Raw genomic sequence first — 56,216 nt, forward strand, 5'->3', positions numbered from 1 at the left:
CGCCCGCCCGGTAGTGACCGCGGGCCGCCACCTGCCGCTCGCCGGAGCCTGTCCCGGCCCCCGCCGGCCCGGTTTCGCCCCCGTACTCCCGCCCTTGGATTCCGTACGCCTTGACCGAAAGGCCGACCCGTGGCCACCACGACCGCCCCCTCCCCGACCTCGACGTCGTCCCGGCGTGAACGCCGTGCCGGCCCGGGGATGCTGCTGCCCTTCGCCCTCTTCTACCTGGTGTTCCTCGTGGGGCCGCTGCTCTACACCGTGGTCGCCGGGTTCTTCGACACGAGCCTGCTCAGGAGCGGCCTCGGCGACTTCGTGGGGCTCTCGAACTACTCGGCGGTGCTCGGTGACGCGGAGTTCTGGCGCACCCTGCGCAACACCCTGTGGTTCACCGTCCTGACGACGGTCCCGCTGGTGCTCCTGAGCCTGGTGCTGGCGCTGCTCGCCGACCGGTTCGTACGGGGCCGCTGGTTCTTCAGGTTCGCGTTCTTCGCTCCGTTCGTGCTGCCGTCCGCGGTCGTCTCGCTGCTCTTCATGTTCCTGTACGCGGACCAGGTCGGTCTGGCTCAGGAGGTGGTGACGTCGCTCGGAGCGGACACGCCGCCGTCCTGGCTCGGTGACCCCGACTGGGCGATGATCTCCATCGCGGCCGCCACGGTGTGGTGGACCATCGGCTTCAACTTCGTGCTGTACCTGGCCGCGCTCCAGGAAGTACCGCGCGAGGTCCACGAGGCGTCCGCCATCGACGGCGCCGGACCCTGGCAGCGCATCCGGCACATCGTCGTGCCGATGCTGGGCCGCACGACCACGCTGGTGACCGTGTTGCAGATCATCGCGTCGCTGAAGGTCTTCGACCAGATCTACATGATGACGGCCGGCGGCCCCGACGGCAGCACCCGCCCCTCGCTCCAGCTCATCTACGACTCGGGGTTCGTCGAGGGCCGCATCGGCTACGCCTCGACCGTGTCGTTGCTGCTGTTTCTGGTGATCCTGCTCGTCTCCCTCGTCTGGTTCGCCCTCGTACGCCGCGCCGAGAAGGAGAAGTGACCATGTCCGCGATCACCAGGGGCCCCGGTACGGGCCGCAGGGACACCGCCGCCGACGACCCCGGCACCGGCCGCCGCGACGCTCCCGCCGGGAAGCACCGGGGCCGGGACTCCGAGCAATTGTTCAACCGGGTGGCGCTCGGCGTGCTCATCGCCCTCGCGGTGCTGTGGCTGCTGCCGCTGGCCTGGGCGCTCGCCACCTCGATACGTCCGGCGCAGGAGGTCGTCACGAACCCGACCGGATGGTTCTCGGCGCACCCGACCCTGGCCGCGTACGGCGAGATCTTCGATGCGGGAAAGCTGCCGTACTGGTACGCCAACAGCTTCATCACCACCGTCCTCACCACGGTACTCACGGTGGTGATGGCGTCCCTGGCGGCGTTCGCCCTCGCCCACACCCGCTTCAGGATGCGCCGTGCCGCGTTCGCCCTGCTGCTCGCCGGAATCATGATCCCGGGACAGGTGCTGATGATCCCGCAGTTCCTCGCACTCCAGTCGGCGGGGATGCTGAACACCTACTGGGGCGTCATTCTCCCCCAAGTCCCCAACGTGGTAGCCGTGTTCGTCTTCAAGCAGTTCTTCGACGGGATTCCCCGCGAACTGATCGAAGCGGCGCGCGCGGACGGCGCGGGCTGGCTGCGCATCTACGGGCAGATCGTGATGCCCATCTCCCGTCCCGCAGTCTCCGCCGTCACGATCTTCGTGTTCGTCGGCGTCTGGAACAACTTCCTGTGGCCGCTGCTCGTGGTGACCGACCCCGAGATGATGACGCTGCCCGTCGGACTCACCTCCGTCCAGGACGTGTTCGGCGTCCCCTACGCCCAGCTCATGGCGTCCGCCGTGCTCGGCGCGATCCCGCTCCTCGCCGTCTTCGCGCTGTTCCAGCGCCGCATCGTCGAGGGCATCGCCGGAACCGGACTCAAGTAACCCCCTGCCCCTCTGACCTGGCCGCTTCTCTCGCCGAGAAGCGACCCCCCTCGCCACCGCACCACAACGAAAGGCACCACACCATGCCGCACATCGCACGGTTCGTCATCGACCCCGAGTTCAGCGTCGGCGACGTCGACCCGCGCCTGTACGGAACGTTCGTCGAGCACATGGGACGCTGCGTCTACACCGGCATCCACGACCCCGGGCACCCGACCGCCGACGCGGCCGGCTTCCGCGGTGACGTCGCGGACCTGGTACGCGAACTCGGCACCGGAATGGTGCGCTACCCCGGTGGCAACTTCGTCTCCGGCTACCACTGGGAAGACGGCGTGGGACCGCTCGCCGACCGGCCCCGCCGGCTCGACCTGGCCTGGCGCTCCATCGAGTCCAACCAGGTCGGTACCAACGAATTCCTCACCTGGGCAAAGGAGTTGGGGCTCGACACGATGATGGCCGTGAACCTGGGCACCCGCGGCATCGACGCGGCCCGCGCCCTGGTCGAGTACTGCAACCACCCCGGCGGCACCGCCTGGTCCGACCTGCGGATCAAGCACGGGGTGCGGGAGCCGCACGACGTGAAACTGTGGTGCCTGGGCAACGAGATGGACGGTCCCTGGCAGACCGGCCACAAGACGGCCACCGAGTACGGACGTCTCGCAGCCGAGGCCGGAAAGGCCATGCGTCAGGTCGACCCGTCCATCGAACTCGTCGCCTGTGGCAGCTCCTTCGAGAAGATGCCGACCTTCGGCACCTGGGAGCGCGAGGTGCTGGAGCAGACCTACGACGAGATCGACTACCTGTCCCTGCACGCCTATTACGAGGAGTTGGAGGGCGACCGCACCAGCTTCCTCGCCTCCGGCGCCGGCATGGACCGCTACATCCGCTCCGTCGTGTCCACCGCCGACCACGTGCGCGCCGTACGCCGCTCCAAGAAGCAGATCAAGCTGTCCTTCGACGAGTGGAACGTCTGGTACGCCGCCCGCTTCGTCGGCGAGCGCAACCTGGAGACCGCCGAGACGCCCCGCCTCATCGAGGACACCTACAGCGTCACCGACGCGGTCGTCGTCGGGTCCTTGCTCATCACCCTGCTGCGCAACGCGGACCGGGTGGCCATGGCCTGTCTCGCCCAGCTCGTCAACGTGATCGCCCCCATCCGCACCGAGCCCGGCGGTGCCAGCTGGCGCCAGACCACCTTCCACCCCTTCGCGCAGGCGGCCCGGTTCGCCCGCGGCCGGGTACTGCACAGCGTCGTCACCGGCCCGCGGATCGACACCGCGCAGTACGGCGACGTGTCCGCGCTGGACACGGTGGTGACGTACGACGAGGAAGCCGACACGTACACCGTCCTGGCCGTCAACCGCGGCCTGCACGAGCCGCTGCTCCTGCAGGCGGCGCTGCGCGGTGCCGCCGCCGGACACCGCGTCGAGGAACACCTGGTCCTCTGCGATCCGGACCCGGACGCGGTGAACACCGAGGCCCACCCCGAGCGCGTCGTCCCGCGCCGCGCGACCGGTGCCCAGATCACCGCCGAGGGCAATCTCCAGGCGGAACTGCCACCGGTTTCCTGGAACGTCATCCGCCTGGTGCCGAACACACCCTGCCCCGATTGAGGAGAGTTCCATGCCGACTGCACGTCGTCTCCACGCGCCACGGGCCTTGCGACCCGTGTTTCTGATCCCCTTCCTGCTCGCCCTGACCGCCGCCCTGTCCCTCACCCAGCTGCCGCCCGCTGCCCAGGCCGCGTCCGGTCGACTGCTCCAGAACAGCACCGGCCTGTACCCGCGGGCGGTCAAGCTCGCCCACAGCGGCTCCGCCAACGGCCGCATCCTCGCCTCCGTGGTCGCCTTCGAGGGGAACAACGGCATCGGCGCCCTCCACGAGAGCACCGACGACGGCGCGTCCTTCCGCCAGGTCGGCACTGTCCGCGACCCCGCTTCCGCGGACGGCAGGGGCCTGTGCTGCGCGACCCTCTACGAACTGCCCCGCAGCATCGGCAACCTGCCCGCCGGCACCCTCCTCTGGGCCAACTCGGCGGGGCAGGACACCCCCGGACGGCGCATGTCGATGCGCGTCTTCAAGAGCAACGACATCGGCCGCACCTGGAGCTATCTCTCCACCATCGCCACGGCCCCCGACGAGAAGGGCCTGTGGGAGCCCGAGTTCTCCGTCGACGCCTCGGGAGCGCTGGTGGCGTACTACTCCGACGAGACCGACGCCGGACACAGCCAGAAGCTGGTCGCCGCCCGCACCACCGACGGTCTGACCTGGACCGGCCACCACGACACCGTCGCCAGCACCCTCGCCTCCGACCGCCCCGGCATGCCCGTGGTGCGCAAGCTTCCCAACGGCACGTACTTCATGTCGTACGAGATCTGCGCAGCCGCCGGGCAGTACGTCTGCGTGACGCACTACCGCACCTCGAACGACGGCTTGAACTGGGGCGACCCCACCCACCTCGGCTTCCGGCCCGAGACCGCCGACGGCAAGTACTTCCGCCACGCGCCGAACCTGGCGTGGGCACCGCAGGCGGGCAACCCGCTCGGCAGGCTCGTCCTGATCGGACAGGTCATGTACAACAAGGACGGTTCGAAGGCAGCCGGCAGCGGACGGACCGTCTGGGTCAACAGCAAGGGCGGGAACGGTACCTGGACGGAGGTCCCCGCGCCGGTACGGGTCGACTCCACGACCGTCGACCACTGCCCCAACTACAGCTCCAGCCTGCTGCCCCTGGGCGACGGCTCCCGCCTGCTCCAGGTCGCGACGGACTGGGACGGCACGGTGTGCAAGCCGTACTACGCAACCGCCTCGCTCCCGGCAGCCTGAGTTCCTGCCGTCCGCGGCGCGCGGGAATCCCGTCCTGGCTGTACGCCGGGGCCGCGCCGGCCGGGCACGCTCGCCGCACCTGGCCGGACCTGTGGTGTCCCCGTCCGCCACGACGGGCCGAGTTCCCGGACGTCGTCCGGGAACTCGGCCGACGGCGTTCGCCACGCGAAGTTCCGCAAGGCGATGCGCACTCCGGTCCGCTGACAGGAGGCACGCCGGGTGGAGTTGTACGGGCCCGGTGGGGTGTGGGCCATCCTTGGCGGCGATGGCCCGGCCGGTGGACTCCTCGACGACGGGGCCAGGGCGGTGGCGGTGGCGGTGGCGCCCTATTCTCCGGCGCCCCGTGCGAAGGAGATTTCCACCCGACGGTTCTTCTTGCGGCCTTCCTCGGTGGAGTTGTCCGCGACGGGGTCGTCCTCGCTCTTGCCGACCGTCTCGTAGGAGGTCGCGGATGTGCCGAGTTGGGCGGCGAGTGCCTTACGCACTGCTTCGGCGCGCCGGGTGGAGAGCGCCTTGCCATGGGCGTAGGTCCCCAGGTTGTCGGTGAAGCCGTGGATGGTGATCTTCCGCGGGCTGTTCTGTCCGATCTCCCGCGCGGCTTCGGTGATCCGGGCGTCGGCGCGTGCGCCGAGGTTCGCGCTGTCCTTGGCGAAGAGGACCTCGGACTGGAGGGTCAGCTTGATGTTGTCGTTCGACTCCTCACGGCCGGAGTCGCCGGACAGGTCCGTGGATACCGAGAGGATGTCGACCACCACCGGCGGGGCCAGTTGTGCGCCCTTCTTCAGTTCCAGAACCTCGGCGTTCGGGTCGACGGGTACGGGCGGGGGCTGGTACGGGGGGCTCGGGGAGGGCTCGGCACGGGCCACAGGTGTGTGGTTCAGGCCGGGGAGGGTGGTCAGGCACACGGCGGTGAGGATGCAGGCCGCAAGCCGGGCAGCGAAGCGTGCCGTCGTCGCCGGCCTCACGGCGCGGCCGTGATCGTGACGGGGGCGGTACCGAAGGTCGGCATGGCGAAGTCAACCTCCGTCGTGCCCTGTGGCGGTGCCGGGAACTGGACGTAGACAGGGGCCTTGGCACCGGGCTGGAAGACGGTGTGGAACTGGTTGCACAGGCAGTTGCCCTGGGTGTCCCGCAGGGGGTAGTAGCGCTTCTTACCCTTGAGGTCAGCCAGCGATGCACCCGACGAGGAGTAGCCGTTCTTCAACGACAGATCGTTGCCGCCTGTCCACTGCATCGGGTTCAGCGCTTCCTTGCCGTCGTTGCGCATCTCGCCGCGGACGGTCACCACACCGCCCTCGTAGCGCTGCACGGAGTCGATGGTGAGCACCGCGCCGTTCGCGCCCTTCATCTCCAGACCCATGCTCTTCGGGCCCGCGGCCCCCGGTTTCTGCTCACCCGGCTGCCCGCCACCCGGCTCGTCGGCAGCCTTGGACCTACCTGCCGGCGCGCCGGCCGGATCACTGCCTCCGCACCCGCTCAGCGAAAGCGTTACGACCGCAATGAGTCCGAGAGCGGCTCCCTTCGCCCCAGCTTGCGCTGTGCCACGCCAACTCCGGTACCCACGGACGCTCTGATCCGCTACCTCACACACCATGCTTCCCCCTCGACCTCATCCACGGCAACCCGTTGCACAGTAGCCCATGCGAACCCCGAGCCCCGGGCCGTACCTGGGCACCGCACAGTCGGGAATCCTTCCGTCAAGTGCCCGGTGGGAGAACCTACTTGCACATGCCGTACCTGGGACAGAAATCACCGCGGCCCACATCAAGGCGATCGGGACCTTCGAGGCCGCCGGCAGCCCTCAGCCCTGATCGAGCGGATGGGAAACTGTCCGTTGCGCCCACCCTCCTCCCGCTACCAACTGCGCCGCCGCGCACCCCGGCTTACGCTCTGCCTGGTCCTGGAACAGGCGCACGAAGGACTTGGCGAAGCCCAACCGGGGGTATGCCGCAACAAGTGTGTCCGTGAAGGACGGGTCGAAGGCCTCCAGGCCCGTACCGGATACATCGGCGCTCGTCCCCACCTGCAACAGTCGGCTCTCCACATCCACTTCCGGGGCCACGTCGTCCCGCATATGGAGCACGATCAGCTCAGCCGCCCGGTCGCGTCGCTCAGCCGGCCAGCCGAGACCGGCCGTGAAGACCCGGGCCAGATGGCCACCAGCCTCTTCAAACGAGAGCGTGTGACTGTCGAAGGGCGGAACGAGCCCCAAGTCGTGCAGCAGCGCCGAGACGAAGAACAGCTCACGGTCGAAGTCGAGACCACGCGCCTGCGCCCAGGCCGCACCGAAGAAATATGACCGCACACAGTGGTGGTACAGCGCCTCGTCAGCGTATTCCTCACAAACCAGCCGCGCCGCCTCTGCCGCCAGCCCCACAGGTACGCGCATCCCTGCAACCTCGATCAGCATTCGCCCCACCCCTTTGCAACGAACATCATTGAGCTACGCGCACCATAACCAGGACTCCCCACCCGGTGAACGTTCGCGGTCAGAGCACAAGAGAGCCGGTTCCGTAGGTGAGGCGCCTGCACTGGGCTTACTCGTCCACGCCGACCACGTCGAGACCCCGAGGGGAGGCATGTCCGCCACCTGTACCTCCTCGCCGTCCGGTACGAAGCCCGCATGAGCCCGTCAAGGGCGCCCGCCCCGTTCGCCCACTATGTGCAATAGCCACGGATTGATATCGGCCCTCGTCGGGGCCCTTCGTCTCATCAACGCCGACGTGCGGGAACACCGCCCCGGGCACTCTTCCGCCCTGCGGAAGACGGAATGACCACCTGGCATATCGCGCTTCCAGCACCGGGATTTTGGCTCAGAAAATGGGCATTTCCGAATGCGCTCGCGGATGCGTGGCACCAGCCCTGCACCGCACCCGAGTCCTGAGGATGACCATGAGCACCACGGAGTTGGTGGGGGCCGAAGCCCAGAGCGGTCTGTACGCGCCAGGAGCCGATCACTACACCTCACCCCAGCGGCGCGACGCCGTGAAGCAACTCTGGGAGGAGCCGGTCACCTTCTCCATCCTGCAGAGCGCCCTGTCCCAGGTTCCCCGGGCCTCAGGGCTCAGCGTCATGGACATCGGGTGCGGTGCCGGAGAGGGGCTGCACCTGCTGAAGGCGTTGCGCGCCACACGTACGCTTCCTGACCTGCCGCACCTTACGTACCGGGGCCTCGACCTCGACCGGGGTCTGCTGGACCTGGCCGCACGGACCCACCACGACGAGGACGACGCGCAGTTCTGGCACGGCGACATCCGTACCGACATTCCTGACGATCCGTTCGACATCTACCTCTCGTGCGGAGTCCCCTACTCGCACCTGACGGCGGACGAGCTGCTGGCCACGCTGACCCGGCTGTTCTCCTCCGTGCGCCGCAACCGCACGCAGTCGGTGGTCGTGATCGACGTACTCGGCCGGTACTCCCTCGAATGGGCACCGCGGTGGAACGAGTCCCGCTGGCCCTACCGCATGAGCTTCTTCCACAGCGACCAGGCGGCCGACGAGGTCCTCATGACGTTCTGGGACGCGCACAGCCTGCGCAGCTGTGTGAGCCGTGCCGCCGGTGCGGCCGGCTGCGCGATCAGTCGGCAGAAACTTTTCGACCGGTCGGTGATGGTCGGCCGGCACACCGCCACCGGGCAGTTCAACCCCGGACTGGCTCCCTACCGCACGCTGATCAACCGTATGGAGGACGGGGAGACGGTCCCCCTCGGCGAGTTGCGGGCCCCGCGCATCCCGCACCACGCACCCGACGTGGTACGCGCCTTCTACAGCAGGTTCGCGACGCAGTGGAATTCCGTGCTCGACGCGGTCGCCGAGCAGTCGCGCGGCCTGCCCCCCGCTGTCGCCGGGCCCATGCTGGCCCGCGGGCTGCGCGCGGTGGAACACTCCCTCGCCTCGGGGCTGGGGACGGGCCACTCGCTGACCGCTGTCATCACACTCGACGGGACGAAGTGAGCATGCTGGACGTACTCGAACAGCGCACTCTGAGCGACATCACCGGGTGCGCCCACGACGTGGAAGCCGTCTCACCTCTGGGGTACGCGCGCTACGCCCACCACTACCCGGGCGACCTGCTGGACAGCATCCTGTCCGAGGCTCGGCGGCTGGCCGAGCACGAGTGGGAGGCGCGCAGCGCCGACCGCTACCTGGGGCTGCGGCACCTTCGCGCCGCACACCGTGCCATCCCCGCGGTCGAAACACTGATGCACGACTCCCGGCGCCTTCGGGCGCTCAGTGAACTGGCCGGCGTGGAACTCGAGCCGTACCCCATCACCCGCGCGGCGTCCCACATCAACTTCTACCGGCCCGGCGAGGTTCCCATCGACCACCACACCGACGGCGCAGCCATGGTGGAGCTCATACCCCTCCACACCAGCGGAAGTGCCCAGGGCGGCGCCACCCTGGTGCACCAGGGACCGCCGGAGGAAGGGCGCTGGCTGCTGGGCCAGGAGGGCGCCCTGCCCGCGGGCCGTCAGGCCGAGATCCCTCAGCGGGTCGGCCACGCGGTCCTGATGCAGGGGCGTCGGCTGCTGCACTCCGCCCAGGTCCTCGACGACGGAGAGCGCATCACCCTTGTCCTGGTGATGCGCTCCGCCGCGGAACCGTGGAAGGACGGCAACAGTCTCGCCCGGCTCCTCCTCGACGACCCGCTGGAGGCGGTGCACGACGAATGGCTGCGCGACCAGCAGTACCAGGCCCGTCTCCACCAGGGCGCGGGCAAGTGGTCCGTGCCGGCTGAACCCAGAAGTGATCCGTGACAGCCGATCGAGAACTGCCCAAGGAGTTTCGATGGTTTCCCCCGCTACCGCCCCAACACGTAGCCGCGATAACCACGGGTTTGGACCGTCTCAAGCGTTCACTGCACGTGCCGGCCCGTACCGCTTCCCCCTACCGTTTCACCGAACCGCGCTGGCGTTCCGCGCTGGTGGCCCACAGCGGTCCGGCGCCCGCCGTCACCGCCGCCATGAGCGACTTCGGCTACCGCACGGACGAGCTCCACGGCCGTGCCAACCTGCCGGACGACCTCGCCATGACCGGCCCCGTCCAGCTCCTCACACCCGAAGGAGCCGGGTTCCTGCGGGAAATCGTCCACGCCCTCAAACCGTGCGCCGTGCACAACGACTACGTCGTCTCCCACCGGCTGCGCGGAGTGGAGGCCCTCTCCCCCTTCGTGCACGACATGGTCCGCGACAGCTCCTTCCTGCGCAGGGCCTCGCACCTCGTCGGTGTCCCCCTCGTCCCGCATCCGATCCGCGACGCGGGAGTACAGATCAACTACTACGAGCCCTCCAGGACCACCGTCCAAGCAGCTCCCGTGGCCAAATGGCATCGCGACGGCATGAACTACGTCTTCACGATGACGCTCTCCGACCACGGGGAACACGAGGGCGGCGACTACATCTACTACCGCGGACACCCGGACGCCTTCGACCGCAGCCGCGAGGAGATCACCGCGGCGGGGCCCGACCATCCTCATGTACGCACCGCGCCGTTCCAGCACGTGGGGGACACCATGTTCACCCGGGGAAGCCGCGTCTACCACGCCGTCACACCGGTCACGCGGGGCCACCGGACCACTCTCGCGGTCTCGCTGTTCTGCCCGCTCCTGGGGGACCAGGACGAGAACCGCTTCTGGCACAGCGCCCCCGACGACGGCCTGCTGCGCACCGTGAGCAACTGGCGTGCTCTGCGCCAGGCGGTGCGCCGGCCGGCCACCTACTGCCGACGTGAGTCCATTCCCATCCTGCCGATGCCCCGCACCCGCTGACAGCACCGGGCCCTCAGCGGCTCTCCGTGGCCAGCCAGAGCGCGAGCCCGAACATCGCCAACCCTGTCAGTACATCGAGCACGCGGCGAGGTTGCCCCGTGCCACGCCCCGTCCTCTTCAACCAGGCACCCACCGCCGCATATCCGCAGGCACAGCAGAACTCCACGGCGATGTAAGCGGCGCCGAGAGCAACCAGCGGCAGGGCGATGCTCTCGGCGCCCCGAGGCAGGAACTGCGGCAGGAAGACCGCGAAGAGGATCAGCGCCTTCGGGTTGGAGGCCGCCACGAGGAACTCCTGCCGCGCCAAACGCCAGGGCGAACTCTGCGGTGCGGGCTGACCCTGCCCCGTCTCTTCCGAGGCCCCATGCCCCGGTGCACGGGGTGCGCCGGGGCCCGGCGGGCTGCTCCGCCAGGCGGTGAAGACCGTGTGCGCGCCGAGCCACGCCAGGTAGGCGACACCGCACCACTTCACGACGTTGAACACCAGGTCTGACGAGCTGAGCGCCGCACCCAGCCCGGCGGCCACAGCGAGCACCATCAGGGCGAACGCCGTGAACCGTCCGAGCGAGGCGCCAACCGACGACCGCAGCCCGTGGCGAAGTCCGTTGCGTAACGTCAGCAGTTGGTTCGCGCCCGGGGTGGCGGCCAGGAGCAGCGCCGAGGGCAGGAAGGTACCCCACGAAAGATCAGTAACCATGGGGTGCGTGTACCCACAATGCACTCTTGGTCAGCACAGGCCCGCCGCGCTGCATTTTCGGTCAGTAGGGCCCGCTTCGCGTGTTCACAGCCAACGGGGCACGGGTCAGGCGCGAACGTGCTCCGGCCGTCCATCCATCCATCCATCCATCGCAGTATCCGCCGCTCGTCGAACTGCGCGTGCTCGGCGCGCAGCAGACGACCGGAGCGCTCCGCCGCCGGGTGGGCGTCGGCCGCCTCCGGCGTGACCGCCACACGACGCATTCCGGCCCGCAACGCAGCCTCCACCCCCGGCGCGGATGATCTCCATGGACGATCCCGAAGCGACAGCCACCATGACTCCCGCCCCGTGCAGACTGCGGGCCAGACTGACAACCGCGGGGAACACCTGGACAGACCGTTCCACCCGGCGCAGATACATCTCGTTGCTGAGCACCAGCAACTCTTCCACGGAGGCGTGCAACCCCGTCCGTGCGACGACCGTTTCCCACATCTCACGCATTCCCACGCCCAGGAAACTGCGGTGGTCCGCCTCCGTGAACCCTTCGTGCCCGAAGTGCGCGAGCGTCTGCTGCTCCGCTGCCAGACCAGAGCAGCCGGCCGTAGTTGTTCGGACCGGCCGTGACCGGCAACGACTGGGAATGGACCGCCGAACAGCACCGGCTTCGTCACACCGACCCCGCCGTAACGGGGTCGGCCGTACTGCAGCCGAGCCTCACCGGCCCTAAGGAACCCCGCAGCATGTCGACCCCGCGGTCATCGCCGACATCACCCACTGGCTGAGCCGCCGCCAGGGACGAGCGTTCGCACCGCATGTGAGCCAGTGGTCGGCAGCCTCCGGGCGGGGCGCCAGGACACTGCCAGGGCACGATCGGGGCCCCCGATGGGCAACAGGCGGTGCCGGCGCCGCGGGCGGGATCGCGGCGCGCGTGATCGCCCGGCCTCGATGATGTCGCCGCCGAAGGTGAGGCGGTCGACGATGGCCGCGCAGAGGCGAGGGTCGGTGAACGTCCTTGTCCACCCAGAGGGACTCGTTAGAGGCTGTCACCGGCTGGAGCAGGACCTTCACCGATCCCAGGCCCTACGCGGTGATCGTGGACAGGCTCACCTCAACGCCTGCACCATCGAGACCACACCGAGTCACATCGCCTGGTCCGCTCAGAAGCCTAGAAGATTACGGCGACAGCGTGACACCCTTTGGCCAGTCGTCCAGGCGAAGCTCCTCTTGGTTCAAGCGAAGGCTGAGCTGGCTACCCAACTCGCGAAATCCCAGCGCCCGTGCGACTTTCCGGGAAGCCGTCGGGCGGGCACGCCACTGCGGGAGGAGACCCTCGGCGAGTGCCTGCACCACTGCCGCCGAAGCAACCTTGCGCGCCAACCCGCGGCCTCTTTCGCCTGGTGCGGTAAGTACGCACAGATGAGCCACTTGTGCGGGCCATGCCCGAAACCCCGCCGCGGCTACCACGTCCGCACCGTGGCGGACCACGAATGCAGCGGAGGTGATCTCGTCCATCCCGCTCTCACCGGCGTCCTCTGGCGGCACCGACTTCACGAACGTCATCAGGTCTTGATGGCCGGGAGCAATTCGTTCAACTGAACCGTCAGCCGGCACCAGGCGGAAGTCAGCCCGTGACACGTATCCCAAGACCGCCGGCCCCAGAACCTCACTCACAGGCAACACGGCTTGAATCGCTTCGGGAGACGTAAGTGAGCCGGTCGGCACTCTGGTCAGGATCCGACGCAGAACCTGCATAGCTCCGTCGGTCGGTGCCGTGACGATCGCCGAGTCACCCAGCACCACAATGCCGGCCCACGACGGCGGAGCCAACTGCGAGGCGGGCGACGTGACCACGTGCGTGCCCCCTGCCAAGGGAAACGACACTGGCAGGGCGGCCAGTGTTTCCCATACGCCCTGGGCCTGCTTCAGCAACGGATCAATAACCATCTGCCGATCCTGCCACCCCAAGATCACAGACACCTAGGGATACCGCTGGCGCCACAGCCACAAGACGCCTCAGGTGATCCCGTCGAAAGCCGTTTGCCGGGGCCATTTCAAGGCGTCCGGAAGCCCCGACGCCCCCATCAACTGGGGCCGCTCGCAGCCAACATGCTGGAGCCGCTGAACAACGTCACAACCAATGTAGCGGCGGATCATGCTGCCCAGAGCCTTGTGGCTGGGATGGTCGGTGCCGTCAACGGCGAAATAACACAGGCCGTGATCTGGGCCTCGATCCGGTTGAGCAAGGAGTTGTTGGTCAAGGTGTCAAGCGATCTCGACGTTGTTCGCCTCCGCCCAGGTGGCGACCTGTTTGCACCGCTTCGTGGTCAGGTACGGGGAGTAGCTGTCGCACACGATCGCGATGCGCACGTCCATCGTGTGCGTGACATCGGAAGCCTCGCCGCCGCCGAGCTTGCTCAGATCACTCGGGCCGTCAAACACCGTTTCCAACGGGTCAACTACTGGCCGGATCTGGTCGATGCTGCCTGGCCTGCACCGGCCTCACCATGGAAGCGCCGGGCACGGACGCAGGACCATGAGTGAGTCCTCCAGCATCGCCACCATGGCGAAGGGGAACCGGTCGAGTTCCTGGCAGAGTGCAACGTCGTCCGGATGGGCCCCTTGGCGCACCCCCTGAGCCAGCTCGGTGGCGGCACGCGACTCGCCGGCGCGACGGAGAAACTCGGACGCGTCCGTATCTGCCTCGGTGATCCTACGGGCGATGTACTGGGCGCACGCCAGATCCTCCTCGGCCTGGCCGTCCTCCCCGGTGACTACGAACGTAACACCGTCACACTCGCTAGCCCTCAAGTGCCGAGCCGTTGCCTCCGCCACCACGAAGCTGGCGCACAGCACCAGCTTCGCCTCCTTGACCGCGAGAACGCCGACCGTCCCGGCGGTGGTCTTCTGCACAACGGTCCGTCCGCCGAGGTCGGCAGACCGCAGTGTGCCTGGTGAGTTCACCATGTCGAACCCGGGAGCGAGAGGCCCGTCTTTGAGTGCCACCCAATCCGGATGACGAGCCTTGAGCTCCAGGGCTTCATCCAGCGACTCAGCGAGAACGATCTTCTCCGCCCCTCGGGCAAAGAGCCAGGCAGCCACTGTGAAGGCACGCATGACGTCGACCACGACCGCCACCGGCGGAGCTTCGGTCAACTCGGCTATGCCGAGGAAATGAGAGTCCATCCCGTCATGATCACGCATGCCCGACTCGGGCACTGACACGATCCCGGCGGCCACACGGTGCCCATCGCAGGGCCCCGGTGACAGACGGCGACGCGTGGACCGCAGGAGCGGCGGCGAGGCCGGTGATTACGGCCGTGGCGACTCGATAGGTTCATTGCCGCCCATGTGGTGCCCCTGTCAGGGGCCCTTTCCGGGGCGGGTCGGGGACCACTCAGGGGCGATCGGGTGCAGGGTGAAGACCGGACAGGGCCGGGTCAGGGAAGCCCGCTCAGGCCGTGCCGATCTCACCCGCCACACCGCTGCCGCTGAAGGGCGGACGTCGGCCCTCGACTCCCGAAGCCGTCCACAGCGGACACGACGGTGTCCCGTCCCGGATGGCGACGTAAACGACAACGGCGCCGCAGACGAGTCGTCTGCGGCGCCGACGCCGAGCGGTGTACGGGGGTGCGGAGGTGGCACGGCCGTAGGGGTAGGCATCGGCGGCGGGAGCCGTCAGCAGGAACGGGGCCGGAGCAACGGCAGCCGACACAGCGGCGCGCGCACGAAGAGTCCTCATACCCCCAGCAGTAGCTCCCGACAAACACCGCCCACCACACCCGGAGCCACCGGTCACCGTTGAGGGAGACCCGATCCGCTCCAGAGCAATCGTCAAGACCTGTGGATCAGTTGGTTTTCTGCCGTGCAGCTTGCTCAGCGGCGAGGAGGTCGGTGAGGCGCTGGACGGCGAAGGAGATCAGGGGCTGCACTGGGATGAGCCGGCAGGGGGCATCGCCGACCATGACCTCGGTGATGCCGGCTTGCTCCTCGAATTCGCGACCGATGGTGGGGAAGTAGGTGCCATTGTCGTTGCCGACGTCGAGAGTCTCGATCCATACGCGCTCGCCGTCCAGTTCCCGCGGGAAGCGGCGGACCTTGAGGCGGGGATTCGCGGTGAGGGACTCGGCGTGGTGCAGGAACAAGTTGCGGTCGTGGCCGACACCAACGAGGAGGATGTGGCCGCCGAGGTCGTGCAGGCGTCCGAACGGTGAGGTACGGCCGAGCGCGAATCCGAGCGTTTGCCGGCTCGTGATGTCGTTGGCCTGGGCACCCACGGCTGTCACGGATGCCTGTGGGTGGCTGCTGCGCGCACTCTCGGGCAGCAGCCGCACCGCCTCGGGGATGGCGCCCATGCTGGTGGTTTCCAGGTCGCAATGGAAGGTGGGTACCGCTGCGCGGCGTGCGATCACGTCAGGGTCAGGTATCCCGAGGTGGTCGGGGTCTGGGTCGGTGACCTGCCAGGTGAACGTGGGCACGACGAGTGTGCCGGTGGGCCCGAGCACCGTGCGCAGGCTCTCGACCACGGTGGCGGCCCCACCGTCCACACGACCGAGGCCGGCCAGGGACGCGTGCGTGATCACAGCCATGCCCTCTTCGAGGCCGAGTGCGCGCCATCCCTTCTCCAGATCGGCGGCAGTCAGCCCGCTGTTGTTCGGTGTGGTCGTGCGCATGCTGATGTTCTCCGTGGTGCCAGACGGTGCGTCGCACGAACGTAATACGAGTGTGGGACTGCTGCGCCGTGAGCTGCACCACTTTGTGCGATGTGGCCGTCCCGGGCCACGCGGATCTCGGGGCGCTCGACGAGCTGACCGCGTTCGAACCGGGCTCCGGCGCGGACGACCGCGACGAGGTGCGGCGCGTTCACGGCCCTCCGTCGCTGCTGTGCGGACTCGACAAGCTTGAGGACCATGGCCGGGGCGGCGGCCGCGCTGCCGGCACCCCGGGTGACTTTCGTCCGCAGCCGGACGGTCGCGAAGGTCGACTCAACCGGGTCTGTGGTGCGCAAGTGGATCCAGTGCTCGGCGGGGAAGCCGCAGAACGCCAAGAGCTCGTCGACGTCGTCGGTGAGCTTTTTGACGGCCTTGGGAAAGTTCGCGCCGTAGGTCTTCTCGAAGGAGACGACCGCCTTGAGTGCGTGGTCGCGGTCCTCGGCGTTGCAGATCTCCTGCAGGGCCTTCTTCGCGCCGGGCCGGGCGGACTTCGGCAGGGCGTTCGCAACGTTGGCGATCTTGTGAACCCAGCACCTCTGATGGCGAGCCGCGGGAAACACCTCGGCCAGGGCCTTCCAGAAGCCCAGGGCGCCGTCGCCCACCGCGAGGACGGGAACGCGCATGCCCCGGCGGGCACAGTCACGCAGCAGCTCCGCCCAGGAGTCCGCTGATTCGCGGTGGCCGTCACTCATGGCGACGAGCTCTTTGGTGCCATCCGCGCGCACGCCCATCACCACGAGCACGCACGACTTCAACTCGCTCAGACGGATGCGCAGGAGAATGCCGTCGGCCCATACGTACACGTAGTCGGCCCCGGACAGGTCGCGCTCACCGAACGCGGTGTGATCGGCCTGCCACTGCTGAGTCAGGCGCGTCACGGTCGCCGCCGAAAGGCCGGCTGTTGAGCCGAGAAACTGCTCCAGAGCGGGCACGAAATGGCCGGACGACAGGCCGAGCAGCTAGAGCAGCGGCAGCACCTCTCCGAATCTTCGGGAACTTCCTGGCCCAGGGCAGCAGGATCGTCGAGGCGACGCTTGCGCTCGTCACTCGCCGCGTCGACGCGCTTGTCGTTTACTCGTGGGCCTTCACCCCAAGCGCTCCGGCCGCGGGGGCGGCGCCCCCCTCTTCGGGTTCGCCGCCGCCCCCGCCGTGGGCGTCTTCTGCAGGGGCACGGGGTGTGCGGGAGGACTCCCCGGGCCTGGACCGGCAGTGGACGCGACGGGAGCCGCCTTCTCGGTGAGGTGGCTCCGGCCCTTCACAGTGGTCGGTTGACCGGCCCGGGGGCAGGGAGCCAGCAGGTGCTCGCAACCGCTGGCATCTCTGCTGGACGCGGGAGGAGAACACCTTGTCCGGAGCATAACCGTGCCCCCGACGGTGCGACAGGCGTGAACAAGCCGCAGTATCCGCACCTCCAGCAGGTGCATGTCTCACAGTCCGCGGAGGGGGGCTGGGCATGCAGGGCGCAGGGCCGGAGCGTTCCGGCAGCACGCCCTGGAAACGGCGGAAACGGCCGCGGGTGTGCCGCCGGGTGGTGTGATCAGCGGCGGGGGGCCGGGGGGAAGTCCTGGGGTGGATCGTTGTCGATGATCTGGGAGGCGAGGTCGGTGATGCGCAGTTGGTGGTGGCGTGCGTAGCTGCGCAGGGTGTCGAATGCGGCGTCGAGTTCGAGGTTGTGGCGTTCCGCGAGGATGCCCTTGGCCTGCTCGATGACGATGCGCGAGTGCAGGGCGTACTGGAGCTGGGCGCGCTCGACGTCGCCGCGGGCGATGGTGCGCTGCTGGAGGATGGCGATGGTGGCCACGTCGGAGAGGGCCTGGCCGACGGTGAGGTCCTGGGCGCTCAGGCGTTCGGGGCGGGTGCTGAAGAGGTTGAGGGCACCGATGACCTCCTCGCGCAGCCGCAGGGGCAGGGCGTGCGTGCGGACGAAGCCGCGCTCGCGGGCCCGCTGTGCGAAGGGTCCGAAGCCGGCGGTGGCTACGGGCGAGGTGAGGTCGATGTTCAGCTGGCCCCGTCCGGTGCGGTAGCAGGAGACGCAGGGGCCCTGCTCGTGCTGGAGTGCGAAGAGTTCCAGGAGCCGGGTGCGCTCGTCGGAGGCGGCGATCAGCTGGAGCTGGCCGAACTCGTCGACCAGCAGCACCCCCGCCGCGTCCACGTCGAGTAGCTCCACGCAGCGCGTGCTGAGCCGGTGCAGAAAATCGATCAGGTCGAAGTCGTGGGTCAGGGTGTCCACGGCTTCGACCAGGATGTCCATCACGCGTTGCTGGCTGCTCATCGCCGTCATCCCTCTGTCTGGGACGGAAGTGCCGTCCCCTCGTAAGTGTCCCGGAAATGCAATCGCCGCGTCACCACTTCATCGGCCACGTCCTCCAGCGGCCTCTCCCGCCGGTAGGCGTGGGCGCGCAGCAGGGCCAGTGCCTGGTCCAGCGGGAGGGACGCCTGCACACTGATCATGCCGGTGGCCTGATGGATCGCCGCCCGGTGCAGCCCACCCCCGGTGCCCTCCTGCTGCGTGAACGGATGGCCCGGGACCGCACCCCGGGGCAGTACCGCGGTGAGCGTGGCCGCCAGGATCAGCGCGTCGTCGGTCTGCGCCAGCGTCAGAGGACCCGGAGAGCTGCGCTGTGCGGTGAACACCCCGAGCGACGCCCCTCCGATCCGCAGCGGGAAGCAGAACACAGCCCGCACCCCCAGCTCCTGCACGGCCGGCAGCAGCAGCGGCCAACGCCCGGCCGGCACCGCGGCGAGGTCGGGAACCGGCACGAGGGAGCGGGAGCGCGCAGAGTCCGCCCCCGGGCCCTCACCGACCATGAACTGGAGGTCCTCCAGCAGGGAACTGGCCCCCGGGCTCGACCACACCCGCTCGAACCGGTCCGTGTCCGTGAGGACCGACACCGCGACCCCGTCCACTCCCAGAACCCGCGCGCACAGCAGCGGGTCCCCACCCACCAGCTCGCCGGAACCCGACGGGACCAGAGCGGCCAGTACAGCGGCCAGTTGCGCGTCCTGTCCCACCGTGTCACCGCTTCCCAGGCTGCCGATCGCCCCGCTCCCATCGAGCAGCCCGCACCACCAGCCTACCGGCCCAGCCCCAGACCTCACCCGGTAGCAGTCCGGCCGGCCCCGTCCGGAAGGCAACTGGCGGCATGATCAGTATCGGGTCATGTCAGAAGGAGTTCGCTTGCGCGGCTCGGTTAACGAGCTCGTGCACGGTAGTTGGCCCGGTGGCAGGCGGGGTTGCACAGATGTCGGATGATCTTGTGCCAGATGACCTGTGGGCATGTGTGGCCCCGCTACTGCCTCCGCGACTGCCGCGGCGCCTGAAATATCCCGGTCGCCTGCCGGTGGACGACCGGGCGGCCCTGCGTGGTGTCGTTTATGTGCTGCGCAAGGGCGTGAGCTGGGCGGATGTCTCCGCGGAGCGGGTCGGACGCAGCGGGGTGACGGCCTGGCGGCGGCTGCGGGACTGGACCGAAGCCGGTGTGTGGCCCCGCCTGCACGCGACCCTCCTGGCGGAACTGCGGGCAGCGGGTCTTCTGGACTTGGATGACGCAGCGGTCGACGGCTCACATGTCAGATCCCTCAAAGGGGGGTCTCACACCGGGCCTTCGCCAGTTGACCGTGCACGTCCGGGCAGCAAGCACCACGTGATCACCGACCGGCACGGCACCCCCCTGGCGGTCTCGCTGACCGGCGGAAACCGGCACGATGTCACCCAGTTGATGCCCCCTGCTGGACGTGATTCCCGCATCCGTGGAGTGCGCGGACGGCCCCGCCACCGACCGACCCAACTGTTCGCCGACCGCGGCCACGACTTCGACAAGTACCGCCGCCACCTCCGGGCACGGGGAATCACACCAAAGATCGCCCGGCGCGGGGCTTCGCACGGATCCGGCCTCGGCAAGACCCGCTGGGTGGTCTCCGGCCTCGGCAAGACCCGCTGGGGCGTCGAGGCCTGCCCGGAGTTTCCAGTTGCGCTTCTCCACTGGTGGCAACTGCAGGAGGCCGTCTTCAACGGCGCGAACCCGGGGCTGCCCGCCACTTTGCCCGCGTTCGCCTCAGGCTGTTGGGTCCCAGAGCCCGCCTGCTGTGCCGCGGGCGAGGTGCTCGGCGTACACGCCGACCTTCCAGGCGATGACGGATCGGCACTCCTCCAGCGCTTTGATCTGTGCGTCGACGCGGTGTTGATGGGCGTCGAGCAGACGCAGGCGATCCGCCTCGTTGCCCGGTCCGTGGCGGACCAGTTCCGCGAAGTGCTTGAGGTCAGTGAGTGGCATGCCCGATTCGCGGAGCTTGACGCAGATCAGCAGCCAGTCGACATCGAAGGAGGTGTAGCGTCGCCGGCCGCCCGATGTGCGCCGGACCGGGCCGACGAGCAGACCTTCGCGTTCGTAGAAGCGCAGAGCGTGCACGCTCAGTCCGGTCCGCTCGGCCACCTCACCGATGCCGACCGTCTGCACCGCAGCCTCGGCGCTCGTCATACCGCTCAACTCCCGGGCTTGATCTAGACCTCGCTCCAGATCGTAGCGTCAGCGTCATGACCCTTACCGATCAGCGGCCGCTCGGCTCATCTTTCTCAGCCGCCACCACCACCGACGACATCATGGCCAGCCGCGACCTCTCCGGCACGACCGCCGTCGTGACCGGGGGCTACTCCGGGCTCGGTCTGGAGACAACCCGGGCCCTGACGGCTGGCGGGGCGCGGGTCATCGTCCCCGCCCGCCGCCCCGACGTCGCCCGCGCCGCCCTCCGTGAGGTGCTGGGCTGTGAGGTCATCCCCATGGACCTGGCCGACCTCGACAGCGTCCGCGCAGCCACCCGTTACCTCAGAGATCGCCTCGACCGGATCGACCTCCTGATGGCCCTGGGTGGAGTCATGGCCACCCCGGAGCGACGCGTCGGGCCCGGTTGGGAAGTCCAGCTCACCACCAACCACTTCGGGCACTTCACACTCGTCTGCGAGCTCTACCCGCTCCTTGCCGCGGGCGGAGCGCGTGTCGTCGTCAACAGTTCCGCGGGACACACCCTGACCGGTATCCGCTGGCACGACCCGCACTTCCGCACCGGCTACGACAAGTGGCTGGCCTACGGACAGGCGAAGACCGCCAACTCCCTGTTCACCGTCCACCTCGATGCCCTCGGGCAGGGTGATGGGGTTCGGGCGTTCGCCGTTCACCCGGGCAAAATCATCACCGGTCTCCAGCGCGAGATGGCACTCCAGGAACAGATCGACCGCGGGTGGGTGGACGAGCACGGCAATGTGGTCGGTGCCGACTTCAAGACTCCCGCCCAGGGCCCCGCCACCGGCCTGTGGGCCGCCACCTCCTCACTCCTCGCCGGCCGTGGCGGGCTCTACCTGGAGGACTGTGACGTTGCCCGGGTTTCCGCCCCCGGCACCCCTATGGATGACGGCGGCGTTCGCGCGTACGCCGTCGACCCCCGCCAGGCATCCCGGCTCTGGGACCTCTCCCTGGCCGCAACCGGGTCCGCCCCGATCGCGCCCATCCCGGGCCGGCCCGCCCCGCGCTCCGCCGCCGGCGGCGGAGCGGTCTGGGCCAAGGGCCCGCCGCATTAAGCCCTGTTCGCCGCACATCCGGGCCATCGCAATCATGGCGTGCCACAGGGGCCCGGTCTCAACCCCCGCCATCGGACCGGGCCGGCAGGGGGCGCACCGGGCGCCGTCGTCGCGGTAGGCCCGCAGCGGCCGGCGCGGTGCCCACGAGCTGCGCGACACCCTCCGCCCGCCCGTACCGGCGGGGTGATACGGCGGCGGCACGACGCGGCCGCCCGGCAGAGGACCTACGGGTTCGGCGCCGGACAAATGCTCCTACGGGGTACGGCCGAGGTGGAACACGATGATCGTCAGGCGGCCGTCTTCGAACTCGTACATCACCCGGTAGCGTCCGACGTGGATGCGGCGGATGCCGACCCCGTGCCGAGGTGGGTCGGCCGTCCGGCAGGCGCGAGAATTCTGCTGTTCGCTTCATGTTCGTCAATACACAATGAGCCGCATGACAACGACACGTGTGATGACGCAGAAACAACTCGGCGCCTCCGACGTCCTGGAACTTGCCGAGATACCACTTCCCTCCCCGGGCCCCGGCGAGGTCCTGGTGCGGGTACGGGCCACCGGCATGAACCCCGCGGACTGGAAGGTCCGTGCCGGAAAGGTGGACTTCTTCGGCCCCCCGCCCTTCGTCCTGGGCCACGAGTTCAGTGGCACGGTCGAGCTCCGCGGCGAGGGAGCGACCAGGTTCGCGCTCGGGGAGGAGGTCTACGGCTGGACCACCCCGCCACACGGCAGCCACGCGGACCACGTGGTGGTGACAGAGGACCGCGTCGCGCCCAAGCCCCGCAGCCTCGACCACGTCGGCTCCGCCGCACTGCCCATCTCCGGCTTCACGGCCTACCAGGCTCTGGTCGCCCTAGCCGACGTACAGCCCGGTCAGCGGGTCCTGGTGCACGGCGCGGCCGGTGGCGTCGGCCACCTGGCAGTGCAGATCGCGAAGGCCCGCGGTGCGTACGTCATCGGCACGGTCCGCGCCTCCAAGCACGCCTACGTGCGCAGGCTCGGCGCCGACGAGTTGATCGACTACACGGCGCAGGATTTCTCCACTCTGCGGGACATCGACGCCGTGCTGGACACCATCAGCCATGAATACGGGCCGCGTTCACTCCCCACGCTCAAGCCGGGCGGGATCCTCGTCGACGTCGTCGGCGTCGGCGTGGACCGCACTGCGGTCATGGCCGAAGCCGCCCGACTCGGCGTCCGGTTCGTGGAGTTCTACCTGGAGCCCACCCCGGCCGTACTGGCCGCATTCGCCGAACTCATCGATGCTCACGGCATCCGTCCCACCGTTTCCGACACGTTCCCGCTGACCGACGCAGCCACGGCCCACAACCTCAGCGAGACCGGCCGCGTGCGAGGAAAGATCGTCCTGGTGCCTTGAAAGTCTGAAAGCGGTTCACATCTGGTGAAGCCGTCACGCAAAGCCGTCACGCAAAAAAGGGAAAGGCGGGCCGGGAAGGTAATCCCACCCGTGGCCATCCAAACCGGCGGCCACTCGGACACGGGACCGGGTGACCGCACCTTCCTGGCGGTTGGGGTTGCACCGGTCCCCGCCCTCACACAAGGCGGGGACCGGTCGCTGTATGCGTGGCCGGAGATCAGGGCTGGAGGATGAGCAGCCCGGGGAGGTCACCGGCGGTCACAGCGGCCTGGTCGATACACACACCTGTGTAGGCGCCGACGGCGGTGAACACCAGCTCGGGAAGACGCTCGCCGTGCTCCTCGTAGTAGGCCACCACCTCATCCGCACTGGCGTCGGGTATCGAGGGATACACAGCCCCGGCGGAGACGAGGGCCTGGTCGAGGGCGCTGCCCCGGCTTGTGGTGGTGCCGAAGCCGGTGCGGTATGCGCTTCCGTCGCCGGGGGCGTGGATGATCAGAGCCGGGGGGCGGAACCGGTTGAGCGTCAGACAGAGGATCTCTTCACCCTCACAAGGCAGCATCGACTCCACCTTGCCCTGGTAGCCCATGGACCAGGTGGCCATGCCCCAGCTCTCCAGCACATACGTCCATTCCCCGCATGTGCCGTACATGGCGGCGTTCACCGAGGGGATCGGCCGGCCGGGCACCACAGCCGGGGTGCGTAGCTCGGTGTAGAGGGTGCGCGTGTCCAGCTCGTGGAGGTCGGCGCCCAGGTTGATGAGGAACTCGTCCTGCTCCACTCCTCTGGCCAAGGTCAGGGAGATCCCGCCGCGCATGCCTCGCACGCTTGGGACGTCGGGGGTGTGGTGGTGTGCGCCTATCCACGCGATGCCGTCACTCATGGCGGTCACGCTAGCGGCCTGGGGCGGGCGACAAAGAGCGGGGTGAGAGTGCCGCGCGTAGGGCGCCGAGTCCGGCCGTGCGGAGGCGGGTGGTAGGGCGGTCGTGACGGCAGGCGGTGATCTCTGAGGTTTGTCCGGGACGACCCGCGGACCTAGGTGTTCACAGAAGCGGGTGGTGGTGTGACTGTCGGACCGGTTGGTCGTCGGTCGTCGGTCTGGTTGTGGGCAGGGGAGTCTCGTCCGTGGATCGTTCTCGGGCGAACTGTGGTTTTTGATCGAGCCGTTGCTGCCGGTTCCGAGGCCGAGGCCGAGGCTGAAGCCGGCCGGCCGCGTGTGCCGGACCGGCAGGCGTGTGCGGGACCCTCCTTGTGCTGCGTACCGGTATCCGGTGGGAGTACCTCCCGTAGGAACTGGGCTTCGGCTCGGGCATGACCTGCTGGCGTCGGCTCACAGCCTGGAACCAGGCGGTCGCCTGGGCCCAGTCCCACGTACTCCTGCTCGCGAAGCTGCGGGCGTACGTACTCCTGCTCGCGAAGCTGCGGGCGGCGAAGCGGATCGACTGGTCGAGGGCGGTCGTCGACTCCCGTCACGTCCGGGCCACTCGAAGGGGCCCAAAGCGGGCAGAGCCCGGTCGGCCGCGCCGGACCGGGCAGCAAGCACCACCACCTCCTCGTCGACGGCAGGGCATCCCGCTCGCCGTCTCGCTGACCGGCGGAAACCGCAACGACGTCACGCAGCTGAGTTCGCTGCCGAGGAAGAACCCTGCCGTTCCGGGGCCTGGTGCTGTGGACCAGCCTGGCCAATCAGGGGCGCTGCCCGCGCATGTGGCTCCCTCCTCCCCCAGAGCGTTCCCCGGCAGGGGGGAGTACTCGGGGGCCAGTGCCCGAGCCTCCAGGTCAGTGCGGTGAGCGGTGGCGGGGGTTAACACCACCGCGCACACTCGCCTCAACCGCACCCTCCATACACATGCCTGCCGGATTCTGCGACATCCCCATGCGGCGAATGATGGACATCGCAGGCCCAATACCTTTCGCAGTCCAAAGGAGCAGTCATGTCCCGCACCACCCCCAGCCGCAGGTCCTTGAACCGGGCTTTGTCGGCCCTCGCCCTGCTTGCTGTGGCTGGTGGCGCCGTTACGGCCTGTGGCGACAGCGACTCCGCTTCCCACCCCTCGGCCTCCTCCACTTCTCCAGCGGCCGGCCGACCGGCCGAGGCGAAGCTGCACATGATCGACAATGGCGGTCACCATCTGGCGTTCTACGTCAGGAAGGGCAGCGCCTCCACCATCGTCCTGGACTCGGGGGGCGGCGAGTACTCCACGCAGTGGAAGGACATCGCACCCAGGCTCCACGCGGCCACCGGCGCCACCGTCATCACCTACGACCGGGCCGGACTCGGCAAGAGCGACGTGGTGCCCGGCGCCTGGAAGGTCGCGGGCGCTGTCAGCGACCTCAAGGCGGGGCTCACACAGCTGGGCGTCACCAAGGACGTCACCCTGGTCTCCCACTCCCAGGCCGGAGAAATCGCGAACTACCTGGCCAAGGACAACCCGGGAATGCTCTCCGGCGCGGTCCTGGTGGACGCCAACCTCCCCCCGTTCTTCACCGACGAGGAAATCCCCCGGCTTGTGGCCGGCACCCAGCCCGAGGTCGACGCCGCGAAGAAGGACCCCGAGAGGCCCGCGAACCGCCAGCTCATCGCCACCGCAGAGGGCTTCGCCGAAGCACACCGGGCATTCCACAAGGTGGAGTGGCCGGACGCGGTACCGGCAACGGTCATGGTGTCGGAGAAGACTCCCTTCGCCGGATCTCCCGAGGACGCCCAACGCTGGCGTGACGCTGCTGCCTCCTTCGTGAAGCAGGCGCCCAACCGAAAGCTCATCACCGCCAAGGGCGCCTCCCACGAAGTGCCCACGGACCGCCCCGACCTCGTGCTCAAGGTGACCGAGGACATGTTCGACGCACAGCACTGACCCACGCACACCACACTTGATCATGCGTGAGTGGCGCGTTGATCACTTGGGGGTGCCATCGTTTTGCCGACGCCGTCTTCGGGGATGGAGCACGCGTCGGGTCCCGCATCGCAGTGAGGGCACGCGTTCCTGGTACGACTGCGGAGGGTTCTGCGCCCGCTGTTAGCCTGCCGTCCATGATCAAGGGCGGCTTGGCAGGTCGAATAGGCCGGATGGCGGGAGACAGCGGGCCGGAGCGCGTGCTGGTCGCTGCCAGTTTCGTCAACCGGGTCGGCAATGGTCTGTTCAACGCGGCGGCGGCGCTCTATTTCACCTTGGTCGTGGGCCTGCCCGCGGTGCAGGTCGGTGCCGCTCTCACCATCGCCGGAGTGCTCGGCCTGTGCGCGGGGATACCGGGCGGGCATCTCGCCGACCGGCGCGGCGCGCGCACCATCATGATGCTGGCCCTCACGGTCCAGGCGGTGTCGATGGCCGCCCTCGTCCTTGTCGAGAGCTGGGCCGCGCTCACGATCATCGCGACGGTCGACCAGATCGCCGCGGCGGCCGGCGGGGCGGCCTGGGGCGCTCTGGTGGTCCGGGTCGGGGGTGATCGCCCGGCCCTGTTCCGGGCCAAGCTACGCACCTTCGTCAACCTGGGCGTCGTCCTGGGAACGGTGGGTGCCGGGCTGGCGCTGGTCGCGGATACCCGCGGTGCCTACCTCACGCTGATCCTCGGCAACTCGGCAAGCTTCGCCCTGTGCGCGGCGCTTCTGCTCCTGCTCCTGCTGCCCCGCTATCCGGTGGTGGCAGCACCGCCGCAGCAGCGTCGCTGGCTCGCTTTCGCGGACCGCCCGTTCCTGACGTTCACCGCCCTCTACGGAGCCATGGGACTGCAGTACCCGGTGGTCTCCCTGCTCCTGCCGATCTGGATCTCCGAGCACACTGAGGCGCCGCGCTGGACGGTGGCCGCGCTGTTCGCCGTCAATTCCGCCTTCTGCGTTCTGATGCAGACCAGAATCGGCTCCCGTATCGAGACCCCGCACGACGGCGGCAGGGCGTTTCGCACCGCGGGGCTTCTCTTCCTTGTCAGCTGCCCGATGATGGCACTGGCGGCGTATGCCCCCGTCTGGGCGGCGGCGGGACTGGTCCTGGCAGCGATTTTCGTCCACAGCCTGGGAGAGGTCTGGGAGTCTTCGGCGGGCTTCGCCCTAGGCTTCGGCCTCGCCCCTGACCATGCCCAGGGTCAGTACCAAGGCGTCCTCGGCCTCGGCTTCAGCGCCGGCCAGGCTCTCGCCCCCGCGATCCTCACCACAGTGGTGCTCGGACTTGGCACGACCGGCTGGCTGCTGCTGGCGGTGTTCTTCGCGGCACTGGGCGCTGTCGGCCCGTCCCTTGCCCGCTGGGGCATGCGGACCCGGCCGCAGCCAGGCGTTGCCGCGGAAATGACGGGATGACCAGCGAGCAAGTGTCAGGAGCCTTCTCCCTCGTCGTCCTCCTCGCCCTCGTCCAGCTCCGGCGCGTCCGGGTCACGCAGCGGGCACAGACCGCCGGCGGCCGGGAGGCTTGCGGTGAGGCCATAGCGGCCAAGAGGGTTCAGGTTACGGTGCTTCAACGCGGAAAGCCGGGGCGACGTCCTCGTCGCACCGCCTCGCCAGCACCCGCGCACGAGCCGAAGAGCCTGCCATGCCAAGGCCGGCTGAACCCTAGCCAGGTTTGATGGTGGCGAGCTGCGCAAGAAGCAGGACCAGCCGATAGGCGTCGGCAAAGTCGGCGGCGGTGAAGTTGACTGTCCGGCCACCCGTACCGCGTGCGATCCCCGGCACGAGAGTCGCCAGGTCAATCATGAACGGCGCGGAAAGGTCAACTTCGACGTCGAGCGGTCCAGCAAGGGACAACGGTGAAACCTGGGCGCGGTGCGTAATGGCTTCGGCGGCCGCATGGCGCAGCTGCTCCCGAGCTTCCTCGGGGTGCAGGGCGACGGCAGCGCACTGACCGAGGGCTTGCTTGACTGCCACGGTGACGGCGGATGGGAGCAGATCTTGCAGTTCGGCGCAGGCGCTGTCATCACCGCCAAGAAGCACGACCGGTACGTTCAGATGCCCGGCCATGGCGGCATTGAGGCCGATCTCGCCCATGGAACGTCCAGCAACGCGCACGTCGAGGATGCCGTCGTTCATGGTGTGCGCCAGCACAGCCGGTCCACCGCCTGCGCGGGCGTGGTAGCCGACGAGCAGGACCGCGTCTGTCTGTTCGTCGAGTCCGCCGAGCATGCCCAGGGGCCGCGGCTTGCCACGGACCAGGTGCGCCCGTCGGTCGAGCTCTTCGGGCAGCAGGTTTACGGAAAGGGCCGTGCGCGTCGGCGACCCGTACCTCGGCCGTGGGTTCGGCAGACCCCTAAGCCGTAGTCGACAGCGTGCGGCGTGCGGCGTGCGGCGTGCGGCGTGCGGCGTCTGCGCGTACCTGGTGGAGCAGCCACAGAAGTACGCCGACAACATGGCGAGGCTCGCCCCGGCAACTGCCCGGGTGCCGCACCGCTCGCCACGGCGAGGTGCCGACTCCACAGATCCCGTTCGCCGGCGAGGAACAGCGCCAGGAGCAGCGCAGCGGCCAGAACGACCGCGCCTGCCATGTCCACTTGGGCGGAACGGCTTCGGGGGCTTCGGGCATGGAGCGCCACGCGGCCAGGAGGGCGACGGCGGCGGCGAATAGGCCGAGGCCGTAGGCGCTCGTATCCCGCCGAGCTCAGGGAGGGGACCAGCAGCTGCGCCTCGGAGTGTTCCCGGGCGGGTGCTCACCGGTTGGTCGCGGTCGTGCCGGGGAGGAAGTCGGCGAAGCGAGGCGCGCCGGGCTCGTGCGGCACGCGCGTGGCTCGTGCGGCGAAGCTGACGGCGTGATACCACCCGCACAGCAGAAGCAGATCGAGCAGCTGGAGCTCGTCGAAGACCGGCACGAGCCGTGCCCACAGTGTTTCATCGATGTCGGAACGCTCGTGCAGGGCGTCGACGGCGAGGATGAGCAGCCGTTCCCGCTCGGACGTCCAGCACTCGTCAACGGGCCCGCCGTGCACCAGGGATGCCGCCTGCTCGTGGGTGAGCCCGACCCGTTCGGCGAACGTCATCATGTGCACGCCCCACTCGTACTCGCAGCCGCACAGCGCGCACGTCCGGTCGATGGCGATCTCGCGTTCCCTCATGGTCAGGGTGAGCTGCCGGCCCAACTCGTAGCGCCCCCATCCGTGCATGGCGTCGGCCATGGGGAGGTTCTTGGCGAACATCCGGAACAGTCCGATCGGCGCCACGTCCCCGGGCATCATGCGCGCGAGCAGCGTGCCGGCCTGGTCGGCGTACGGCGGTTCCAGCAGGGCTATTCGCGACATCGGCGCTCCCGTCGAGTGTGTTTCGAAATCCGAAACATGCCGCGGATGCTAGTGTTTCGAATAACGAAACACAAGGAGGGTCATGCCGACACCGCGCCCAGGAACACCGGTTCGTGGATCGACGACCGGCCGTCCGATCATGGCCGCGATGGACCTCTTCGGCCGTCGGTGGGCACTGCGCGTTCTCTGGGAACTGCATACTGGTCCGCTCGGCGCCCGCACACTTCTGGCACGGTGCGAAGGGCTGTCATCCAGCGTCCTCTACCAGCGGCTTCGCGAACTCACGGCAAACGGGCTCATCGCCCCCTCAGCCGATGGCTACGAGCTCACTCCCCTGGGAACAGCACTCAGTCACGCCCTACAACCTCTCGACGAATGGGCGGTCACCTGGGCGCAGGCACAGGAGCAGAACGGTCAGGACCCTGCGGAGGCATGAAGGCGGATCCGGCGGTGAGCAAGGGAAGCGGACCGTAAGGCCCGACGCGTCGGGACTGCTGGCTCACTTGGGCGGAGCCGCGAACGTTACCCGCGGGGCATCGGGATGAGAACCGAGCGCCGCCGCCCAAACCCGGCAAGAAGGTCGGGTGAAGCCCGGCGGCACACTGCTTCTCCCCGTCTGCATTGGCCCGCCGTGCCCACCAGGTCAATCGGCAGTGGTTGCCCTTTATCCCCTTGACGTGCCTGGGCAAGCGCGTGCTTCAGGTGGCCGGCCACCTCTTCGGGCTCCTCCAGGGCAAGCGCGACTTCGAGGGGGAACCGGGACATCCCCGCCTGGCGCCAGGCCGGGTCAGGGTGCGGGAAGTCCAGTACGGTCCTGGTCGGCTGGACTGTTTCCGTACGGTGGCCCAGTTGCAGCGGCGCCAGGCTTCTGCCGCGGCGGCATGGGCACCGTGGAGCAGCTCGCCCGCAGCTACGACGAGGGCCCCGTGCGCCTCCCCTGCCCTCTCGCGGGCCGTGAGAGGGCAGGGGAGGCGAGGGCGGAGTGGTGGAGCGGTTCGCGCCGGCTCCGGAAGGCGACGGAGATGGCCACGAGCGTGCCCGCGCGCAGCGCCTGCCCGTCCGGTGGCCGCCGGGGACGTCAGGGTGGGGACCGCCCAGGTGGACCGGCTAGTTCGGCGGTGGGGCAGGGGTGGATCGGGCCGCATTCTGGTGCGTTCGCAAATGACGCCGCCGCCGTCGGAATGGTGCGCTCACGTCGTTGTGGCAGGGAGTGCGGCGAGGAATGCGCGTACGTGGTGGAGCCAGATCGCCCGGTCTGCCGGGTTCAAGACGTGGGCGGCGCCGGGCAGTTCGACCACCCGGGCGCCCGGGATGCCGGCCGCCAGACGGTACGAGCTCTCGGGCAGCACCAACCGGTCGCCGAGCGGCACCATCACCAGGGTGGGGGCGGACACCTTCGCCAGGTCGGCCCGGACGTCCACGCGCGACACCAGGTCGAAGTGGTCCAGCATGCCCGGCGGCATCGCGGTCAGAGTGTGGGCGACTGGTTCGTCAAGGGCGGCCGGGTCGAGGCCCGCCAGGTCCGCCGAGGACATGCAGGACATAAGCGCGAGCCGTGCCACGTCCTCCCACTGACCAGCAGCAGCCAAGGACTTGATCAGCTGAGCGGCGAGCGCCAGAACCGGGTCGGCGACAGCGAAGCCGGCGGTGAGGACGAGGGCCCGGACCCGGCCGGGGTGCCGGGTGGCGATCCGGACGGCCACGGCACTGCCGAGCGACTCCCCTAGGACGGCGAACGAGTCCTGGCCCGCCTCGACGGCGGCCGCGACCAGACGGTCGGCGAGGTCGTCCAGGGCCAGGGGTTCGACGGCTACGGCAGAGCCCCCGGCCCCGGGGTAGTGCGGGCCGACGAGGGTGTGGTCCTGGGCGAGGTCGTCGAGGACGAGGCCGAAGTTCCCCTCGATGCCGCCGCCGGCGCCGTGCGCGAGCAGAAGTGCGGGGCCGCACCCCTGCACAAGAACGTCGAGATGAGACGTGGGAAGCACGTGATCAGTGGTCATGGCGACGACGCTAAACTCCGACATCAGTGTCAGAGTCAAGTCGCGGCGCGGCCAGAGATCGGGAATGGGGCAAGCGGCATGCGCATGAAGGAAATGGTGCGGCGTACCGGGGTCCATGAGCGGCTGCTGCGCTACTACGAACAGCAAGGACTGCTGACGCCCGACAGGCTGCCCAGCGGCTACCGCCTCTACGGCGAGTCGGACGTCGAGACAGTGCGCCGCATTCGCTGTCTGCTGGCGGCCGGGCTTCCGACCGCTCTGATCGCCCAGGTCCTGCCGTGCATCCGGGCGGACGACGAGCACCTCGTGCCCACCTGCCCGGACCTGCTCGCCCAACTGCGCCGAGAGGGCGAGCGAATCACCCGCGCCATCGAAGGTCTACAGGCGTCGCGCGCGATCCTCGACACCATCATCACCGCCGCGCCCTCAGAGGTGCCGGGACACTGAAGGCTCCGCGACTGCCGCTGGCTCGCACCTGGTCGGCCACATCCCGGCCGAACCCGGCCCGCCGTGCCTCGCGCACTCCGGCCGGTTTGCCGTCCGGCAGGGCGAAGGTCTCCTGGTGCAGCTCCAGCAACCCGACCAGTGGGTGCCAGTACGTCTTGCATCCATGTGTGCGGGCGCGTACGTCAGTGCGGGCCCAGAGGCGGCGGAAGCCTTCGCCGCCCATCGACAGCTCGCCCACGAGCGAGGCTCAACGCCCGCTGACTTCTTCGCCGAATGACATCGCCCGGGGCCCACGGGGTCTCCGCCATCACGGACCGGTCGCGAGTTCGCAGGTTCCCCTTTCGTCCGCCAGGGTCTCAGGTCTTCTCGGGGTGGGGTGGGCGGCCGGCGCCCGCAGGCCTTCCAGGGCCTCGGCGGCGATGGGGGCATCCTCGGGGTCCGTGATGTGCTGCATTATCAGGCCGCCGACCAGGGCGTGTTGCACCGAGCCGACGGTGCGGACCGTCGCCTCGGAAAATCGGACTCGGGAGTGCCGGTGACCTTCCAATCGGGCAGCTCCTCGTCTGCGGTGTGGCATGACGAGTCCCGTGCCCAGATAGCCGCCGTCGGCGGTCGTGGTGGCCTTGCGCTCGGTGGCCTTGGCGCCGGATTCCGACCATGCCTTGCAGCGGCACAATCAACGGGAAACCGTCGGCCGACCATGACGGCCCATGCACGTGTCGGCGTCAATCACGACCTGCTGCGGATGCCGCCCGCTACTCCGCCGATGACCAGGGAGCGGAGCGCAAGTGGTCAACGCTGTGCCGGGCGCGACCCTCAGGCGGTCCGCCGGCCGCCTTTCCCACCGCGACCATGGAGACGATCACCCAGCCCGGGTTCGGGTTCAGCTCCTTGGTGAGCCCTTCCAGGTCGAAGGCCCGGAATTGGTGCGCGGCCAGCCCCATGGCCTGGGCCTGAACAGTCATGTGGGCGATGGCCTGGCCAAGGTCGTAGTCCGCGAACTCGGAGTAGAGCAGCTGCGTGTCATCGACGTGCCGGCGCGTCAGCGTGACGACGAGCAGGGCCGCATCCACCGCCCAGCGGGCCGAGCTCGGCGCAAGGTGAGGGAGCACCCGGTCGTGCTCCGGCTCACCTGGCCTGCCCGTGAAGAGGCCCCACGGCTGGGAGTTCCCCGCCGACGGCGCCCACCGCACGGCTTCCAGGAGCAGCCCGAGGGCGTGGTCGTCGACAACCGCCGACGGATCGAACCGGTAGGGGCTGAAACGCCCGGCAAGCAGCGGGTGTATGCCGCTGGGCGGCTCCTGAGAATGGTGCATGTTCCGCTGCAACCGGCGACCGCGAGAGCGTATTCCGGCCGCAGAAAAGCCATGGCCGTCGGCGCGCAGCCCTGTCTGAGGCATCTACCCACCGCTACCACCAGCACCACGCACCGGCGGCCGCGGACGACACGTCAATTGAAGGTCTTTCGGCGAGCTTTAGCCGCGCGCAGCACCGTCAATCCCCGAACGACAGCGGGCTGGGCGTCGCTGCCGCGGGGGACGCGGGCCGACAGGCACCGCCGTGGGGGGCGGAGCTCGATCCGGACCGCAAGGCCCGGGGCAGCGGGGCTGCTGCCTCAGCGCCTTTACCGAAAACCGTTGGGGGACGACACGGTCGTGGTGGCAGGGTGGGGGCATGCGCTCTGACGTCACTCTGCGGCGGCTCGATGAGGTTCTGCTTCAAGACCTGCTGGATGCGGCTGTGGTCGATGCGGACCCCGATGAGGTGATGCCTCCGGTGGCTGGAGCTGCTGGGTGGACCGGCGAGCGTCGGACGGCGTTCTTGCGCTTTCATCGGTCGAGGTCACTGTCGGCCGAGCCGGTGGAGAGCACCTACGCGATCGTCGTCGGGGATGCCGTGGTGGGGGCTGCACGGCTGTACCCCCTGGAAGGCCCCAGGCATGCGGTCGAGGCGGGAGTCTGGATCGGACGTTCCCACCGCGGCAGCGGCGTCGGCAGTGCGGTCCTCCGCCACCTACTGGTCCTCGCCCGCACCGACGGATTCGATTCCTTGTTCGTGAGCACGACGTCCGGCAACACTGCCGTCCAGCGACTGCTCGCGGCCATGGACGTCGACCTCGTCCGCGAAGGCGACTCAGTCACAGCGTGGGTGGACCTCGTGGCCGCCGGGCACGGCTGAGGTCCACATCCGTGCAGGCAGGTGATGCCTTCGGTGAGGCGACAGCAGCGCAACTGCCCACGTAGGCGTTTACCTTCAGGTCTTTCTGATCCGAGCGGAACCTACGCATCGGTGTGGAAATGCGCGTCGGCCGGCCGACATGCCCACGCTGGTGGGCAGTCCTGAGGAGGGAAGGCAGTGCCGTCACGACCAGTGGCCCTCCGTCCGGCCCACCGAGCACCCCTCAGAGGCTGGCCGTCAGTCCGGCCCCACCGAGCACCCCTCAGAAGCTGGCCGTCAGTCCAGCCCACCCGAGCGCACCCCTCAGGAGCAGTCCATGAGCACACAGACCCCGACGACCGCCCCGGCGGCCCCCGACCTCTCGATCGCCCGCCGTCGGAGCGCCGAGCTGGAGAGGCAGATCAAGGAGGAACCGGGCCGCTTCCGGGTGCTGACCGGTGACCGGCCCACCGGGCGGCTGCACCTGGGGCACTACTTCGGTACGCTCCAGGGCCGGGTACGCCTCCAGGACCAGGGCGTGCAAACCTTCGTGATCGTGGCCGACTACCAGGTGCTCACCGACCGGGACATCGCGGATCACCTCGTTGGTCACGTCGAGGACCTGGTGCTCGACTATCTGGCAGCCGGAATCGACCCCGCCTGCTCCACGATCTTCACGCACAGTGCGCTGCCTGCCCTCAACCAACTGCTGCTCCCCTTCCTGTCCTTGGTGTCAGTCGCGGAGCTGCGGCGCAACCCGACCGTCAAGGACGAGATCGCTCATTCGCGGCAGGCGTCCGTGAGCGGACTGATGTTCACCTATCCGGTGCACCAGGCCGCCGACATCCTGTTCTGCAAGGCCAACCTGGTGCCGGTCGGCCAGGACCAGCTTCCGCACCTGGAGGTCACCCGTACCGTCGCCCGCCGTTTCAACGAGCGGTACGGACAGGGGAGCGCGGTCTTTCCCGAGCCCGAGGCATTGCTGTCCGCGGCTCCTCTGCTGCTGGGAACCGACGGCACCAAGATGAGCAAGTCACGCGGCAACGCCCTCACCCTGTCCGCCACGGCGGACGAGACCGCACGCCTGATCAAGGGCGCGAAGACGGATGCGCTCCGGCACATCGGCTACGACCCCGAGGCGCGGCCCGAGGTAGCCAGCCTCGTCCTGCTCGCCGCCCTGTGCCAGGAACGTGACCCGCGGGACGTCGCGGAGGACATCGGCGACGGCGGCGCGGCGTTGCTGAAGAAGGTGGTCACCGAGTCGGTCAACGACTACTTCGCTCCGCTGCGGGCCCGCCGTACCGCACTCGCCGCGGAGCCCGGGTACGTACGGGAGGTACTGAAGGCCGGCAACGAACGCGCGAACGCCGTCGCCGAGGCCACCCTCGCCGAGGTCCGCGCCACGATGGGAATGACGTACTGACGACCGTCCCTCTCCTACGCGGGCCGGGCCCCCGTCCATCACACAGGAGCAGTCGGCAAGCGACCCGGGCGGGGCGGCCGGTTGGACCGGAGACGTTGATGCGCCCTTCCACCAAGGCCGACGGAGCGCACCAGGATCCGGTTCGTGCACCCCACCGTGGCCGAACAGACCGGGCCTCCTGAGTACAGCGACCTCCCCGGCCCGGGGGCCGGATCAGCTACGCGGCGCCGTCGATCTCGGCCCGCAGCTGGGCGGCGAGGGCTACGAGCATGTCTTTCTGCTCGCTCAACGGTCATGCCGTGTGTACGTGTACACGTACACGTACGCGTACGCGGGTGAAGACAGACCGGCTGTGACTCAACGGTTCGCGGGGACAAAGGGGCGGGTGGTGGCGGGGGTGCCCGTCTTGCACACGGCGTCGTCGGCGGGGTGGGTGCCGTGGACGAGGGCGGCGTCAACTGCGCTGTTCACGCACGTATTGGTGCCGTAGGAGCCGTGTCCGACTCCTTCACGCGTGAGCAGGACCGCAGAGTCCAGGGTTCGGGTCATGTTCTCGGCCCAGTGGTGGGGTGTGACGGGGTCCAGCCGGCCTGCGACCACCAGTACCGACGGCGCACCAGCGCCTGTGAGCGGCTTGGTGACGCGGTCGTTGTTCGGCGCGGGCCACCGGGCGCAGTTCAGGGCGGAGTAGGCGGCCCGGGTCCCGATCCGCTTGGCCTCGGTGACAGCCTTGGTGGCTGCGGCCCTGTGCGCGACGACGCCGACCGGGGTCTGCCAGTCGGCGCAGCGCACCGCGGTGTGGGCTTCGTACATCGCGGTGGGGACGGGGAAGGGAGACACCGTGACGCTGCTCCACAGGGTGTACAGGGGCGCGCCGTTTCCTTTCTGTGCGGCCAGCAGCGCCGAGGTGAGCAAGGGCCAGGTGTTCTGGTCGCCGGCCAGGGCCCGGGTGGCCTCAAGGGCCATGGCGCCGTCGAGTTGGCCGCCCGGTGCGGCGCCGGCGGCAGGTGCGATCCTCAGCGGCTTCGCTTCCAGCGTGTCGATAAGCGTGTCGAACGCCGTCTGCGGGTCGCCCGCTCCGAACGGGCACACTGCGGTCCCTTCGGTGCGGCAGGTCTTGAACCAGGCGTTGAGCGTCCGTTCGCTTGCCACGGCGACGTCGCTGAGGAAGGTGAGGGAGTTGCCGAACCACAAGTTGGTGTCGACGGGGGCGTCGAGCACCATTTGGCGGACGCGGTGAGGGAAGAGGGTGGCGTACATGGGGCCGACCACGGTGCCGTAGGACAAGCCGTAGTACGTGATTTTGTCCTCGCCGAGCGCGGAGCGGACCTGGTCGATGTCGCGGGCCACATTGTCGGTGGACAGGCTGGCGAGGAACTTTCTGCTCTGCTGTTTGACGCAGCCGTCGGTGAACGTGGCGGCATCGGTCAGCAACCGCGGCAGGGGTTTGCCCCCGGGGACGGCCGGGTTGAACGCGGTACCGGCGGCGTCGGCTCGCTGCTTGTCGGTAAGGCAGCGAACGGCCTGCGATCCGCCGACGCCGCGCGGGTCCACCGCGACGACGTCGAACCTGGCGAGCACCGCTGCCGAGAAGGCGCCAGGAGTGCCAGCTGTTCTGGGCAGATTACGCAGTGTCTCGGTGGCAGGAACCCCGGGCCCGCCCGGGTTGAAGATCAGGCTGCCGATGCGGTGTTCGGGATCGGTGGCCCGATGCCGCATGACCGCGAGCGGGATCTGCGCGCCATCGGGCTCGTTGTATTCCTGCGGCACCTTGAGAGTGGCGCATTCAAGGTTCTTCCCGCATGCACTCCAAGTGAGCGGACCCGGGGACGGGGCGGAGGCCGACGTGGCCACTGCGGACGTGCTGCGCGACCCCGGCGCGCCGGACGAACACCCGGTCAGGGCCATGAGGGCTGCTGCGAACGCTGCCCCGTACCGGGCGGTGGGCCTTGGCCTCAACTGGATCATGACCATCTTCCTTTCACCGTGCTCGGATCGTGCCCTGCGGCCGTGCCGTGCCGGTCACGCAAGAAGCCAGCCGCGCAAGAAGCCAGCCGCAGAGGACTGACGTGGTCGTCTCGTTCTCACTTCGGGCACCGAAGCGGGCCCGCCGTCCCTCCGCCGAATCCGGGCCGGGCGTGAGCTGACGCGATTGCCCGCCCAAAGGGCGGTAGTGGCAGCGTTGATGCCGTAGTTGCGCATCGCCACCTCGATGACGCCCCCGTCGACTGGGAAAACCGCGGGCAATCTCGACTCGGCCATGTGCCTGCGATCCAGGAGCAGATGCGCCCGGATCTTGCTGTTGTCCAACCGCGCCCAGTGCCGTACGTCCACGGCGTGCAGCCGGGCGTGCCCGCCTGTACCGGGAAACCGTGGCCAGAACAGGGAGCGCAGGGAGAGCTGCCACCAGCGGAACCGCTGCAGTTCCTGCCGTCTCTGCCGTCTCCCGGCTTGCGGCGCTTCGATGCCGCCCACCGCTTCCACGCCATGCTTCGCACTCCCCTTCGCACATCAACTGCAACACCACTAGTACAGCGTGTTAGAGCAAATCTAGCACACTGTGCTAGTACGGCGTGTTAGTGCGGTTAGGGTCCAGCCGTCGAGATTGATCATGATCCGGCTGGCGCCGGAGTGAGCGGATCGTGCGGGTGCCGGATACGAAATCGGCGGGGTGAGGGACGTCGTCGGCGTCCTGGAGGTCGGCGAAGTCGGCGTGCGCCTGGGCGATGGCATCGGGGTACACCGGCCTCGGGGACCAGAACAGCCATTGGCGCCAGGCACTTGTTCATGGCCTTGCGAGTCCAGCAAAGCTGAGCCCAAAAGCCGCCACAGCATGATCACGGTGCTCTGATCCCCTTGTTACCCCACTACCGCGACGGTCAGCCGAGATGCGACCGAAGGAGATAACAGGGCCCGCGACGGTGTGATCGCATCCGCGGATGTGTGGCTTGTTTCCGGCGGCTTCTTGCCAATTGCGCCGCGCACCTTGTCTGCGTGGACGCCGACTGTCATCGTCGGGACCTGCGCCGAGCATGACGACCTGGGCGAGGACAATCGGGGGTACGAGATGAAGGTTCTGACAGGAACGGCGTCGAGGCCAAGGACGTTCGTGCTGGGAATTCTCGTGGTGATCGCGAGCCTGCTGCAGTCTCCGACTGCGTCGGCGACCGATCCGGCAGACGCTCCACCCGGCTACGGCGGACCGTTCAGCTCTTGCGCGGGCCAAACGTGGAAAACCGTGACCCTGCGCAACGGCACCAGGGAACTCGGGTACATGCAGATCTGGTACTCCGGCAGCTACAAGGGCGGTACCTACTGTGCGAGCGCCGGCGAGGGGATCTCCGGTGCGCATCCCATGAAGATCGTCGTCCGCCGCGGTGACTGGCAGACTTCCTGGTACGACTCGGGCACCTACAACCAGTACGCCGGCTATATCGACGTGTACGGCGCAGCGACGAAGTGTGTCCACTTCACTGGCCAGGTCACGGTGAACGGGGTGAAGTACGAGCGGACTTGGCTGACCCCCGAATGCCTTTGACGCCACCTTCCTCCTGGAACGTTGTCGGGTCCTCGATTCCGACCTCGGTGAGCACGAGGTTCTGACGGCCGGTCGACTGCTGATACTTGGTACTGGGGGGCTCGCGTATGCAACTGCCGCGAGTATTGCTGCCAAACGCCGGTGCAGTCACCGTATTTGTCGGGGTGCCGCAGGTCATGGTCTGTGCTGGCAGCCCCTCGTGTTCTGGCCGTTGGTGGATAACCTGCGTTCATGATGCTGAACGTCCCCAGAGAGATCAAGCGTGTGACCAAGCAGGTCCTCATAGAGCTGAGTTCGAGGAGCGAGCGCCTCAACCTCGGTAGGGGACGCGAGCCTGGATGGCTGGATCAGTACCTGGCCGACGATGCGATGGGGTCCCTGCGAGCGATCCTTCTTGAGCGTCTCCCCAAGCCCTGTTACCGCTGCCTCATCCTGATCAAGCGGGCCGACCGGGAAGTCGAGCACTTCCTGCTCGACGTGCTGCCGGAGGATTTCGACCGGCTTGAGGACGTCGTCGGCGAGGATCTACTCAGGTTTACGCGCTGGGCGTTGTCCCAGATCCCGTTGAGTCCTCTTCCTGCGGAGTAGACGGTCCATTTCGGCCGTCCGCAGATCCAGGCAGTGCTCTGCGGGGGCCAGCCGGGTGGCGACCGCCAGTGGTCTCCGGCGGCGTATCGGCTCCAGGTGCCTCCGGTCTCGGACGCGAGCTTGGCTGTGGTGACCCGGTGATGGCCGGGAGCCTCGGCGACGGCCGGCACGGGCATTTCCAGAGCGTGTTGCCGGGTCGCGGCTGTGCGGCAATCCGTGGTCGGGATGCCGATGTCGTTGATGAGCGCGGTAAGAGCGTCTGGGTGCATCGGTTGTCCGATGTATGGCCGTGACAACCGGGCCCTGCAACTAACTTCGCCTCGACTTCGCGCCCATCCGATCCACCATCGCATGGCTCCGAACATCTGACTCGGTGCGACAGCGGCGATGATCAGTAAGTGACGTGACTGAGGGGCGCTGCGTCGACCGGTGCCGCAGGCTGGGACACGATCGTGTATAGGGGCGGAACCCTACGGACGGTGGCTTCGGTCTGCTCGTGGTCCCGTGTGAAGACGACGAGACGCAGTACCGCGAACCGCACGACACCGGCAAGTGCAGAGGCAGAGAGGTAGACGACCTGCTCAAGCACTACGTCGGGTCGGGTCACCAGTTGACTCAAGGCGACCATCGACATGCACGTCACCACATACGCGGCCGCTGCGGACCCGGCTGACTGCACATGCTGGCGCCAGGTGGCGCGCCCTCCCCTGCCGAAAGTGAAGCGAGAATGCATTTCGGTGGCAAGAAGCGTCGACACCACGGTAATCACGCAATTGGCAAGCAACCAAGGGATCCAGAGAGCGAGGGCCGTCACGGCGAAACTCGAAGCGATTCCCAACCCGCCTCCGCAGAAAACGAAGCGGCCGAACGAAACGAGGGCTGAGGGTGACGTCGATTGCCGACTCTGTCCTGTCTTCACGATCCGACCCTTTCAACCTCACCATATGAGGAGGACACCTTCCACCGTGCGAGACCCTCACACAGTTTCCACTTGCCCCTTATAGCTAACTGGTCATGCACTGGAGCAGGCAGGCGCCAAGCACCCTGTGCCCGTTCCCCGGCGGTAAGCCATGCGTCCATGCTCCGGGACAAACTTGACGGCTACCCCACACAGACCTTGAAGGTTTCATGACGGAAACGACGTCTCCCGCGATTTCGCGACGCAGACGCGCTGGTGAACCGCTGTCGGTTCGTTAGAGGTCACCAGCGCCGTCACGGCGGGAGGCGGCTCCGCGGCATTCTCGGGCTCTCGCGCGCAAGCTTCTATTACTGGCGCCGCCCCGCGGTAGCACGGGCGGCCCGGCAGGCCGCCGAATCCAGCATCGTGTCCTGGAGACGCAAGGTGCATACAAGGAATCCGTCTGCACCTACGGAGCCCTCAGGATCACCGCCGAGTTCCGTGACGAGGGCGGCCCGGCGGTCAACCACAAGCGAGCCGCGGGATTTATGCGCTCGGCCGTCACTTCACCGCTTTTACAATGAACACGAAGCACGGGGGCGACATCACATACCTGCCGGTCTTTGGATCGAAGACCCTCTATCTGTCGACCGCCATCGACCTCGTCGACGTCGGTCGGCCGACGTGGGCAATCGGCGATCACATGCGCACCGAGCTTGTCATCCCTTGGCGGCCGCCAAGCGACACCCGGTGTCGGCACTCCCACCTCAGTCAGCGGACTCCACTCACCTACGAGAACGACTTCCGCCCCGCGGCAACGACCCTGGCCCGACCGGCACAGATGTGACCAAATCCGGGGTCAAGCCCCGTGTTCTTGCGGAATCCACCGGGTGGGCTCCCTCACGCCGCAGCTCGGTATCAGCTTGTTGGACTGCCGCGGCCTGAGTCCGGTGAACGGACCTCTTCAGGGAGGCTCCGTCGCCGTGAGCAGAGCACGCCAGTCACGACCAAATCACTCCTTTCTGGCCGGCAGTTACGGGACGTCCTTCAAGGTGTTGGTCGGCGTTACTTGACGGCGAACCGTGGCCGCCCTGCCAGAGCGGCCACCAGCTCGGCAGCGCCCGCGAGGCCCGCTGCCTGGCGGGCCTGTGCGGTCTGGCCCGCCAGGTGGGAGTAGACGGTGATGCCCTCGACGCCTCGCAGCGGACTCCCCGCCGAAAGAGGCTCTTGCGTCACCACGTCGAGTTCCGCGCCCGCGATGCCGCCCGTCCGAACCGCGTCGGCGAGGGCCTGCTCGTCGACGACGGCTCCGCGTGCGGTGTTGATGAGTACGGCCGTTTCCTTCATCCGTGCGAAGGCGGAGGCGTCGAACAGCGTCCGGGTCCTGTCGGTCAGCGCGGTATGGATCGACACGTAGTCGGAGGTGGCCAGTAGTTCGTGGAAGGGAACGAACCGCACCGCAAGGTCACCGCGCAGGCTCTCCGGGACGCCCGTGGCGCACACCACGTCCATACCGAACGCCTGAGCCAGCGGTACGACGGCGCGAGCAGCGGCGCCGTAACCGACCAGGCCGAGTGTCGCCCCGCACAACTCACGGCCGTCCTCGCGCGGCCAACCTCCGGCGAGCACACCGGTGGCACTGTGGACCAGACGGCGTGCCGAGGCGAGAAGCAGGCCCAGCGTGTACTCGGCCACGGCGTTCGCGTTGATCCCGGGCAGGTTGCTCACACTGACACCGAGTCGCCCCGCTGCCTCGATGTCGATGGAGTCGTAGCCGACCCCTGTACGTACCACCACACGCAGTCGCGGAACGCGGGCGAGCACTTCTGCGGTCAGGGGCTCGTTCGCGACGAGCGCAGCATCGATCCCGGCCAGCGCGGACACGAGTTCCTCCGGATCGCGGCGTCCGACCATCGGGGCGTGGTGCGTCTGGAGACCGGCGGCGCGGAGGTATTGGTCCACCTCGTCGCCGGGGCGCAGATAGTCAGTGGTGATCAGGACACGCGGCACGTCTTCCACTTCCCTCATGCGGAGGTTTCGTTGATGCGGTGGCATCCGCGGCCGATCTGCCGAGCGACTGCCGATCCCAGCGCCTGTGTGGTCCCGGTCCCGCCGAGGTCGGGCGTGAGTACGTCCGGCTGCCGTTCCAGGACGGATTCGACGGCGGCGACGGTGGCCGCGGCGGCCGTCGTCTCGCCGAGGTGCTCCAGCATCATCGCTCCGCTCCAGATCTGTCCGACCGGGTTGGCGATGCCGAGTCCCGCGATGTCGGGGGCCGACCCGTGGACGGGTTCGAACAGACTCGGATGGTTCCGCTCAGGGTTGATGTTGGCACTCGGCGCTATCCCGATCGTGCCGGTGCAGGCCGGGCCCAGGTCGGAGAGGATGTCGCCGAACAGGTTGCTCGCGACCACGACGTCGTACCGGTCGGGCCGCAGCACGAACTTGGCCGCCAGGATGTCGATGTGGTCCTTGTCGGCGGTCACCCGCGGGTAGCGCAGCGCCATCTCGCTCGCCCGCTCGTCCCAGTAGGGCATGGATATGGAGATGCCGTTGCTCTTGGTTGCCCAGGTCAGATGCCTGCGCGGTCGTGCGTCGGCGAGTTCGAAGGCGTACCGCAGCACGCGGTCGACGCCGATGCGGGTCATGACGGTCTCCTGCAGCACGGTCTCGCGCTCGGTCCCCTCGAAGATCCGCCCACCGATGCTGGAGTACTCGCCCTCGGTGTTCTCTCGCACCACGTAGAAGTCGATGTCCCCCGGACCGTGGTCGCGCAGGGGACCGCGCACGCCGCGCAAGAGCCGTACGGGCCGCAGATTGACGTACTGGTCGAACCCGCGCCGGATCTGCAGGAGGCTTCCCCACAGGGACACGTGGTCGGGTACGACCTCGGGCCAGCCGACCGCGCCGAAGTAGATCGCGTCGAAGCCGCCCAGGATGTTGTGCCAGTCCTTCGGCATCATCTCCCCGTGGCGCAGCCAGTGGTCTGCGCTGGCGAAGCCGAACTCCTCCACGTCGAGGACGAAGTCGTACGCGTCGGCCGCGGCGCGCAGGCACCGCAGCCCTTCGGGAACGACTTCTTTGCCTATGCCGTCCCCGGGAACGGCGGCGATGCGGTAACGCTGTGGCACGGCTACTGCTCCTCGTCCTGGCCCATGTGGCTCTCCACTGTGGGCTTCGGGCGTGATCTGTGACAACCGCGCTCCGGGCAACTTATGCTTTCCCTAGGAGAAAGTCGGGCTGGACGGGGGAACTGTTGAAGATGTCCGTCGACGACCTGAGGTTCTTCCAGGTCGTGGCCGCCAGCGAGACGCTCACGGCGGCGGCCCGGGAACTTGACTGGTCGCTTCCGGTGGTCAGCAAGCGGCTGCGCGCACTCGAAAGCCGTCTCGACGTACGTCTCGTCCAGCGGGGCACGCGCCGGCTGGAGCTGACCTCGGAGGGCGCCCTGTACGCCAACGGACTCGACTCGATCCTCGACCGGCTGCGCGAGCTGGAGGACCTGGTAACGGAAAAGTCCGGGGACCTGCGTGGCGCCCTGCTCGTCCAGGCGACCCTGGGCCTCGGACGTGCGCATGTCGCCCCGCTGCTGGCGGAGTTCGCGGCGTCACATCCGCAACTCCAGGTGCAACTCGACACCTCCGCGTTGCCTCTGCGACCGCACCGGCGGAAGTTCGACGTGGCCGTTCACGTGGGAAGTCCGCCCGATTCCTCACTGCGGATGCGCCGGCTGGCGGAGAACCGGCGCGTGCCGTGCGCCGCGCCCTCCTACCTGGAGCGACGCGGCGCGCCCACAGACATCGAGGATCTGGCACGACACGACTGCATCGTGCTGCGCGAGAACGAGGGTGACTACGCGCTCTGGCGGTTCGGCGATGTCAGCGACCCGCGACATGTGCGGGTTCGCGGCCCGCTGTCGAGCAACGACGGAGACATCGTCACCAGTTGGGCCTTGGAGGGTCGTGGCGTGATCATGCGCTCGGAGTGGCACGTCCGCCCCCACATCGAGCGCGGGAACCTGGTCCGCGTACTGCCGCACATCCCGACGCCCGCGGCCGACATCTACGCCCTGCTCGAAGACGACGGACACGTTCCCCGACGGGTGAGTGAGCTGATCGAACACCTCGCGGCGCGTCTGCCGGGACGACTGGCCGCTGACCTGACGTAAGTGTCTCCTCAGCGAAAGCTCAGATTGCCTGAAGTGGGCGGTAGCTGCCGACAGCAGTACTCAACTGGTGGCAGCGGGCGTAAGCCCACCCGTCAGCCATGGTCCGGTGGAAGCGCTCGACGTTCCCATTCGTTCGTGGCCGGTACGGGCGTGTGCGCTTGGGCCGCAGTGACAGCGTCTCGCACGCCGAGCGATCCGGGGTGCGGGTACTCGTACCGTCGGAGCGGCTCCCCCGTCTCGCGATCAACGTGCGACAAACGATTCAACCGAGCGGCGGTGAGGGTGCGGTGCACGGTGGACGGGGCGATCGCGAGCCGCGCGGCAAGCTGAACTGGGCCTTCTCGCAACCTTATTCGCAGACTGATACAGCGCTTGGCCACCGGCTCGCTCGTCTTGTTCGGCGAGGTCCTCGGTCGCGAAGAGCGGTCGTGCATGGGCTCCCCGTTGCGGTGCCGGTGCCCCAGTGGAGAACCTGCGCCGCAAGGCGGTACAGGTTCTCCACTGGGGCTTCTGGTCAGACTCGGGCTCGTGCGGGCACCTCGCGGGCGAGCAGGAGTGCGACGGCGCCTAGGAGGGTGCCGGTGGCGCGGCGTTGCATGGCGGCCCAGCTCGGGCGCTGCTCGAGAAAGGTGGCGATGACGCCGGCGGCGATGACGATCAGCGCGTTGACGGTGAGGCTCACCGCGATCTGGATCGACCCGAGAGTCAGGCCCTGGACGGTCGGATGTCCGCGGGATGGGTCGATGAACTGCGGGATCAAGGTCAGGTACATGATGGCGGCCTTGGGGTTGAGCAGGTTCGTCACCAGCCCCATATGGAAGAGCCGGGCGGGGCTGTCACGGGGAATGTCACGGACCTCGAACACGCCTCGACCTCCGGTTCGTAGGGCCTGCCGGGCGAGGTGGGCCAGGTAGAGGACGCCGGCGGCTTTGAAGCCGATAAACAACCAGGGCACGGCCACGAACACGACCGCGAGGCCGAGGTTGGCCATCAGCATGTAGATGACGAATCCGACGCCGGTGCCGGCCAGGGAGATGAGTCCCGCTGCACGACCCTGGCTGATGCTGCGCGAGACGAGGTAGATCATGTTGGGCCCGGGGGTCAGGACCATGGCCAGCGCGGTGAGCGCCATCCCGAGGACGGGCGCCCCGGAGACGGGGGAGGACAGCGAGGTGAGGGGCATGTCCCCACCCTGATGTAATGACCTTATGCATCTCAACCCTTACGGCGAGTATGCCGTGCTCCTCGCCCGTTCCTTGGCCGACGACTGGCCTGACACTCAGGCCGGGATCGTGGAGCGGACTCGCGAGTTCGGCATGACGATGCCCTTTCCCGAGCGGCCCGACGACCACGTCCGCTGCCGGGCAGTGCTCGATGACTGGCTCCGGGTCGTCGACACCCATGATCCGGACGAACGGGCATCGATCCTCAATGAACAGATGGCCGCCGCGACTGCGTATCCACGCCTGACGAACCACAACGCCGAGGGCTGGCATCTGCACTATCGCGACGTCGACGACGACCTACCGCGAGTGCTGCACGCCGTGTTCAGCGTCGGCACTGCACTGCACCTGACAACGCGTGGCATGAACCGCCTGGGCCGGTGCGCCGCCCGCCCCTGCAGGAACGTTGTCGTCGACACCTCGCGGAACGGCACCCAGCGGTACTGCTCACCACGCTGCGGCAGCCGGGATGCTGTCCGTCGACACCGTGCTCGTCAGCACGAGCGGTAACCACTCGCGCTGCGACTGTTCCACTCGGCCATCCGACAGAACTTCCGCACCACAGCCCGGTACCAGGGTTGTGAAGGGGGTGGCGTCCTGACGGTGGTCTGCGCCGCCTCGCCCCCCGGAGCCGTCCACAAACGGCGAGATGAGTGGACAGCGGGCGGACCGTGCCCGACTGAGGTCACGGTCCGTCCGCCGGGTAATGCCCTTGAGCGTGCGAAGGGCCCTCGCCCGAGACCTCAGCTCACTCTGCGGATGTTCGCGCGCACCGACGCGATGTCCGGGTAACCGTTCACCGCCATGAGCAGATCGGCCTCGGCCAGCATCATCCGCAGGACGTGGACGAGTCCGCTGACGCCGCCGAGCGCGAGTCCATAGACGTAGGGGCGGCCGATGCCGACCATCGTCGCACCGAGACCGAGCGCCTTGACCACATCGGACCCGCTCCGCACACCCGAGTCGAACAGCACCGGCACCTGGTCGGCGCAGGCCTCCACCACCGCCGGCAGTACCTCGAGAGCACTGAGACCGCCGTTGGCCTGGCGTCCACCGTGGTTGGAGCAGTAGATGCCGTCCACGCCGGCGTCGACGGCTCGACGCGCGTCGTCCGGGTGGGAGATCCCCTTGAGGACGATCGGCAGGCCGGTCAGGGACCGCAACCACTCCAGGTCTGCCCAGGTCAGTGGATTACCAAATGTCTGCACCCAGGTGCGGACGGCCGACTGCGGATCGTCCTTCGACCCCGTGAGGCGCCGGAAGACCGGATCAGTGGTGTAGTTCTTCAGTACATGTCCGCGCAACTGCGGGAAATTGCCGCTCGCGAGGTCGCGGGGCCGCCAGCCTGGAATCCAGGTGTCCAGTGTGACCGCGATGCCGCGATAGCCCGCCCTCTCCGCGCGCTGGACCAGACTGGCCGCCAGATCACGGTCCTTGGGCGTGTAGAGCTGGAAGAAGCTCGCCGTCGAGCCCGCGTGGGTGATGACCTCTTCCAGCGGATCCTGCATGAGTGTCGAGAACATCGCGGGTACGCCGGTCCGGGCGGCGGCCTGCGCCACCGCCATGTCTCCGTGCTGATCGTCGGTCACCAGCCCGACCACACCCACCGGCGCCATGAAGACCGGGCTGGGAAAGGTCTGGCCCCATACCGTGACCGACATGTCCCGTTCACTGGCCCCGACCAGCATCCGCGGTACGAGTCCCCACTCGGAGAAGGACTCCACGTTGCGGCGCTGGGTCGCTTCGTCGCCGGCTCCCCCGGCGATGTAAGAATGCAAGGAGGACGACAGTGAAGCGGCTGCCTTCTGTTCCAGCGTCGCGTAGTCCATCGGATAACCCGAGATGTGCCCGCTCAGCGCATCGAGATAGATTTCGAGCTGGTAGTCGGCAAACTGGTCGGTCATGCCAATCCAATCGGAGCGTCAAGAAACCGCGACAGAGTGGCAACGTCTCGTCGTCACGGTTCCCTTTCCTGCTCCCGTCGACTTGGGGATGTCAGGGCAGTTCGAGATCGAGAAGGAAGGCGTACTGCTGGCCGGAATGCAGATCCCGCTCCTCGACGCCGCCCTGGGGGACAGGCCTCGGATAGGAGATCTTCAGAACCTTCAGCGTCGGGATCGGAAACAGCGACACCGTCTTCGCATCGATACCGTAGATCGAGGCGATGGAATCGGCACCCAAGGCCGCACTTCGTGAGTAACGTTCGTAATTCTCCTGGCTGTCGAACATCAGGTCAAGAGTGACCCAGAACGGGCCCGCGACCTTGGACCTGACATGACGACAGACCTCACTGACCTTAGGCATTGCTGACCGCCTTCACTGCCTGGCCCTCGGAGACGTCGAGCATCTCCATCCGGACGAGCTCCAATGGATCATCGACACTGACCACATGGTTCAGTTCGAACTGGTAGACAGCTCCCCGGTCGATGTCACCCGGCGTGAACGCCCACCCGTAGCTGGGGAGTTCCATGCCCATCCGAATGGGCATGTGGAAGAAGTACGGATTGCAGGCTTTCGCGATGTTGCTCGCCAGCGCCTGACTCTTGGCCGTGATGACACCCATCAGGCCGATTTCAAGCGGCACGGAGCCCTCGGGCGGGGCCATACCACTCACACCGTTCCAGCCGTACATACGCAGAGAGATATGAAACTCATCCTCCGCGAGACCGGTCGCCGACGTCGCACGCTGTTTCAGCGTGGTCAGCATCTTGTCGTGGAAGGTCTGAGGATCGGCCAGGACATCGGGATCGGCGATCCCGACGATCATGATCGTCTGAAAAAGGTTCCCCGAGGCGCCCTCCAGTTTCATCGTGTAGGGCTGCGGATTCCAGACAGAACCGGTGACCCGTACCTTCGACTCGGTGAGCTGGGTGTACTGACAGGCCGTCACATCGAGTTCGCCGCCGGGCTCGGTCAGCTTCCAGGGGTTCTTGTTCTCATAGAGCAGGTGCCCGGAGATGGTCTCGACCGTGGCCTTGACCTGCGGATCCACAGGCTCGACGTCGAAGCCGTCCGCGTGGATCTGGATCATCACACCCCGCTGCCCCGTATTGGCAGACGTCGCCTGACCGCCACACTCGGCGATCTTGCCCGCGTGCCAGCACGGGCCCGGGGAGGCACCCTTCCACAGCGGAAAAGCGGCGATGACCGCCGGGTCGGAAGCGCGTCCTCCGATGATGATGTCGGCACCCGCCTCCAGAGCCGCGAAATACGGCTCCGGTCCCATCAGGGCGACAATGTGCAGACAACTGTCGATCGTCGATTCGTCGAGGTCACCGAGCGGAGGAAGATTGGAGATCTTCTGCTCCGCGAGCTTCTGCTTGACGAGCTGCGGGGACTGCTCCGAGTAGAGAAGCGCAATCTTCAACGCGTATCCCTGTTCGCGCGCGATCTCCAGGGCGATGTCCCGCGTCCAGTCGACGTTCTTGTCGCCGCCGGCCTGACCGGCCGTACCGATCAGGATAGGGACACCCGCCACGCGCTGTGCGTGCATCAGAAGTTCCAGGTCCTTCTTGACGGATCCCCTGTCGTTCTTCGACACCCCCTTGGCGAGGTAGGCCGCACCGCTGTCCGTGGAACCGGCGTCCAGCGCGATGACGTCGGGGTTGCTCGCCAGGGCGTAGTCGATCTCCTCCGGGAAGATTCCCACACCCAGCGAACCCTGCGGCACGTAGACCTTGACTGATACAGGTTCAGACATCGTTGCCATGCTTCTGCTCCACATCTTCAACCGATTCTCATGCGCGTTCTTCGGATGTCTCGACGCGACGGAAGAGGGTCACTGTTTCAGCGGGTCAGTGCTGATTGGGCGGTACGGCGCTGCCCGTCTTGCCGACCAGGAAATCCAGGTCACAGCCGTCATGCGCCTGGTTCACGGTGTCGATGTAGAGCTTTGCGTAGCCGCGCGTCGTCTTCGGATCGGCGTCGCGCCGCACGCTGAGCCGCAGCTGCGCCTCCTCATCGGAGATGAGCAGTTCGAGCCTGCGTTCGGCCACGTCCAACTCGATCAGGTCACCGTTGCGGACCACGTCCAGCAGGCCCCCGGCCGCTGCCTCGGGCGACACATGGAGAACGACCGCTCCGAAGGACGTGCCGCTCATCCGCGCATCCGAGATGCGCACTATGTCTTTGACGCCCTGGGCCAGCAGTTTGGCCGGGATCGGCATCATCCCGAGTTCGGGCATCCCCGGAAAACCCTTGGGTCCGCAATTCTTCAGGACCATGATTGAATCCGCGTCGATGTCCAGGTCAGGATCGTCCACACGCTTGTTGAGGTCATCCTGGTTCTCGAACACCACGGCTCGCCCCTGGTGTTTGAGCAAACGCGGTTCGGCGGCCGACGGTTTGATGACGGCACCGTCCGGACACAGGTTGCCGCGGAGAACCGCAATTCCCGAATGCGACTTGAACGGCTCTGCCACGCTGTGAATCACCTCTCGGTTGTGGCACACGGCATCGGCGTTGCTCTCCGCGAGGGTCCTCCCGGACACGGTCAGCGCATCGCCCTCCAGCAGGCCCGCCTCACACAGGTCTCGTATGATCACCGGCAGTCCGCCGGCCTCGTGGAAGTCCTGCATCAGGTAGCTGCCCGACGGCTGGATGTTCAGCAGGGTCGGGATGTCCCTGCCGATCTGATGCCAGTCCTCGATACTCATCGGAACTTCCATACGCCGCGCCATCGCGGTCAGGTGAATCACGGCGTTGGTCGATCCCCCGATCGCTGCGTTGACCTTGATCGCATTCTCGAACGCCTCGCGGGTCATCACCTTGTCGAGCGTGAGGTTCTCGCGGACCAGGTCTACGCTGCGGCGCCCCACCATCCGCGCGAGTACCTTGCGCCGTGCGTCGACCGCCGGGATCGCGGCATTGTCAGGCAGCCCGATTCCCATCGCCTCGACCATCGATGCCATGGTCGACCCGGTACCCATCACGTTGCACACACCGACGGTGCGGTTGAGACAGCTCTCGGCCTCCTCCGCGTCCTGGGACGTCGCCCGGCCCGAGCGCAGGTCCGCCGAGAGGTTCCAGGCGTCCTTGATACCGAAGGACTTGCCGCGAAAACTCCCGTTGAGCATCGGTCCCGCCGACAGACCGATCGTCGGCAGGTTCACGCTGGCCGCGCCCATCAGCAGCCCGGGGGTCGTCTTGTCGCAGCCCATCATCAGCACGACACCGTCGAGCGGGTTCGCTCGCAGGGTCTCTTCGACATCCATGCTGCACAGGTTGCGCAACAGCATTGCGGTAGGGCGTGTCAGCGTCTCGCCCGTCGAGATGACGGGGAACTCCATCGGCACACCGCCGGCTTCGAGCACTCCCTCACGGACGTGCTGAGCCAATTCACGGAAATGAGAATTGCAGGACGTGAGCTCGGACCAGGTGTTGCAGATACCGATGATCGGCCGGCCGTCGAAGTGGTCCTTGGGCACGCCCCGGCTTCGCACCCAGCTCCGGTGTGTGAAGCCCTTGCCTCCCTGGCCGCCGAACCAGTCCTGTGACCGGAGTTCGGTTACGTTGTCGTCCTCGGACATCTTCTTCACTCCCAGCTTCCAGCTTCAGCGCTGCTGACCGTCTCGGAACACCTCAAGCTCGGGCAGATAACCGAGCGAGCCCTCTTCCAGCGTCGTACCGAAGGTGCGCGCGACACACGACTGAAGAACGTAGAGTCCGTGGACCAGAATGAGGTCGGTCACGCCCTCGGGCCCGAACTGATCGAACTGGCCCCAGTTCTCATCCGAGATCCGGTTGTGGTGGTAGAGGTCATCGACCGCGCTCACCACTGTCCTGTCGAACCCCTCCAGCGAGGCACTCTCGGGGCCTTCGGCGACGCCGAGCAGGTCTTTGTCAGTGACACCGAGCTTCAGGCACGCCTTGCGGTGCTGGGACCACAGATACTCGCTGTCGCAGAGCCAGACTGTCCGCATGGAGGCGAGCTGCCACACGCGGGCCGGCAGCGAGGTGTTGTCGATGGCTCGCTTACCGAACGGCGCCAACGCCCCCAGGAATACCGGGTAGTTGATCATTGCCTTCTGCAGCTTCGAAGTGGTCGGCTTGCCGCGCCGCCCCAGGCGGTTCGTCTGCTCGATCTGCTGCGGGTTCAGATCTGCGTAATCGGCCTCGAACACTCGCTTGGGAAGGACACGAAGAGGCGCAGGGATATCTCTGCCCACTGGGCGCACCACGTCGCGCTCGTCCTCCCACCCGGTGAGGCCTTCTTCCAGCTGCACGCCCATGCTGTTGACCGCGGCAGCCAGTGACACGAAGAAACCGTAGGTCGTTATCAGGTCCATGGCCGCATTCGGCCCCAACCTGTTGATCCGGTACCACTTCTCGTCCGACAGCCAATGAGTGTGGTGCAGTTCGTCGATCGCCTCGACGATATGCCGCTCCATGCTGTTCAGATAAACTCCCGCGCTGCCGTTCGCGACTTCGACCAGCTCGCCATCGGTCACATGAAGCGCCAGACACTGCTCACGAATGTGCGCCCAAAGATACTCACTGCCGCACAGCCACGCCGTACGCAACGAGGCCAGGCCGGCGAGACGCACTGGAAGCTCGCTGGTCAACGTGACGCGGGTGCCGATCCTGCCGAGGGAACGGGCGAACTCCGGATAATTCAGGAAGGTCCTCATCATGTCAGAGGTACCGCTCTCGCCGTACGGCCCCATTTTGATGCGGACAGCCTCCTGGCGTCCCAAGAGATTGTCCAGGTCCACCGGCAAAACACGTGTCGGGTATCGCGTCGTCATAGAAGTTTCCTCATCTGGTACGCCCCAGGAAAATGCCTAATTTCGCTGGCACAACAGTAGGCGACGGCAGCCGATGACGCTAATGCAAATAGCTGATCAAATTATGCGGATCAAACAAGATTGACCCTGCCACTGGAGATTCCTGAGGAAGTTACCTAAGTTGATCCGCCACACAGCCGCAGAGACGAGGCAGTGCCCCAAAATCGGAGGACGTAGAATGTTGACTCTATTGGGATTCTGCAGTATCAGCTTCTTCACCGTGCTGGTCATGACGAAGAGGCTGTCCGCTGTTGCTGCCCTGATCCTCGTCCCGGTAGTGTTCGGGATAATCGGCGGATTTGGCCCGGATCTGGGCGACATGATGGTTTCCGGTATTGTCGAAACCGCACCGACCGCGGTGATGCTCGTCTTCGCCCTGCTCTACTTCTTGGTCATGGTCGAATGCGGACTCTTCGAACCATTTGTTCGCAAGATCATTGCGGTGGTGGGCGACGATCCGATCAAAATCGTGATGGGCACCGCTGTCCTTGTCATGATCGTCGGTCTCGACGGCGACGGTGCCACAGCTGTGCTCATCACCGTCTCGTCGATGTACCCGATCTATCGCCGCATCGGGCTCAACCCTCTGATCATCGCCATGCTGCTCGGCATCATCTCTCCGATTCTCAATTGGATGCCCTGGGGCGGCCCGGCGGCGCGCACTGCGATCGCCCTCAAGATCGAGGTGGCAGACATCGTCGTCCCCATGCTGCCGGCGTTCTTCATCTCACTGGCGAGCACCCTCGTTTTCGCGTACTACCTCGGCCGTTCGGAAAAGCGCAGGCTGGCGGAAGAAGCGGTGCGGGCTACATCGGACGAGACCCCCGAGGCCGCAAGCACCGCCGAAGCCGCAACCATCCATGAACCCCGCAAGGTCATCGAGCCTCGGAACTTCTGGTTCAACCTTCCTCTCACGGTTGTTCTGATGGTCGGCCTGGCCGTCGACGTGGTTCCCCTGCCGGCGCTGGTCATGGCTGCGTTCGCACTGGCCGTCACAGTCAACTTCCCCAACCTGAGTCAGCAGCGAGAGCGGTTGCAGCCGCACAGTGGAACCGTCGTCATGCTGATCACTCTCATCCTGGCGGCCGGCGCGTTCACCGGCATTCTTGACGAGAGCGGCATGGTCGAAGCCATGTCCAACAACATCATCTCGATTGTCCCGGAAAGCTGGGGCGGCTTCTTCGCATTTGTCACGGCGGTCCTCTCCATGCCGCTGCTGATCATCATGTCCACCGACAGCTTCTTCCTTGGTGTTGTCCCGGTTCTCGGCGAAACTGCTGCAGCCTTCAGTGTTCCGCCGGAGGTGATAGCCCGAGCCTCTCTGATCGGCATGCCCTGCCACTCACTCAGCCCGCTGATAGCACCGATCTATTTCCTCGCCACGCTTCTGCGCACTGACATCGGCTCCTTGCAGCGGTTCGCCTGGCCGTGGAGCTTCGGGCTGAGTTTCATCGCCCTCATCGGTGCCACGCTCACCGGAGCAATCTACGCGGTCTAGCGGAGCGTGCCTTCGGTTGCATTAATCTCTTCCAATCATTTGCCTCAGCCGCAATCAGAGCGGTTGCAGACACAACTCAGGAGTTGTCGTTGCGATTCATCACTTACGTTTCCGGAAATGAAGAGGGTGTTGCGGTCCGATCCGCAAATGGCTACCGGGGCCGTCCCGTCTCAGAGCTCGGTGGTGATCTCCAGAGCTTCCTGCACGACGATCTCGCTCTTGCCGATCTGACGAACTCGCTGAGTACCGCGCCGGAATTCTCTCTGACCGACGTCCGGTTGCTCCCACCTGTCCCGCGTCCCGGAAAGATCCTTTGCATCGGATTGAACTACGTCGAACACTCCCAGGAGAGTGGCTTCGAGGCTCCGACCTATCCGGCCGTCTTTGCGCGATTCGCCAACAGCCTGATCGCACACGGCGATCCAATGGTGCGACCCACAGCATCAGACCTATTGGACTACGAATGTGAACTCGCCGTTGTTCTGGGGCGCGGCGGAAGACATATCAGCGAGGACCAGGCACTCGATCATGTCGCCGGTTACTCCCTGTTCAATGACGGGTCGGTCAGAGACTTTCAGATCAAGTCTCAGCAGTGGACGATGGGTAAGTCCTTCGACGGTACGGGCGGTTTCGGCCCTGAGCTCGTTACGCGTGACGAGCTACCGGCAGGCTGTGCCGGCCTTGGCATCAGGACAATTCTGAACGGCAAAGTAATGCAGGAGGCAAACACCAAGGACCTGATCTTCAACGTCGCCAGACTCGTGGCTCTCCTCTCCGCAGCCATGACGCTGAGCCCTGGAGACGTGATTGTCACCGGCACTCCCGGTGGCGTCGGCGCGTTGCGGGACCCGCAGGTCTGGATGAAGCCCGGGGATGAATGCACGATCGAGATCGACCAGCTCGGCTCCCTGACCAACACGGTCATCCAGGAGTCAACACCCTGAAGTCCCGTTGAGAGCTACGAGCGCCCCGCGTTCCGGGTCGCGGTGCGCACCGTCTGTAGTCGCCGATTGTGCTCGGTCGCTCAGCTCACTTGCGTCCACGCCGGAACAACAGGGTTGCGCAGTCGGACCCGTGGACCGACTGAGTACGGGACGGGCGGACAGTCCGCCGTCTCACACACGTTCTCTGACTTTTCCCCAGAACTGCTCAGCAGCAAGCACCTGTTTCCCTTTCGGCCGCCACAGCCGAATCTCGATACGAATGTCGTCTTCCGCCAGGCCCGCATGGACCAGACGGCCCGACGCAAGGTCGTCCGCAACGAGGCTGCGCGTTGTCCAGGCCGCCCCGCGACCGTCGCGCGCCATCGCGGTCAGGACACTGGCGAGCTGTGAGGTGAAGACCGGGTACCGAGGAGGGGTGCGTCCGGAGGTTCGCCGGACCGCGCTCAGGATGCGCCCCATTCCGGATTCTTCGGCGAACGCCAATTTCGGAGCCTCTGTCAGTTCGAATTGCTGGGCAAGGCCAGGAGACATGACAGGGATCAGAAAATCTTCTCCCAGGCAAATCGAGCGGAAGTCTGCGTCCATCGTGGTCGCCGCTGCTTCATGGTGATGACACAGCATAAATTGTGAACGCCCCTCGGCCATCAACCTCTCACAGGCGACCATGCTGCCTGCGGTCAGTTGCACGGTCGCGTCCGTAGGATCGCCCATCTCGATCTGACGGAACCAGAGAGGGAAGAACGTCATCGACAGGGCATGGGTCGATGCGAAACGCAGTGCGGTGGAACTGATCCTGGCGATCGTGCGGGCTTCGTCCCGCCCTACCCGAAGGTGGCGAACCGTCTCCTGTGCCGCGTCGCGAAAGCGTACCCCGGCCTCGGTCAGCTTGACCGTGTGCGTACTGCGATCAACAAGCGTGGCACCGACCCATTTCTCCAGCAACTGAATGTGCCGGCTAAAATTGGGCTGACTTACGGATCTTTTCTCGGCGGCACGTGAAAATCCGCCGTGGTCAACCAGGGCCAGGAAGTCTTCAAGCCATTCGGAATCCACAGAGCACCCTGCTCCCTTTCAGCACTGTTGCCATGGCTGCGAGAACTGCGCGGCCTAAAACAGACCCTGCTGCACGTCTCCTCAGAAGGTCTGGCCGGACCGCGGGGTCACGCTAGCTTCTGTCGAGTGGAGGTCAATCGGGCCGTGCAGCCGCTCGGCATCAGTCATGGAGTCGCCTGGGACAGGACCATTCTGACCGAGGAGAGGCTTGCCGCCCAGGCCACCCAGTCGCTCTCCCCTCTTGGAGCCGGACCACCTTCTGGCCCCGGATCGTCCGCACCGCAACCCAGACCGCAGGTCAGTGCGGTGCTCCCCACACCTATCAATACCGCCGAGCATACCCTTAAGCAACTTAATGAAGTAGC

At 67.2% G+C, this 56,216-nt stretch carries 51 protein-coding genes and 7 pseudogenes; 23 read left to right on the plus strand and 35 right to left on the minus strand.

From position 1 onward, the window contains the following. The first annotated feature begins 129 nt into the window (after positions 1-129). The 4 genes from ACIQM4_RS25360 (at position 130) to ACIQM4_RS25375 (ending at position 4,796) form a co-directional block, all read left to right on the plus strand. Positions 130-1,044, plus strand: a complete 915-nt coding sequence (locus tag ACIQM4_RS25360) for a carbohydrate ABC transporter permease (protein ID WP_401595800.1) — start codon at positions 130-132, stop codon at positions 1,042-1,044. A gap of 2 nt (positions 1,045-1,046) precedes the next feature. After that, a complete protein-coding gene (locus tag ACIQM4_RS25365; protein WP_401595803.1) occupies positions 1,047-1,970 on the plus strand; it encodes a carbohydrate ABC transporter permease in 924 nt (307 codons plus the stop codon). A gap of 83 nt (positions 1,971-2,053) precedes the next feature. After that, complete coding sequence (locus tag ACIQM4_RS25370) at positions 2,054-3,583, plus strand: alpha-N-arabinofuranosidase (protein WP_401595806.1); 1,530 nt, start codon at positions 2,054-2,056, stop codon at positions 3,581-3,583. Between the two features lie 10 nt (positions 3,584-3,593). Further along, positions 3,594-4,796 (plus strand): sialidase family protein, encoded by a 1,203-nt coding sequence (locus ACIQM4_RS25375; protein ID WP_401595808.1) that lies wholly within the window; start codon positions 3,594-3,596, stop codon positions 4,794-4,796. Between the two features lie 326 nt (positions 4,797-5,122). On the opposite strand, the gene ACIQM4_RS25380 is transcribed toward ACIQM4_RS25375, so the two are convergent. The 3 genes from ACIQM4_RS25380 to ACIQM4_RS25390 all read right to left on the minus strand — a co-directional run bounded on the left by ACIQM4_RS25380 (position 5,123) and on the right by ACIQM4_RS25390 (position 7,206). Continuing rightward, positions 5,123-5,701: an OmpA family protein gene (locus tag ACIQM4_RS25380; protein ID WP_401595811.1), complete on the minus strand. Its 579-nt coding sequence runs from the start codon at positions 5,699-5,701 to the stop codon at positions 5,123-5,125. Between the two features lie 56 nt (positions 5,702-5,757). Continuing rightward, complete coding sequence (locus ACIQM4_RS25385; protein ID WP_401595814.1) at positions 5,758-6,156, minus strand: hypothetical protein; 399 nt, start codon at positions 6,154-6,156, stop codon at positions 5,758-5,760. 441 nt (positions 6,157-6,597) lie between these two features. Beyond that, complete coding sequence (locus ACIQM4_RS25390) at positions 6,598-7,206, minus strand: HD domain-containing protein (protein WP_401595816.1); 609 nt, start codon at positions 7,204-7,206, stop codon at positions 6,598-6,600. A gap of 482 nt (positions 7,207-7,688) precedes the next feature. On the opposite strand from ACIQM4_RS25390, the gene ACIQM4_RS25395 reads away from it, so the two are divergent. From ACIQM4_RS25395 to ACIQM4_RS25405, 3 genes are all read left to right on the plus strand, one after another. Further along, positions 7,689-8,753 carry a methyltransferase domain-containing protein gene (locus tag ACIQM4_RS25395; RefSeq protein WP_401595818.1) on the plus strand — a complete coding sequence of 355 codons (1,065 nt, stop codon included), beginning with the start codon at positions 7,689-7,691 and terminating at the stop codon, positions 8,751-8,753. A 2-nt stretch (positions 8,754-8,755) separates the two neighbouring features. Then, a complete protein-coding gene (locus ACIQM4_RS25400) occupies positions 8,756-9,556 on the plus strand; it encodes a hypothetical protein (RefSeq protein ID WP_401595820.1) in 801 nt (266 codons plus the stop codon). An 80-nt stretch (positions 9,557-9,636) separates the two neighbouring features. After that, positions 9,637-10,566, plus strand: coding sequence for a hypothetical protein (locus ACIQM4_RS25405; RefSeq protein WP_401595822.1), 930 nt, complete (start codon positions 9,637-9,639; stop codon positions 10,564-10,566). A gap of 13 nt (positions 10,567-10,579) precedes the next feature. On the opposite strand, the gene ACIQM4_RS25410 is transcribed toward ACIQM4_RS25405, so the two are convergent. From ACIQM4_RS25410 to ACIQM4_RS25455, 10 genes and pseudogenes are all read right to left on the minus strand, one after another. Further along, positions 10,580-11,263: a LysE family translocator gene (locus ACIQM4_RS25410; protein WP_401595825.1), complete on the minus strand. Its 684-nt coding sequence runs from the start codon at positions 11,261-11,263 to the stop codon at positions 10,580-10,582. A gap of 934 nt (positions 11,264-12,197) precedes the next feature. Continuing rightward, positions 12,198-12,285, minus strand: a pseudogene (locus ACIQM4_RS25415) (AAA family ATPase); the annotation flags it as partial. 151 nt (positions 12,286-12,436) lie between these two features. Next, on the minus strand, positions 12,437-13,207 hold the full coding sequence (locus ACIQM4_RS25420; protein ID WP_401595827.1) for a GNAT family N-acetyltransferase: 771 nt from the start codon (positions 13,205-13,207) through the stop codon (positions 12,437-12,439). A gap of 318 nt (positions 13,208-13,525) precedes the next feature. Next, a complete protein-coding gene (locus tag ACIQM4_RS25425) occupies positions 13,526-13,711 on the minus strand; it encodes a hypothetical protein (RefSeq protein WP_401595830.1) in 186 nt (61 codons plus the stop codon). A gap of 51 nt (positions 13,712-13,762) precedes the next feature. Beyond that, positions 13,763-14,446 carry a 2-phosphosulfolactate phosphatase gene (locus tag ACIQM4_RS25430; protein WP_401595832.1) on the minus strand — a complete coding sequence of 228 codons (684 nt, stop codon included), beginning with the start codon at positions 14,444-14,446 and terminating at the stop codon, positions 13,763-13,765. A gap of 268 nt (positions 14,447-14,714) precedes the next feature. Further along, positions 14,715-15,002, minus strand: a complete 288-nt coding sequence (locus ACIQM4_RS25435) for a hypothetical protein (protein ID WP_401595835.1) — start codon at positions 15,000-15,002, stop codon at positions 14,715-14,717. A gap of 106 nt (positions 15,003-15,108) precedes the next feature. Next, positions 15,109-15,933, minus strand: a complete 825-nt coding sequence (locus ACIQM4_RS25440) for an aminoglycoside N(3)-acetyltransferase (protein ID WP_401595838.1) — start codon at positions 15,931-15,933, stop codon at positions 15,109-15,111. 119 nt (positions 15,934-16,052) lie between these two features. Further along, positions 16,053-17,109, minus strand: a pseudogene (locus ACIQM4_RS25445) (IS256 family transposase); the annotation flags it as partial. Positions 17,110-17,509: 400 nt separating this feature from the next. Further along, entirely contained in the window at positions 17,510-18,244 is a 735-nt protein-coding gene (locus ACIQM4_RS25450) for an ANTAR domain-containing protein (protein WP_401595841.1), read from the minus strand. 5 nt (positions 18,245-18,249) lie between these two features. Continuing rightward, positions 18,250-18,984 carry an ANTAR domain-containing protein gene (locus ACIQM4_RS25455; protein ID WP_401595843.1) on the minus strand — a complete coding sequence of 245 codons (735 nt, stop codon included), beginning with the start codon at positions 18,982-18,984 and terminating at the stop codon, positions 18,250-18,252. Positions 18,985-19,214: 230 nt separating this feature from the next. Between ACIQM4_RS25455 and ACIQM4_RS25460 the strand changes: the two are divergent. Then, positions 19,215-19,889 (plus strand): annotated as a pseudogene (locus tag ACIQM4_RS25460) (IS5 family transposase); the annotation flags it as partial. A gap of 138 nt (positions 19,890-20,027) precedes the next feature. On the opposite strand, the gene ACIQM4_RS25465 reads toward ACIQM4_RS25460, so the two are convergent. Then, the gene (locus ACIQM4_RS25465) at positions 20,028-20,450 is read right to left on the minus strand and encodes a MerR family transcriptional regulator (RefSeq protein ID WP_401595846.1); all 423 of its coding nucleotides are present in this window, start codon (positions 20,448-20,450) and stop codon (positions 20,028-20,030) included. A gap of 56 nt (positions 20,451-20,506) precedes the next feature. Here ACIQM4_RS25465 and ACIQM4_RS25470 point away from each other — a divergent pair, with 56 nt between their 5' ends. Then, positions 20,507-21,544: an SDR family NAD(P)-dependent oxidoreductase gene (locus ACIQM4_RS25470; protein WP_401595849.1), complete on the plus strand. Its 1,038-nt coding sequence runs from the start codon at positions 20,507-20,509 to the stop codon at positions 21,542-21,544. A 252-nt stretch (positions 21,545-21,796) separates the two neighbouring features. Here the strand turns inward: ACIQM4_RS25470 and ACIQM4_RS25475 are convergent. Continuing rightward, positions 21,797-21,907 (minus strand): annotated as a pseudogene (locus tag ACIQM4_RS25475) (type II toxin-antitoxin system RelE/ParE family toxin); the annotation flags it as partial. Between the two features lie 73 nt (positions 21,908-21,980). Here ACIQM4_RS25475 and ACIQM4_RS25480 point away from each other — a divergent pair. Beyond that, the gene (locus ACIQM4_RS25480; protein ID WP_401595852.1) at positions 21,981-22,919 is read left to right on the plus strand and encodes an NADP-dependent oxidoreductase; all 939 of its coding nucleotides are present in this window, start codon (positions 21,981-21,983) and stop codon (positions 22,917-22,919) included. 217 nt (positions 22,920-23,136) lie between these two features. Here ACIQM4_RS25480 and ACIQM4_RS25485 read toward each other — a convergent pair whose 3' ends face one another. Beyond that, positions 23,137-23,802, minus strand: a complete 666-nt coding sequence (locus tag ACIQM4_RS25485) for a hypothetical protein (protein ID WP_401595855.1) — start codon at positions 23,800-23,802, stop codon at positions 23,137-23,139. Between the two features lie 1,225 nt (positions 23,803-25,027). Between ACIQM4_RS25485 and ACIQM4_RS25490 the strand changes: the two genes are divergently transcribed. Together ACIQM4_RS25490 and ACIQM4_RS25495 are read left to right on the plus strand one after the other, a co-directional pair. Beyond that, positions 25,028-25,774: an alpha/beta fold hydrolase gene (locus tag ACIQM4_RS25490; RefSeq protein WP_401595857.1), complete on the plus strand. Its 747-nt coding sequence runs from the start codon at positions 25,028-25,030 to the stop codon at positions 25,772-25,774. Between the two features lie 176 nt (positions 25,775-25,950). Continuing rightward, positions 25,951-27,207 (plus strand): MFS transporter, encoded by a 1,257-nt coding sequence (locus ACIQM4_RS25495; RefSeq protein WP_401595860.1) that lies wholly within the window; start codon positions 25,951-25,953, stop codon positions 27,205-27,207. A 14-nt stretch (positions 27,208-27,221) separates the two neighbouring features. On the opposite strand, the gene ACIQM4_RS25500 is transcribed toward ACIQM4_RS25495, so the two are convergent. The 3 genes and pseudogenes from ACIQM4_RS25500 to ACIQM4_RS25510 form a co-directional block, all read right to left on the minus strand. Next, entirely contained in the window at positions 27,222-27,365 is a 144-nt protein-coding gene (locus tag ACIQM4_RS25500) for a hypothetical protein (RefSeq protein WP_401596278.1), read from the minus strand. A gap of 91 nt (positions 27,366-27,456) precedes the next feature. Next, positions 27,457-28,141, minus strand: a pseudogene (locus ACIQM4_RS25505) (M55 family metallopeptidase); the annotation flags it as partial. Between the two features lie 403 nt (positions 28,142-28,544). Further along, positions 28,545-29,129, minus strand: coding sequence for a carboxymuconolactone decarboxylase family protein (locus ACIQM4_RS25510; RefSeq protein WP_401595863.1), 585 nt, complete (start codon positions 29,127-29,129; stop codon positions 28,545-28,547). 139 nt (positions 29,130-29,268) lie between these two features. Here ACIQM4_RS25510 and ACIQM4_RS25515 point away from each other — a divergent pair, with 139 nt between their 5' ends. Continuing rightward, on the plus strand, positions 29,269-29,565 hold the full coding sequence (locus ACIQM4_RS25515) for a winged helix-turn-helix transcriptional regulator (protein WP_401596258.1): 297 nt from the start codon (positions 29,269-29,271) through the stop codon (positions 29,563-29,565). Between the two features lie 754 nt (positions 29,566-30,319). Here the strand turns inward: ACIQM4_RS25515 and ACIQM4_RS25520 are convergent. After that, positions 30,320-31,129 carry an alpha/beta fold hydrolase gene (locus tag ACIQM4_RS25520; protein ID WP_401595865.1) on the minus strand — a complete coding sequence of 270 codons (810 nt, stop codon included), beginning with the start codon at positions 31,127-31,129 and terminating at the stop codon, positions 30,320-30,322. Between the two features lie 78 nt (positions 31,130-31,207). Here ACIQM4_RS25520 and ACIQM4_RS25525 point away from each other — a divergent pair, with 78 nt between their 5' ends. Further along, the gene (locus ACIQM4_RS25525; RefSeq protein WP_401595868.1) at positions 31,208-31,576 is read left to right on the plus strand and encodes a MerR family transcriptional regulator; all 369 of its coding nucleotides are present in this window, start codon (positions 31,208-31,210) and stop codon (positions 31,574-31,576) included. Here ACIQM4_RS25525 and ACIQM4_RS25530 read toward each other — a convergent pair. The 3 genes and pseudogenes from ACIQM4_RS25530 to ACIQM4_RS25540 form a co-directional block, all read right to left on the minus strand. Beyond that, positions 31,542-31,823, minus strand: a pseudogene (locus ACIQM4_RS25530) (XRE family transcriptional regulator); the annotation flags it as partial. The gene ACIQM4_RS25525 and the pseudogene ACIQM4_RS25530 sit on opposite strands and share 35 nt — an antisense overlap. Positions 31,824-31,883: 60 nt before the next feature. Next, positions 31,884-32,060 (minus strand): hypothetical protein, encoded by a 177-nt coding sequence (locus tag ACIQM4_RS25535; RefSeq protein ID WP_401595870.1) that lies wholly within the window; start codon positions 32,058-32,060, stop codon positions 31,884-31,886. A gap of 271 nt (positions 32,061-32,331) precedes the next feature. Continuing rightward, positions 32,332-32,892, minus strand: coding sequence for a nitroreductase family protein (locus ACIQM4_RS25540; protein WP_401595872.1), 561 nt, complete (start codon positions 32,890-32,892; stop codon positions 32,332-32,334). Between the two features lie 358 nt (positions 32,893-33,250). Here ACIQM4_RS25540 and ACIQM4_RS25545 point away from each other — a divergent pair, with 358 nt between their 5' ends. Continuing rightward, the gene (locus ACIQM4_RS25545; RefSeq protein WP_401595875.1) at positions 33,251-33,754 is read left to right on the plus strand and encodes a GNAT family N-acetyltransferase; all 504 of its coding nucleotides are present in this window, start codon (positions 33,251-33,253) and stop codon (positions 33,752-33,754) included. Between the two features lie 316 nt (positions 33,755-34,070). Beyond that, a complete protein-coding gene (gene trpS / locus ACIQM4_RS25550; RefSeq protein WP_401595877.1) occupies positions 34,071-35,156 on the plus strand; it encodes a tryptophan--tRNA ligase in 1,086 nt (361 codons plus the stop codon). 357 nt (positions 35,157-35,513) lie between these two features. On the opposite strand, the gene ACIQM4_RS25555 is transcribed toward trpS, so the two are convergent. After that, on the minus strand, positions 35,514-36,926 hold the full coding sequence (locus ACIQM4_RS25555) for an alpha/beta hydrolase (protein ID WP_401595880.1): 1,413 nt from the start codon (positions 36,924-36,926) through the stop codon (positions 35,514-35,516). A 1,153-nt stretch (positions 36,927-38,079) separates the two neighbouring features. Here ACIQM4_RS25555 and ACIQM4_RS25560 point away from each other — a divergent pair. Next, on the plus strand, positions 38,080-38,694 hold the full coding sequence (locus ACIQM4_RS25560; RefSeq protein WP_401595883.1) for a hypothetical protein: 615 nt from the start codon (positions 38,080-38,082) through the stop codon (positions 38,692-38,694). 231 nt (positions 38,695-38,925) lie between these two features. Next, a complete protein-coding gene (locus ACIQM4_RS25565) occupies positions 38,926-39,282 on the plus strand; it encodes a hypothetical protein (protein WP_401595886.1) in 357 nt (118 codons plus the stop codon). A 391-nt stretch (positions 39,283-39,673) separates the two neighbouring features. Here ACIQM4_RS25565 and ACIQM4_RS25570 read toward each other — a convergent pair whose 3' ends face one another. Next, positions 39,674-40,201 carry a GtrA family protein gene (locus ACIQM4_RS25570; protein WP_401595888.1) on the minus strand — a complete coding sequence of 176 codons (528 nt, stop codon included), beginning with the start codon at positions 40,199-40,201 and terminating at the stop codon, positions 39,674-39,676. A gap of 410 nt (positions 40,202-40,611) precedes the next feature. On the opposite strand from ACIQM4_RS25570, the gene ACIQM4_RS25575 reads away from it, so the two are divergent. Then, positions 40,612-40,764 carry a transposase gene (locus ACIQM4_RS25575; RefSeq protein ID WP_401596261.1) on the plus strand — a complete coding sequence of 51 codons (153 nt, stop codon included), beginning with the start codon at positions 40,612-40,614 and terminating at the stop codon, positions 40,762-40,764. A gap of 481 nt (positions 40,765-41,245) precedes the next feature. Here ACIQM4_RS25575 and ACIQM4_RS25580 read toward each other — a convergent pair whose 3' ends face one another. Both ACIQM4_RS25580 and ACIQM4_RS25585 read right to left on the minus strand, forming a co-directional pair. Then, positions 41,246-42,208: an NAD(P)-dependent oxidoreductase gene (locus tag ACIQM4_RS25580; protein WP_401595890.1), complete on the minus strand. Its 963-nt coding sequence runs from the start codon at positions 42,206-42,208 to the stop codon at positions 41,246-41,248. After that, a complete protein-coding gene (locus ACIQM4_RS25585) occupies positions 42,205-43,311 on the minus strand; it encodes a tartrate dehydrogenase (protein WP_401595891.1) in 1,107 nt (368 codons plus the stop codon). The genes ACIQM4_RS25580 and ACIQM4_RS25585 overlap by 4 nt, the downstream gene beginning before the upstream one ends. 131 nt (positions 43,312-43,442) lie before the next feature. Between ACIQM4_RS25585 and ACIQM4_RS25590 the strand changes: the two genes are divergently transcribed. Further along, positions 43,443-44,348 carry a LysR family transcriptional regulator gene (locus ACIQM4_RS25590; RefSeq protein WP_401595894.1) on the plus strand — a complete coding sequence of 302 codons (906 nt, stop codon included), beginning with the start codon at positions 43,443-43,445 and terminating at the stop codon, positions 44,346-44,348. Positions 44,349-44,415: 67 nt separating this feature from the next. Here ACIQM4_RS25590 and ACIQM4_RS25595 read toward each other — a convergent pair. After that, positions 44,416-44,803 (minus strand): annotated as a pseudogene (locus ACIQM4_RS25595) (hypothetical protein); the annotation flags it as partial. A 59-nt stretch (positions 44,804-44,862) separates the two neighbouring features. Beyond that, positions 44,863-45,531, minus strand: coding sequence for a LysE family translocator (locus ACIQM4_RS25600; RefSeq protein WP_401595897.1), 669 nt, complete (start codon positions 45,529-45,531; stop codon positions 44,863-44,865). A 25-nt stretch (positions 45,532-45,556) separates the two neighbouring features. On the opposite strand from ACIQM4_RS25600, the gene ACIQM4_RS25605 reads away from it, so the two are divergent. Further along, positions 45,557-46,081 carry a CGNR zinc finger domain-containing protein gene (locus tag ACIQM4_RS25605; RefSeq protein ID WP_401595900.1) on the plus strand — a complete coding sequence of 175 codons (525 nt, stop codon included), beginning with the start codon at positions 45,557-45,559 and terminating at the stop codon, positions 46,079-46,081. 233 nt (positions 46,082-46,314) lie between these two features. Here ACIQM4_RS25605 and ACIQM4_RS25610 read toward each other — a convergent pair whose 3' ends face one another. The 5 genes from ACIQM4_RS25610 to ACIQM4_RS25630 form a co-directional block, all read right to left on the minus strand. Continuing rightward, entirely contained in the window at positions 46,315-47,475 is a 1,161-nt protein-coding gene (locus ACIQM4_RS25610) for an alpha-hydroxy-acid oxidizing protein (RefSeq protein WP_401595903.1), read from the minus strand. A 91-nt stretch (positions 47,476-47,566) separates the two neighbouring features. Next, entirely contained in the window at positions 47,567-47,875 is a 309-nt protein-coding gene (locus tag ACIQM4_RS25615) for a DUF4387 domain-containing protein (protein ID WP_401595906.1), read from the minus strand. Further along, positions 47,868-49,280 carry an acyclic terpene utilization AtuA family protein gene (locus tag ACIQM4_RS25620; protein WP_401595908.1) on the minus strand — a complete coding sequence of 471 codons (1,413 nt, stop codon included), beginning with the start codon at positions 49,278-49,280 and terminating at the stop codon, positions 47,868-47,870. Before ACIQM4_RS25620 ends, ACIQM4_RS25615 begins: the two co-directional genes overlap by 8 nt. Positions 49,281-49,365: 85 nt before the next feature. Beyond that, the gene (locus tag ACIQM4_RS25625; RefSeq protein ID WP_401596263.1) at positions 49,366-51,099 is read right to left on the minus strand and encodes an IlvD/Edd family dehydratase; all 1,734 of its coding nucleotides are present in this window, start codon (positions 51,097-51,099) and stop codon (positions 49,366-49,368) included. 24 nt (positions 51,100-51,123) lie between these two features. Then, a complete protein-coding gene (locus tag ACIQM4_RS25630; protein ID WP_401595911.1) occupies positions 51,124-52,317 on the minus strand; it encodes a carboxymuconolactone decarboxylase family protein in 1,194 nt (397 codons plus the stop codon). Between the two features lie 217 nt (positions 52,318-52,534). Between ACIQM4_RS25630 and ACIQM4_RS25635 the strand changes: the two genes are divergently transcribed. Together ACIQM4_RS25635 and ACIQM4_RS25640 are read left to right on the plus strand one after the other, a co-directional pair. Then, positions 52,535-53,854, plus strand: coding sequence for a CitMHS family transporter (locus ACIQM4_RS25635; protein ID WP_401595914.1), 1,320 nt, complete (start codon positions 52,535-52,537; stop codon positions 53,852-53,854). A gap of 89 nt (positions 53,855-53,943) precedes the next feature. Continuing rightward, positions 53,944-54,798: a fumarylacetoacetate hydrolase family protein gene (locus ACIQM4_RS25640; protein WP_401595916.1), complete on the plus strand. Its 855-nt coding sequence runs from the start codon at positions 53,944-53,946 to the stop codon at positions 54,796-54,798. Between the two features lie 171 nt (positions 54,799-54,969). On the opposite strand, the gene ACIQM4_RS25645 is transcribed toward ACIQM4_RS25640, so the two are convergent. After that, the gene (locus ACIQM4_RS25645) at positions 54,970-55,851 is read right to left on the minus strand and encodes a LysR family transcriptional regulator (protein WP_401595919.1); all 882 of its coding nucleotides are present in this window, start codon (positions 55,849-55,851) and stop codon (positions 54,970-54,972) included. Between the last annotated feature and the right edge of the window lie 365 nt (positions 55,852-56,216).

The sequence above is a fragment of the Streptomyces sp. NPDC091272 genome (assembly GCF_044757485.1).
In the GTDB taxonomy this organism is placed as follows: Bacteria; Actinomycetota; Actinomycetes; order Streptomycetales; family Streptomycetaceae; genus Streptomyces.

Bases quoted from the DNA above. Each gene is read 5' to 3' on its own strand.
- ACIQM4_RS25490 (WP_401595857.1), top strand. From the start codon at position 25,028: ATGATCGACAATGGCGGTCACCATCTGGCGTTCTACGTCAGGAAGGGC.
- ACIQM4_RS25630 (WP_401595911.1), bottom strand. From the start codon at position 52,317: ATGACGACGCGATACCCGACACGTGTTTTGCCGGTGGACCTGGACAAT.
- ACIQM4_RS25620 (WP_401595908.1), bottom strand. From the start codon at position 49,280: ATGGCAACGATGTCTGAACCTGTATCAGTCAAGGTCTACGTGCCGCAG.
- ACIQM4_RS25625 (WP_401596263.1), bottom strand. From the start codon at position 51,099: ATGTCCGAGGACGACAACGTAACCGAACTCCGGTCACAGGACTGGTTC.
- ACIQM4_RS25400 (WP_401595820.1), top strand. From the start codon at position 8,756: ATGCTGGACGTACTCGAACAGCGCACTCTGAGCGACATCACCGGGTGC.
- ACIQM4_RS25465 (WP_401595846.1), bottom strand. From the start codon at position 20,450: ATGACGAGCGCCGAGGCTGCGGTGCAGACGGTCGGCATCGGTGAGGTG.
- ACIQM4_RS25580 (WP_401595890.1), bottom strand. From the start codon at position 42,208: ATGAGGGAAGTGGAAGACGTGCCGCGTGTCCTGATCACCACTGACTAT.
- ACIQM4_RS25390 (WP_401595816.1), bottom strand. From the start codon at position 7,206: ATGCTGATCGAGGTTGCAGGGATGCGCGTACCTGTGGGGCTGGCGGCA.
- ACIQM4_RS25605 (WP_401595900.1), top strand. From the start codon at position 45,557: ATGCATCTCAACCCTTACGGCGAGTATGCCGTGCTCCTCGCCCGTTCC.
- ACIQM4_RS25565 (WP_401595886.1), top strand. From the start codon at position 38,926: ATGATGCTGAACGTCCCCAGAGAGATCAAGCGTGTGACCAAGCAGGTC.
- ACIQM4_RS25545 (WP_401595875.1), top strand. From the start codon at position 33,251: ATGCGCTCTGACGTCACTCTGCGGCGGCTCGATGAGGTTCTGCTTCAA.
- trpS (WP_401595877.1), top strand. From the start codon at position 34,071: ATGAGCACACAGACCCCGACGACCGCCCCGGCGGCCCCCGACCTCTCG.
- ACIQM4_RS25525 (WP_401595868.1), top strand. From the start codon at position 31,208: ATGCGCATGAAGGAAATGGTGCGGCGTACCGGGGTCCATGAGCGGCTG.
- ACIQM4_RS25485 (WP_401595855.1), bottom strand. From the start codon at position 23,802: ATGAGTGACGGCATCGCGTGGATAGGCGCACACCACCACACCCCCGAC.
- ACIQM4_RS25365 (WP_401595803.1), top strand. From the start codon at position 1,047: ATGTCCGCGATCACCAGGGGCCCCGGTACGGGCCGCAGGGACACCGCC.
- ACIQM4_RS25420 (WP_401595827.1), bottom strand. From the start codon at position 13,207: ATGGTTATTGATCCGTTGCTGAAGCAGGCCCAGGGCGTATGGGAAACA.
- ACIQM4_RS25515 (WP_401596258.1), top strand. From the start codon at position 29,269: ATGGCCGCGATGGACCTCTTCGGCCGTCGGTGGGCACTGCGCGTTCTC.
- ACIQM4_RS25600 (WP_401595897.1), bottom strand. From the start codon at position 45,531: ATGCCCCTCACCTCGCTGTCCTCCCCCGTCTCCGGGGCGCCCGTCCTC.
- ACIQM4_RS25480 (WP_401595852.1), top strand. From the start codon at position 21,981: ATGACAACGACACGTGTGATGACGCAGAAACAACTCGGCGCCTCCGAC.
- ACIQM4_RS25635 (WP_401595914.1), top strand. From the start codon at position 52,535: ATGTTGACTCTATTGGGATTCTGCAGTATCAGCTTCTTCACCGTGCTG.
- ACIQM4_RS25470 (WP_401595849.1), top strand. From the start codon at position 20,507: ATGACCCTTACCGATCAGCGGCCGCTCGGCTCATCTTTCTCAGCCGCC.
- ACIQM4_RS25395 (WP_401595818.1), top strand. From the start codon at position 7,689: ATGAGCACCACGGAGTTGGTGGGGGCCGAAGCCCAGAGCGGTCTGTAC.
- ACIQM4_RS25590 (WP_401595894.1), top strand. From the start codon at position 43,443: ATGTCCGTCGACGACCTGAGGTTCTTCCAGGTCGTGGCCGCCAGCGAG.
- ACIQM4_RS25540 (WP_401595872.1), bottom strand. From the start codon at position 32,892: ATGCACCATTCTCAGGAGCCGCCCAGCGGCATACACCCGCTGCTTGCC.
- ACIQM4_RS25495 (WP_401595860.1), top strand. From the start codon at position 25,951: ATGATCAAGGGCGGCTTGGCAGGTCGAATAGGCCGGATGGCGGGAGAC.
- ACIQM4_RS25370 (WP_401595806.1), top strand. From the start codon at position 2,054: ATGCCGCACATCGCACGGTTCGTCATCGACCCCGAGTTCAGCGTCGGC.
- ACIQM4_RS25440 (WP_401595838.1), bottom strand. From the start codon at position 15,933: ATGCGCACGACCACACCGAACAACAGCGGGCTGACTGCCGCCGATCTG.
- ACIQM4_RS25375 (WP_401595808.1), top strand. From the start codon at position 3,594: ATGCCGACTGCACGTCGTCTCCACGCGCCACGGGCCTTGCGACCCGTG.
- ACIQM4_RS25435 (WP_401595835.1), bottom strand. From the start codon at position 15,002: ATGAGGACTCTTCGTGCGCGCGCCGCTGTGTCGGCTGCCGTTGCTCCG.
- ACIQM4_RS25510 (WP_401595863.1), bottom strand. From the start codon at position 29,129: ATGTCGCGAATAGCCCTGCTGGAACCGCCGTACGCCGACCAGGCCGGC.
- ACIQM4_RS25520 (WP_401595865.1), bottom strand. From the start codon at position 31,129: ATGACCACTGATCACGTGCTTCCCACGTCTCATCTCGACGTTCTTGTG.
- ACIQM4_RS25410 (WP_401595825.1), bottom strand. From the start codon at position 11,263: ATGGTTACTGATCTTTCGTGGGGTACCTTCCTGCCCTCGGCGCTGCTC.
- ACIQM4_RS25615 (WP_401595906.1), bottom strand. From the start codon at position 47,875: ATGCCTAAGGTCAGTGAGGTCTGTCGTCATGTCAGGTCCAAGGTCGCG.
- ACIQM4_RS25450 (WP_401595841.1), bottom strand. From the start codon at position 18,244: ATGAGCAGCCAGCAACGCGTGATGGACATCCTGGTCGAAGCCGTGGAC.
- ACIQM4_RS25430 (WP_401595832.1), bottom strand. From the start codon at position 14,446: ATGGACTCTCATTTCCTCGGCATAGCCGAGTTGACCGAAGCTCCGCCG.
- ACIQM4_RS25610 (WP_401595903.1), bottom strand. From the start codon at position 47,475: ATGACCGACCAGTTTGCCGACTACCAGCTCGAAATCTATCTCGATGCG.
- ACIQM4_RS25385 (WP_401595814.1), bottom strand. From the start codon at position 6,156: ATGGGTCTGGAGATGAAGGGCGCGAACGGCGCGGTGCTCACCATCGAC.